Here is a 49,753-nt window from a genome sequence, read left to right on the forward strand (position 1 = left end):
GGCCGGTCTCATCGGTCCAGGCGGCCAACTCCTCCAGGGCGACGACCAGCCCCCGCTCACGCTGCGCCCAGTCACCCGGGCCGAGCGCGTCGGCCAGCCCCGCCGCCACCGACGCCGTGCCCGGCAGGCGGGCGAAGACCGTACCGAGCCACTTGTCGTACGGAGGCCACCGGCGGTGCAGCAGCAGAGCGAGCCGCATCAGGTCCCGGGCCAGCCCGGCGGTCACCACCCGGCTGCCCAACTCGTCGCCGACCTCCGCGCAGCGGCCCGGCAGATGCTCCGCCTGCGCGATCCGCGTCCACCCGGCGGCGAGCACATGCCGCCACACGTCGTCCGGATACCAGGTGAGTGCGGCACGGCGGGCGGAGAGCCCGGGATCGATTTCGTCGTGGAAGACCGCCCCGCCGGTCACCTCGGCGAGCCGCTGGGTCGGGGTGGCGAGCCAGTCCGCTGTGCCGACCCCGTCCGCCGGGTCGAACCCGAGCCGCTCGTGCCACCAGCCACTCACCTCGACCACGCTCACGCCGTGCCGGGTGCCGGCCGCGTCCACGGTGCCCAGCCGAACCGCGTCACCGGCGAACCGGGTCGGCCAGCCGAGGAACTCCGCCGGCAGATCCGCCTCCAACGCGGCCAGCAGCTCCGGCAGCCGCGCCACGTCCGCCGCCGCGACGAAGAGCTGAACCCGTGGTCCCCAGTCGTGGTCGGTGGAGCGGGACGTATCCAGGCCGAGCAGCTCCGAGCCGCCGTCGAGCCGCCCGGCCGCGTACCGCAGATCCGGGTAGCGCCGGCGCAGGATCGGTGCGATCACCTCGTCGTGAAAGCGACGGGCGAGGGTCAGACCGGGGAGGAACGCCACGTCAGGAGTCTCGCCGGGCCGAGCCGTCACCGCATCCCGGTTCTGGGGTTCCGCCGACGTCGACGTCGATAGCCTGAGGCGGGGTGCCCGCCCGGGCACCGGGACCGGAAGGACCGACGGTGACAGGCAACACGCCAAGCCGGCACGTCGTACGTCGACGGCGGGGCCTGTGGAGCGGCGTGCTCGCGCTGGCCGGCCTGGTGCTACTGGTGATCGGGCTGACCGTGGCGGACGGCGTGGCCGCCTGGATCGAGATCGTCGTCGCCGCCGTGCTACTCGTCGTGGCCTACGTGGTCCAGGCCATCGCCCGTCGGGAGACGCTGTACCGCCGCGACGACGACGGGCACTGACACCCGCGACGGTTCCGGCGGGGTGCTGTCGTTCGTCGGAGGCCTGTGCCAGGCTGTCCGGCGTGGCACACCGACCCCCGATCCTGCTGATCGACTCCCCGAGCCTCTACTTCCGGGCCTACTTCGGCATCCCCGAGTCCGCAGCCCGCGCCGAGGACGGCACCCCGGTCAACGCGGTGCGCGGTTTCCTCGACATGCTCGCGACCCTGATCCGCACCCGCCGGGCCGACCGGATGGTCTGCGCCATGGACCACGACTGGCGGCCCGACTGGCGGGTGGCACTGCTGCCGTCGTACAAGGCACACCGGCTCGCCCCCGAGGGCGGCGAGGTGGTGCCCGACACGCTCACCCCGCAGGTGCCGGTGATCCTCGACGTGCTCGCCGCGATCGGCATCACGACCGTCGGCGCGGCAGGCTACGAGGCCGACGACGTGCTCGGCACCCTGTCGGTCACCCAACCGGCCCCGGTCGAGGTCGTCTCCGGCGACCGGGATCTGTTCCAGCTCGTCGACGACTCCCGGCCGGTGCGGCTGCTCTACGTCGGGCGGGGCGTGGCCAAGCTGGAGGACTGCGACGACGAGGCGGTCCGGGCCCGCTACGGGGTGCCCGCCGCCCGTTACGCCGACTTCGCCGCGCTGCGTGGCGACCCCAGCGACGGGCTGCCGGGCGTACCCGGGGTCGGCGAGAAGACCGCCGCCCGGCTGATCGAACGCCACGGTGACCTCGACGGCATCCTCACCGCGCTCGACGATCCCCGCTCCGGTTTCGCACCCGGGCTGCGTACGAAGCTCGAGGCGGCCCGGGACTACCTGGCGGTCGCCCCGAAGGTGGTCCGGGTGGCCCTCGACGTGCCGCTACCGGAACTGCCCACCGCGCTGCCGAGCGCGCCCGCCGACCCGGACACCCTGCTGGAGCTGGCCCGCCAGTGGAACCTCGCCGGCTCCACCCGACGCCTCGTGGACGCGCTCGCCGACCGCGCGTGAGCCGGCGGTCACCCGGGGCCGTCCGGGTGACCGTCGGCTCAGGCCGACCGGCCGGCGGTCAGGCGGCGGCGTGGTAGGCGAGCACGCCCCGGTTGATCTCGGCGATCGCCTGCCGGGCCGTGGAACGCAGCTCGGCCGACGCGCCGCCGGAGTCCTTGAGCTGGCCGAGCAGGTCGACCACCTGCCGCGCCCAGCGGACGAAGTCACCGGCCGGCATCTCCCCGTCGAACTCGTGACCACTGGCGAGCACCTTGGCGAGAGCCTCGCCCCGGGTCCACCGGTAGATCGGCCAAGCGAAGCCGAGATCCGGCTCCCGGGTCACCGAGAGGCCACGCGCGGACTCGTCGGCCTCGATGTCGCTCCACAGCTTCAGCGTCTCGTCCACCGCGTCCGCGACCGCGCCCCGCGGCAGCGACGCCCGCTCGTCCACGTCGCGGCGCGCCTCGTAGACCACCACCGAGACCGCTGCCGCCAGCTCGGCCGGGGAGAGCCCGTCCCAGACGCCCCGGCGCAGGCACTCGGCGACCAGCAGGTCCGCCTCGCTCCAGATCCGGCCGAGCATCCGACCCGCGTCGGTGACCTCGCCCTCGGTGCTCAGGTACCCCCGGGCGCTGAGCAGTGCGACGATCCGGTCGAAGGTCCGGGCGAGGGAGCCGGTACGTCCGGCCACCCGCTGCCGCAGCTCCTCGGTGTCGCGTTCGAGGCGGCGCCGCCGCTCCGCCCAACGGGCGTGCTCCTCGCGCTCCGGGCAGGCGTGGCAGGGGTGCCGGCGCAGCTCCGTACGGAGCTGGCTGAGCCGGTGGTCCTCGCCGACCGGCTGGCGGGACCGGCCGCCCCGGCGGCCACCGTGCCGGTCGAGCCCGGTGGCGGCCACGGCCGCGGCCAGGTCCCGGCGAGCAGCCGGCGAGCGGTGGTTGAAGTGCTTCGGCACCCGGATCCGGGCGAGCACCTCGGCCGGGCTGGTGAAGTCCCCCGGGCCTACGCGCCCCGCCCAGCGGTCCTGGGTGAGCACCAACGGACGGGGCTCGCCGAACCCGCCGGTGGCCGGGTCCAGCACCACGGCCAGACCGGCGCGGCGGCCGGACGGCACCCGCACCACGTCACCGACGCGCAGCCGCTCCAGCGAGGCCACCGCAGCCGCCTTGCGCTGGGTCTGCCCCTGGCGGGCCAACGACCGCTCCCGGTCGGCGATCGCGACCCGCAGGGCGAAGTACTCGTCGAAGTCACCGTGGTGGCAGGCCGCCTCCGCGCCGTACGCCTCGATGGTCTCGGTGTTGCGCTGCACCTGCCGCGCCAGCCCGACCACCGACCGGTCGGCCTGGAACTGGGCGAACGACGACTCCAGCAGCGCCCGGGCGGGCTCCGCGCCGACCGAGCCGACCAGGTTGACCGCCATGTTGTACGACGGCCGGAAGCTGGAACGCAGCGGGTAGGTGCGGGTGGAGGCGAGGCCCGCCACGTGCCGGGGGTCGGTCTCCGGGGACCAGACCACCACGGCATGCCCCTCGACGTCGATGCCGCGGCGACCGGCCCGGCCGGTGAGCTGGGTGTACTCCCCGGGGGTCAGGTCGACGTGTGCCTCGCCGTTGTACTTGACCAGCCGCTCCAGCACCACACAGCGGGCCGGCATGTTGATGCCCAGCGCGAGGGTCTCGGTGGCGAAGACCGCCTTCACCAGGCCCCGGACGAACAGCTCCTCGACGACCTCCTTGAACGCCGGCAGCATCCCGGCGTGGTGCGCGGCGAGGCCACGTTCGAGGCCGTCGAGCCACTCCCAGTAGCCGAGCACGGAAAGGTCCTCGCCGGGAATGGCGGTCACCCGCGACTCGACGACCTGGCGGATCTCCGCCCGCTCCTCCGGCGAGGTGAGCCGCAGTCCGGCGGCGAGGCACTGCTGCACGGCCGCGTCGCAGCCGGCCCGGCTGAAGATGAACAGGATCGCCGGCAGCAGCCCCTCCCGGTCCAACCGGTCGACGATGTCGGGCCGCAGCGGCCCCCGCCAGCGCGGCCCGCGCCGGCCGCCGCCCGGTCCGGCGCTGCGTCCCTCACCCAACTCCAGACGGCGCACCGTGTCGCGCGTGTAGCGCAGCAACTCGGGGTGCACGTCGTGCTTGCGCGCCGCGTTGGCGTCGTGGAACAGGTCGAACATGCGCTTGCCGACCAGCATGTGCTGCCACAGCGGCACCGGGCGGTGCTCGCTGACCACCACGGCGGTCTCGCCGCGCACGGTGACCAGCCAGTCGGCGAACTCCTCGGCGTTGGAGACGGTCGCCGACAGGGAGACGAGGGTGACCGAGGCGGGCAGGTGGATGATCACCTCTTCCCACACGCCGCCACGGAAGCGGTCGGCGAGGTAGTGCACCTCGTCCATGACCACGTAGGCGAGCCCCTCCAGCGCGCTGGAGCCGGCGTAGAGCATGTTGCGCAGCACCTCGGTGGTCATGACCACCACGGGCGCGTCGCCGTTGATCGCGTTGTCGCCGGTGAGCAGACCCACCTGGTCGACGCCGTAACGGTCCACCAGGTCGTGGTACTTCTGGTTCGACAGCGCCTTGATCGGCGTGGTGTAGAAGCACTTGCGCCGGGTGCCCGCGTCGCCCTCCGCCGCCGCCCTGCCGCGCAGCGCCAGGTGTACGGCGAACTCGCCGACCACGGTCTTGCCGGCGCCGGTCGGCGCGCAGACCAGCACGCCGCTGCCCCGCTCCAACGACTGACACGCCTCGCGCTGGAAATCGTCGAGATCGAACCCCAGGTCAAGGGCGAACTCGTCCAGCGCCGGGAACATGGAGGCCTGCGCGGCCCGGCGGCGCGCCGCGGCGTACCGCTCGGCGGGGCTCGACATGCCACCAAGATTAATGCGTGCCGGGAGACGACACCGGACAAGGCCGACCGGATGGGCCGTCGGAGGCGGTCGGTAGGGTGCACACGTGCCGGAGCAACCCGAACCGTCCCAGACCCCCACCGTGGGCGGCGCCGACGCGGTCGCCCCCCGACCCCGGCCGTCGCGCCGGCCGGTGAAAGCGGTGCTCTTCGACTTCCACGGCACGCTCGCCCAGGTGGAGGAGCCTCTGGAATGGGTGCTCAAGGCCGCGGCGACGTGCGGGGTCACCCTCGACCGGGTGAAGGCCACCATCCTGGCCGACCGGCTGCTCACCGCCGGTAGGGCCGGCGGGCCGATGCCCGCCCGGGTGCCGCCCCGGCTGGCCGAGCACTGGTCCGCGCGGGACCTCTACCCCCACGCCCACCGGGCCGCGTACACCGGCCTGGCCGAGACGGTCGACGCCGGCATCGACGGGCTCGCCGACGCGCTCTACGAGCGGCTGCTCCTCTCCGAGGGCTGGGTGCCCTACCCGGACACCGCCCCGACCATCGCCGCGCTGCGCGAGGCCGGGATCCGGGTGGCCGTGGTGAGCAACATCGGGTTCGACCTGCGGCCGCACTTCGACGCGTGGCAGCTCACCGAGCTGGTCGACGCGTTCGTGCTCTCGTACGAGGTGGGGCGCTGCAAGCCCGACCCCGGCATCTTCCTGCGTGCCTGCGGAATGCTCGGCGTCGACCCGGAGGAGACGCTGATGGTCGGCGACTCACCCGCCGATGCGGGGGCCGCCGCCGCCGGCTGCGCCGTGCTGGTGCTGCCGGCCGCCGACCCGGGCCGGGAGAACGGTCTGGGCGCGGTCCTCGACATCGCCCTGCCGACCTGACCTCGCCCCGCACGGGCTGCACGGCGAGCGTGGGCGGTACGACCGCCACGGGCGGCCGCGGGCGCGGCCCACACCGGCGAGATCGAAAGCCCCGGTGAACATCCGGCACGGCGGCAAGCCTCGCGACGAGGGCTGGCTCACCCCCGACGGAGGCGACATCCGCCCAGCTCGCGGCGGCCCCTAGCGTCACCGGCATGACCGACACGCTGATCGCCGACCGGCCGGCGCCGGGTGCCGCACCGGCCCGCGGCACGAACGCGGGAGCGGTCGGCCTGGTGCTCGGCGGGGCGCTGTCGGTGCAGTTCGGCTCCGCGGTGGCCACCATGCTCTTTCCCCGTACGGGTGTGGCCGGCGCGGTCACCCTCCGGCTGGCAATCTCCGCCGTACTGCTGCTGGTCGTCTGCCGGCCACGGCTGCGCGGACACGACCGGGCGGATTTTCTGGCCGCCGGCACGTTCGGGCTGATCCTCGCCGCGATGAACTCGATCTTCTACCAGGCCATCGAGCGGATCCCGCTCGGTCCGGCCGTCACCCTGGAGGTGCTCGGCCCGCTGGCGCTGTCGGTGTTCACCGCGCGACGGGCGGCGAGCTGGGTGTGCGCCGGAGTCGGCCTGGCCGGTGTCGCGCTGCTCGGCCGGGGCGGCTTCGACCGGCTCGACCCGCTCGGCGCGGCCCTCGCCCTGGTCGCGGGCGCGACCTGGGCGGCGTACATCGTGTTCAGCGCCCGGGTCGGAGCCCGCTTCCGGGGCGCCGACGGGCTGGCCGTCGCGCTAGTCGTCGCCGCGGTGCTGACCCTGCCGGCGGGGCTGGCGACCGCCGGCACGGTGCTGCTGGACCCGCCGGTCCTGGCCCTCGGGGTCGCGCTGGCGGCGCTCGCCTCCGGGGTGCCGTACACCCTCGAACTACTCGCGCTGCGGCGGCTGCCCACCGCCACGTTCGCGGTGCTCATGAGCCTCGGCCCGGCGGTCGCCGCGCTCGCCGGCTACCTGGTGCTCGGCCAGCAGCTGACCGTGCTGGAGGTGGTGGCGATCGCCCTGGTCATCGCGGCCAGTATCGGTGCGGTGCGGGTCAACGCAGCAACCGCAGGGCGCCCGGCACGGCGGTGACGGTCACCGGCAGGTCCAGCGACCGCTCGCCGTCGGCGTACGTCGTGATGCCCTCCGCGGCCAGCTCCACCGTGCGTACCCGGTAGCTGCTCACCAGCGGGTGCCGCAGGTGGGTGCCCTGGTAGATGCTCGGCTTGACGCGGATCAGGGTGCGCCGGTCGAGCCGCCCACCGACGACCACGTCGAGCAGACCGTCGGCCGGGTCGGCGTCGGGGCAGATCCGCATCCCGCCGCCGTAGCTGGGGCAGTTGCCCACGGCCACCAGCACCGCGTCCAGCTCGTATGGTTCGCCGTCGAGGCGCAGCTTGTACCGGCGCGGACGCAGCCGGGCCAGCTCGACCAGGATGGCCAGGTCGTACCGGCGGGGTCCGCGCGGCCACCGCATTCGGTTGGCCCGCTCGTTGACGATCGCGTCGAAGCCGGCGGCGAGCACCGCGCCGTACCAGCGCGGTGGCCCGGTGGGGCCGGTCAGGCGGGCCAGGTCGACCGGGCGGGAACGACCGTCGTGCAGCGCCCCGGCGATCACCTCGGCGGCGGCGAGCGGGTCGGTCGGGTAGCCGGTGTCGGTGGCGAAGTCGTTGCCGGTGCCGGCCGGGATCGGCCCGAACGGGATCGAGGTCCCGGCGACGGCCTGCAGAGCCCGGTGCACCGTGCCGTCGCCACCCACGGCCACCAGCGCGGCCACTCCCCCGGCGACCGCGGCATGGCAGACGGTCTCGGCCTGCTCGGCGCTGTGCGCCTCCAGCAGCCGTACCTCCCGGCCCGCGACCGCCAGCCGGGAGATCAGCGGTGCGAGCAGGCTGCGGTGCCGGCCCCGGCCGGCGGTCGGGTTCGCCAGCACCGCGACGGGACCGTCGGGATCGACGGAGGGGTGATCGACCACGGTCATGGCGAGCAACCTACCGGTACGACGAACGCCGCCCGGTCCGGGCGGCGTTCGTCGTACCGGTGTTCGTGGTGCGGGTGGTCCCGGTCAGGTCATGTCGTCGTAGCGGCGCTCGATCGGCGTGGGAGCGGTGATCGGTTCCGGCGCGTCGATCGGGCCGGCCGCCTCGACCCGCTGCCCGGCCTCGACCGGTTCCGGCGTCGTGTCGAGCGGCGACACCTCGTCGTCGCCGATGCCGGCGTAGATCTCCTTGCCCCGCCCGCGCCGCTTGTCGTTGAGGAACGCGACGCCCACCGCCACGAAGTAAAGCAGGGAGAGCGACGCCGCCAGCAACGTCATGCCGAACGGGCCCGGGTCGGGCGTGGCGATGGCCGCGAACGCGAACGAGATGAAGATGACCACTCGCCACCAGCTCAGCAGTCGTCGTGCGCTCGTCACCCCGGTGAAGTTGAGCATCAGCAGGATGAGCGGGAACTCGAACGCCACGCCGAACAGCAGGATCATGTTCGTGATGAACGCGATGTAGGCGCTGACCTCGAACTGGTTCGACAGCCCGCCGACCCCGGAATCCATCAGGAAACCGAGCCCCTTATCCACCACCAGGTAGGCCAACACCGCCCCAGCCGCGAACAGCGGAGCGGCGATCGCCACGAAGACGTAGGCCCACTTGCGCTCGTGGCGGTGCAGACCCGGCGCGATGAACGCCCAGAGCTGGTAGAGCCAGACCGGCCCGCCGATGATCAGCCCGAGCCAGAGCGCGAGCTTGAGCTTCAGCACGAAGCCGGTCGTCGGCGCCAACGCCAGCAGGTCCTGGCAGTTCCCGAGCGCGTCGGTCGTACCGGGAAGCCGGCAGTAGGGCTGCTTGAGCAGCAGGAAGACCGGGTCGGCAAGCCAGAAGCCGACGATCAGACCGCCGACGACCGCCAGCGAGGCACGGAACAGGCGGGTTCGTAGTTCCCGGACGTGCTCGATGAGGCTCATCGAGCCGTCGGCGGCCCGCTCAAACTTGCTCGGGCCGCGCTTGCGCAGCGCGAAGGCCGCCACAGTCTTCGGGCCCCTCGATCAGTTGTCGCGGACGCGCTGCACCGGGTCGACGACCGGCTGCTGCGGCGGGGCCTGGTACGTCGTCTGCTGCGGCTGCGCGCCCTGCGGCGGCAGCGGCTGGTAGCCGGCCTGCGCGTCGGCCTTCTCGGCCAGGTCGCGGTCGTCGTCCTGCAGGCTCTTGGTCTCGGCCTTGATGATCCGCAGCGAGCGGCCGAGCGAGCGGGCCGCGTCGGGGAGCCGCTTCGCGCCGAAGAGCAGGATCAGCACGACCACGAGGATGGCGATGTGCCACGGCTTGAGGGCACCCATGGGAAGCTCCAGTCGCTTGTGGGACAGCAGGGGTGTGTCGGAGCCCATCGTACGTGCGTATCGGCCCGATGCCACCCGCCGGGGCGGAGGTGGTTCGTCCCGGCGGGTGAAGTGTTGACCAACCCAGGATGTCCAGTCAACAGCCGGTGACCGATCCGTGCCGGAAGATCCATTCGGATCGCGCCGCGCGAGACACCGGCCGTGGCGTCGAGCGGGATCGGCGCGGCAACGGCTGGATCGCCCGCCCGGCGGAGGCCGCTCAGCCGTGCCGCTTCGCCTTGATCAGCTCGAGCCGCCGCTGGATGGTCGTGAGCTGCCCCTGCAGCGCCTCGGACCGGTGCTGCAGCGCCTGGGCGGCCCCGGCGAGCTCGAGGGCCTCGGCCTGCCGGCGCTGCAACTTCAGCGCCGCCCGGTGCAGCCCGGGCAGGCGGGACAGCACTCCCCGCACGGCCGTCGCGAACAGGACGAGGGTGGCCAGCACCACCGCGAGCACGATCCACCACAGCACGGCGGTCAGCCTACCGGGAGCCCGCGGTCATCGCCGGGTCGGCGGGGGCCGGTTCCGGGTCGCGTGGGGCCGTCGGCGTCGGCCGGGCGTACGCCTCCAGGGCCGCGCCCGCCGCCGCCCGCACCTGCTCGGCCAGTTCGGCGGGCGCGACCACTGTCACGTCCGGGCCGAGGCCGAGGACGAACCGGCGCGCCCAGCCCAGGTCGGTGACCCGCAGTGACACCAGCCACTGGTCGGCGTCACCGGGCCGGACGTCCTCGCACGGGTAGTACTCGGTGATCCACCGCTCGCCGCGACCGACCCGCAGCGTGATCAGTGGCAGGTCGGGAGAGGGGCGGAACGCCCCGTCGCTGAGATCGTGCGGGCGGGCCTGCGGCGGCACGACCGCCGGCTCGTCCAGCTCGGTGACCGCGTCGATCCGATCGGCCCGGAACAACCGGACCGCCTCCGCCCGGCGGCACCACGCCTCCACGTACGCCCGGCCACCGACCATCAGCATGCGCAGCGGGTCGATGGTGCGCTCGGTGGTCTCGTCGCGGGCCGCCGTGTAATAGGTGATCCGCAACGCCCGACCGCCCTCGACGGCCCCGCGCAGTGCCTCCACGTGCCTGATGTCGGCGGGCAGCCGTACCTCCACCGGCGCGCCGACCAGGTCGCCGGCCGCGCTCTCGATCTTGGCGAGGGCGCGCTCCACCGCCTCCCGGTTGGTCACCCCGGGCGTCTCGGCGAGCATCCGCAGGGCCACCACCAGCGCGAGCGCCTCGTCCGGGGTGAGACGCAGTGGGCGGTCGATGCCGGCGTCGTAGGTGATGGTCACCCGGTCGCCGTCGAAGGCCATGTCGATCAGGTCGCCCGGCCCGTACCCGGGCAGCCCGCACACCCAGAGCAGTTCCAGGTCCTCGCGCAACTGCCGCTCGGTGACGCCCAGGTCCCCGGCGGCCTCGGCGAGCTCGATGCCCGGGCGGGCCAGCAGGTAGGGCACCAGGTTGAGCAGCCGAGCCAGCCGGTCGGCGGAGGCTCTCGAGCCGCCCTTGGCGGCGGGTCGGGTCATCTGGTGCCTCCGGCGGTCGCCAGGTCGTCGTGCCGGGTCGCGATCTCCTTCAGCCGTTGGATCACGGCTTCACGCACCTCGGGCGGGTCGAGCACACGTACGTCCGGGCCGTAGCCGACGAGATGGCCGGCGAGCGACTCCGGGTCGGCGTACGGCAGGACCAGCCGGTCCCCGTCCGGCCCGGTGACGATCTCCACCGCCCAGCGGCGCAGCCCGGCGGCCCGGCCCGACGCGGCGAGGACGGTGGCCCGCCCGGTCCGCTCCACCGGCCCGGACCAACGCGCGACGTGGCTGATCAGGTCGACCCCCGCCGGTGGCTCGTACGCCCCGGGCTCGCCGGTGACCCGCACCGAGCCAACCACCCGGGAGAGCCGGAAGCAGCGGGTGGCGTCGCGATCCAGGTCGTGGCCGACCACGTACCAGCGGCCGCGCCAGCAGACCACGCCCCACGGTTCGAGCCGGCGACGGGTCGGCGCGTCCTGGTCGGGCACCCGGTAGTCGAAGCCGACCACCCGGCGGTCCCGGGCGGCGGCGGTCAGCGGAGCGAACGCCGGATCCACGGTCACCATCGGCTCCAGGCCGAGAGTGGCCTGCGGATCGACGTCCACCCCGGCGGCACGCAACTTCGCCAGCCCGGAGGACGCCGCCGCGGCGAGCCCCGCATGCTGCCAGAGCCGTGCGGCGATGCCCACCGCGGCCGCCTCGTCCGGTTCGAGAGGGATGTCGGGCAGGGCGTACTCGCGGCGGGCGATGCGGTAGCCCGGTTCGGAGTCGAAGACGCTCGCGGTGCCGGTCTCCAACGGGACACCGAGTTCACGCAGCTCGGCCTTGTCCCGCTCGAACTTGCGCTGGAACGCCTCGTGGTCACGGGCGTCGTCCGGATCGTGTTCGTAGCCGGGCACGGTCGCGGCGATCTGCGCGGCGGTGAGGAACCGGCGCGTGGAGAGTAGACAGATCACCAGGTTGACCAGGCGTTCGGTACGGGTACGGGACACGCATAGACGCTAGCAGCCGACGCGACGCGGGCGCGCACCCACGCGGGCGCAACGTGTGATGAACGTCGGACCCTCGGGTACGGCTCCCGCGCGGCGGGCCCGAGGCGGGGGCCATAGGGTCGTCTCATGGCACAACCGGAGGTCAAGACCGAGAGCGCCGGCACGGTCGTCGTGGCCGGTGCGGCGAACCTCGCCATCGCGGCCGCGAAGCTGGTCGCGGGCCTGATCTCCGGCTCCGCGGCGATGCTCTCCGAGGCCGCCCACTCGGTGGCCGACACCACCACCGAGGTACTGCTCTTCACGGCCCTGCGCCGCGGCGCGCGGCCGGCGGACGCCCGCCACCCCTTCGGCTACGGCAAGGAGAGCTACGTCTGGGCCTTCTTCGCCGCCCTGTTCACCTTCGTCGGCGGCGCCGGCTTCGCGATCACGCACGGGATCACCACGATCCTCGTGCACGAACACAGCGGCAACTTCGTGATCTCGTACGTGGTGCTCGCGGTCTCCTTCGTCATCGAGGCGATCTCGCTGGCCCGGGCACTGCGTCAGGTGCGCCGCGAGTCCAGACGGTGGGGCACCACGCCACGCCGCTTCCTGCGGCTGACCGCCGACACCACCGTCAAGGCGGTCTTCCTCGAGGACAGCGCTGCGCTCATCGGGCTGCTCCTGGCCGGGTGCGGTGTCGCGCTCTCCGAGCTCACCGGCGACGAACTGTGGGACGGGATCGCCTCGGTGCTGATCGGCCTGCTGCTGCTGGTGGTGGCCGCCATCCTGGCGTACAGCAACCTGTCGCTGCTGGTGGGACGCGCGGTTCCGGAACGTCTGCAGCACGAGATCGAGCGGTCCCTGGCCGGGCTTCCCGAGGTGGACCGCGTCGGCATGCTCTTCACCATGCAGCTCGGTCCGGAGGACATCCTGGTCGCCGCCAAGGTCGACTTCCGCGACGACGCCACCGGCGCGGAAGTCGAGGCGAGCGCCGACGAGGCGGAGCGGCGACTGCGGGAACGCTATCCGGAGGTCCGGTACCTCTTCCTCGACCCGACCGACTCCATGCCCGGTGGCATCGCGCGGACGCCCGGGGAGCCGGAGCCCCCGATCGGGGACGGTCCGGTGGACCCCGGCCGGCGCTGACCCGGCCCGGGCACACCAGCCGATCCCGTCGCCAGGTGGACCCGGGCCGCGGCCGGCACGTGGACCCGGTGCCGGGGAGTCCGGAACGCGGACGCTAGCGTGCCCGTCATGGTGCGATGGCGATCCGGGACGGTGGCGGCGCTGCGGCGGCAGTGGGCCGGGGCGGTGGAGCTGGACGTCACGCTCCCCGACGGCTCGCCCATGCGGGCCCTGGCCTACCCCCACCTGGTCGGCCACCCCGAGCCGGGCGACCGGGTGCTGCTCAACGCCGGCGCGCTGCTGATGGGACTCGGCACCGGCGGGTACGCCCTGGTGGTGGCGCTGCCGGACCGGTTGCCGCCGGACCCGCCGCAGGCCGTCGACACCCGCGACGCCGGCCACCTGGTGAAGGCCCGCTACACGCCGCTGCAGCCGATCCTGCTCGGCGTGGACGAGGAGGCCTCGCCGCACCGGGCGGTCCTGGAGACCGCCGAGGACCTGGGTGGCATGCCCGTGGTCACCGCAGACCTGCACTCGGCCCTGCCGGCGATCCTCGCCGGTGTCCGCGCCGACGCGCCCGACGCCCGGGTCGCGTACGTGCTCACCGACGGCGGAGCCCTTCCGGCCTGGTTCTCTCGCACCCTCGCCGGGCTGCGGGACGAGCTGGCCGGCACGATCAGTGTCGGTCAGGCCTTCGGCGGCGACCTGGAGGCGAGCACGTTGCACAGCGGGCTGCTCGCCGCCCGGTACGTGCTCCACGCCGACGTGGCGGTCGTCTCGCAGGGTCCTGGCAACCTCGGCACCGGCACCCGGTGGGGGTTCTCCGGCGTCGCCGTCGGCGAGGCGGTCAACGCGATCGCGACGCTGGGCGGGCGCCCGGTCGGCTCGCTGCGCATCTCCGACGCCGACGCCCGCCCCCGGCACCGCGGCGTCTCCCACCACAGCCTCACCGCGTACGGCCGGGTGGCGCTGGCCCCGGCCGAGCTGGTGGTGCCCGACGGCCTGGACCCGGCGCTCGCCGCCGACGTCGACGCGGCGCTGGAACCGCTCGCCACCCGGCATCGGATCGTCCGGGTACGCACCGACGGTCTCGACGCCGCGCTGCGGGCCGGCCCGGTACCACTGTCGACGATGGGACGGGGTCTGGACGCCGACCACGCGTACTTCCTCGCCGCTGCGGCCGCCGGCCGCCACGCCGCCAGCCTGCTCGACTGACCTTCCTTCGTCAGCGGACGACGGGCCGCTCGTCCCGGGGGTGTCGGACGTCAGGCGAGGTAGATCAGGGCGAGCCAGCCGCCCACGATCAGCACCAGCGCGAGCGCCAGCACCCAGGTGGGCACCGTGTACTCACCGCGCCGGTTCCGTTCGATCTCGGCGCGGATCTTCGCCCGGCGGCGCTCGACCCAGTTCTGGCGCTGTCGACCGCTCTCGGTGGGCTCTCGGCCCGACTGCGGGCCCGGGGATGTCGTCATGGCCCGGCCAGCCTACCGGGACGGCCGATCCGTGCGGCACACCACCACCCACCCGGCCGGCCCGGTGCGGGACGTCCCGCCGGGCCGGCCGCACGGCTGTCACATGCTGGCGATCAACCGCTCGACCCGCTCGTCGTACGCCCGGAACGGATCCTTGCAGAGCACAGTGCGTTGCGCCTGGTCGTTGAGCTTCAGATGCACCCAGTCGACGGTGAAGTCACGCCGCTTCTCCTGCGCATGCCGGATGAACTCGCCGCGCAGCCGGGCACGGGTCGTCTGTGGCGGCGTCTCCTTCGCCTCGAAGATCTCCGGGTCGGTCGCCACCCGATCCACCTCGCCGCGGCGCTCCAGCAACGCGTACAGGCCGCGGCCGCGGCGCACGTCGTGGTAGGCAAGGTCCATCTGGGCCACCCGCGGATGCGACAGCGGCAGGTCGTGCTTGCGCTGGTAGCGCTCGATCAGCCGCAGCTTCGTCACCCAGTCGATCTCCCGGGCCACCGGATCCAGGTCGCCGGTCTCCACCGCGCGCAGCACCCGGCCCCACAACTCCACCACCCGCTTGGCGGTCTGGTCGCCGCCGCGCCGCTCGACGAACTCGGTAGCCTTCGCCAGGTACTCCTGCTGGATCTCCAGCGCGCTGATCTCCTTGCCGGAGGCGAGCCGCACCTTGCGCCGGCCGGTGATGTCGTGGGACACCTCGCGGATCGCCCGGATCGGGTTCTCCAGCGACAGGTCCCGCATCACCACCCCGGCCTCGATCATGCGCAGCACGATGTCGGCCGAGCCGACCTTGAGCAGCGTCGTGACCTCGTTCATGTTGGAGTCGCCGACGATCACGTGCAGCCGCCGGTAGCGCTCGGCGTCGGCGTGCGGCTCGTCCCGGGTGTTGATGATGGGACGGCTGCGGGTCGTCGCCGAGGAGACCCCCTCCCAGATGTGCTCGGCCCGCTGGGAGAGGCAGTAAACCGCGCCACGCGGCGTCTGCAGCACCTTGCCCGCACCACAGATCAGCTGCCGGGTGACCAGGAACGGGATCAGGACGTCGGCCAGCCGTCCGAACTCGCCGTGCCGGGACACCAGGTAGTTCTCGTGGCAGCCGTACGAGTTCCCGGCCGAGTCGGTGTTGTTCTTGAACAGGTAGATCTCACCCGCGATGCCCTCGTCGTGCAGCCGCTTCTCCGCGTCGACGAGCAGCCCCTCCAGGATCCGCTCACCGGCCCGGTCGTGGGCCACCAGATCGACCACCGAATCGCACTCCGGCGTGGCGTACTCCGGGTGGGACCCGACGTCGAGGTAGAGCCGGGCCCCGTTGCGCAGGAACACGTTGCTGGACCGGCCCCAGGACACCACCCGGCGGAAGAGGTACCTCGCCACCTCGTCCGGGGAGAGCCGCCGCTGCCCACGGTAGGTACAGGTGACGCCGTACTCGGTCTCAAGGCCGAAGATTCGCCGCTCCATGGTGTGACATTAGCCGCCCGAAGCCCGGATTGGGCAGGGCTCAACCGCGCGGCCTCCCACGGCGGACCGGCGTCCGCGAGGTGAGCAGGCACGGACGGCGGCCCCACCTCGCCGGCGGGCCGGTACCTTGGCAGCCGTGAAGATCCTCGTCACCGGCGGCGCCGGGTTCATCGGCTCGGCGTACGTCCGGCGGCTGCTCACCGGTTCCGAGCCGCTGCTGCACCCCGACGCCGTCACGGTGCTCGACAAGTTCACCTACGCCGGCACCCGGGGCAGCCTCGATCCGGTCCGCGCCGATCACCGGCTGCGCGTCGTGGCGGGCGACATCTGCGACGGCCCGCTGGTCGACGCGGTCGTCGCCGAGCACGACGTGATCGTCCACTTCGCCGCGGAGTCGCACGTCGACCGCTCCATCGCCGGCGCGGCGCCTTTCGTCACCACGAACGTGCTCGGCACACAGACCCTGCTCGACGCCGCGCTGCGGCACGGCACGAGCCGGTTCGTGCACATCTCCACCGACGAGGTGTACGGCTCGATCGAGCACGGCTCGTGGACCGAGACCGCGCCGCTGGACCCGAGCTCCCCGTACTCGGCCAGCAAGGCCGGCGCCGACCTGCTCGCCCTCGCCTACCACCGCACCCACGACCTCGACGTCGTGGTGACCCGGGGCTCCAACACCTACGGGCGCTACCAGCATCCCGAGAAGGTGGTGCCGCTGTTCGTCACCAACCTGCTCGACGGGCGTGACCTGCCGCTGTACGGCGACGGCGGCAATGTGCGGGACTGGCTGCACGTCGACGACCACTGCCACGGCGTCACCCTCGCCCTGCTCAAGGGCCGGTCCGGCGGCGTCTACCACCTCGCAGGCGAGGTCGAACTGACGAACCGGGAACTCACCCAGCGGCTCCTGGACGCCTTCGACGCCGGGTGGGAGCGGGTCCGGCCGGTCACCGACCGCAAGGGCCACGACCGGCGCTACAGCCTCGACACCGGCACGGCCCGACGCGAGCTCGGCTTCGCTCCGCACGTCGGTTTCGAGCAGGGGCTGCACGACACCATCGCCTGGTACCGGGACAACCGCACGTGGTGGGAGCCGCTGCGGCGACCTGCCTGAGCGCCACCGCCGGCCGATCCGACCGCGTGCGGTCGAGCCGGCCGGCGGCTGAGGGCTTCAAGCCATTCGGCGCACGTCGACGCTCAGGACTCGTCCTCCGACTCCCGCCGCTCCAGGTCCGCCGAGGCCGCGGAGGTGGTCGGCTTGTGCGCCTCCCCCGTCGGCACCGCCGGGGTCTGCGGGCCACCCGCCGGCTCCTCGGCCGCGCCGCCGTTCAGCAACGCCGTCAACGGCGCCCCGGTGATCCGCCGGAACGTACGCCCGATCCGGCGGCGGTCGAGGACCGCCACCTCCAACTGGTTGGCCGCGATGGTGCGGGCCGCACCGCCCTCGCCGCCGACGCTGCCCAGCGCCTTGACGGCCACCTTCACCGCCTCGCCGAGCGACATGTCCGAACGGTGCTCCGACTTGAGCACCCCGGTGATCGCCTCCGCCTGGCCGCCCATCGCCATCCGGCCCGGCTCGTCGTTGACCGACCCGTCGTAGGTGAGTCGGTAGAGCTCGTCCCCGTCGGGCGTCGACCCGACCTCCGCCACGCAGATCTCCACCTCGAACGGCTTCGACTGCTCGGTGAAGATGGCGCCCAGGGTCTGCGCGAACGCGTTCGCCAGGGCCCGGCCGGTGACGTCCCGCCGGTCGTAGGAGAGACCGTTCAGGTCGGCCATCCGCACGCCGGCGCGGCGCAGGTTCTCGAACTCGTTGTACCGGCCGACGGCCGCGAAGCCGATCCGGTCGTAGATCTCACTGACCTTGTGCAGGGCGCTGGAGAGGTTCTCGGCGACGAAGAGCACCCCGCCCTCGTAGCTCAGGACCACCGCGCTGCGCCCGCGGGCGATGCCCTTGCGGGCCAGCTCGGAGCGGTCGCGCATGATCTGCTCGGGCGAGGCGTAGAACTGCATGGCCACGGCGGCTGGTTCTCCTTAGCGCTGTGCGAGACGACTGCTGACGAATACGGACGGCGGTCAGCCGCCGGGGTTCTCCATCCGGCCGGAGACCACTGCCTCCGCGATCGCCGCCGTCTCGGCGTCGGTGAGCCGGTGCGTGCCCTCCGCGGTCGCGGTCATCACGACCGGGTAGATGCGGCGGGTCAGGTCGGGGCCACCGGTCGCGGTGTCGTCGTCGGCGGCGTCGTAGAGCGCCTCGACCGCGAGCTTGACCGCGTCGTCGATCGACAGTCCAGCCCGGAACCGCTTCTTCAGGGCAGACTTGGCGAACAGCGAGCCGGAGCCGATGGCGTCGTAGCCGGTCTCCTCGTAAGGGCCACCGGTGACGTCGAAGCTGAAGATCCGGCCGGCCTTGGCCGGGTCGGCGGCTGCCAGGTCGAAGCCGGCGAAGAGCGGGATCACCGCGAGGCCCTGCATGGCGGCGCCGAGGTTGCCCCGGATCATCGAGGCGAGCCGGTTGGCCTTGCCGTCGAGCGAGAGCATGGCGCCCTCGATCTTCTCGTAGTGCTCCAGCTCCACCTGGAACAGCCGCATCAGCTCGATGCCGATCCCGGCGGTGCCGGCGATGCCGACCAGCGAGTACGCGTCGGCCGGGTGCACCTTCTCGATGTCGCGCTGGGCGATCAGGTTGCCCATCGTGGCCCGCCGATCGCCCGCCATCACGACGCCCCCGGCGGCCGAGATGGCCACGATGGTGGTCGCGTGCGGCGCCATGTCGGCCGCCATGCCCGGCGGCAGCGGCCGCCGGCCGGGCAGCATCTCGGGTGCCACCTTGCTCAGGAACGCCGTGAAGGAGGACGTCCCCGCGTTGGTGAACACATCTGGTAGACGCCCGGATGGATCAAAACCCGCTGCCACGTGGTTCCTCTCAGGTACGTGATCGCCCTGGCCAGTCGCTCGGGACTGTCTCGGAACTGGCCAAGACCACCGTTGCAGTTGAAGCAGAGTATCCCGCGCACCCATCCGGTGCGATGATCGTGGTCCAGATGTTCCGGATCGGGGGTACCACAGACCGCGCAGACGCCACCTTGCTCGGCGAGGAGCTCATCGAACTCCTTCTGCCCGACGCCGTACCGCCGCCGCAGGTGGTATTCACGATTGCCGCCGTAGAGCCGCTGGGCGGTCTCTTTGCCGCGTGCGTTGTGGCAGGGCTTGCAGTAGCTGTGCCTCCCACTCGCCTTCTTGGTCTGCGGGAAGTCCTCAAGAGGCTTGACCTGATTGCAGTCCGGACACCACTTCATGCCGTCGGGGACCGACACCGAAGCCTTTTTCTGCGGTCCGATCCCGCGCTTGCGACGGCTCGCCTCGGAGCGAGCCGCCGCGCAGGTCTTGCAGTAGTAGGCGAGACCGTCGACCCGTCGCCGGTCTCGATGAAACTCTGTTGCGGGCAACGTTCGCTCGCACTGGGGGCACTTGTTGCCCGACTCGCTGGACGAATCGGACATTTTGTTCATTCGCCCCCTTTTTGTACGTATCCTCTCACGAACTCCTCAGCGTTCTCCTCGAGGACGGAGTCGATCTCGTCGAGCAGGTCGTCGACATCCTCGGTGATCTCGGCGTGCCGCTCGGCGACCTCCGGGTTCGCCTCGGCCGTGACGTCCTCGACTTCCTCGTTCTGGCGGGACTTGCCCGACTGCGACTGACCGCCGCTGTCACGAGTGGCCATTGCTGCCTCCTCCAACGATCTCTTGCGAGAAACTTACCCCGCGCAGGCGACGAAAAGCCCGCCGCGCGCCGTAGCCGCAACGCGACGGGCTTTCACACAACGGCGAGTCAGCCGCCGGTGAGCGTCTCCAACAGGTCCTTGGCGCTGGCGCACCGGTCGAAGAGCGCCCCGACGTGCTTGCGGGTACCCCGCTCCGGCTCCATCATCGGCACCCGCACCAGCGACTCGCGGCCCACGTCGAAGATGACCGAGTCCCAGCTCGCCGCGACCACCTCAGAGGCGTACTGGGCGAGACAGCGGCCACGGAAGTACGCCCGGGTGTCCTCCGGCGGCTCGGTCATGGCGGTGCGGGTCTGCTCGTCACTAAGCAGCGTCTTCATCGCCCCGCGCGAAACCAGTCGGTGGTAGAGGCCCTTCTCGGGACGCACGTCGGAGTACTGCAGGTCGACCAGTTGGAGCTTGTGCGCACCCCAGCCGAGCTTCTCCCGCTCCTGGTAACCGTGCAGCAGCCGCAGCTTCGCCACCCAGTCCAGCTCGTCGGCGCAGAGCATCGCATCCCGGCCGAGCCGGTCCAGCACGCTCTCCCAGCGGGCCAGCACGTCCCCGGTCTGGGCGTCCACATCGTCGCCGTAACGGTCGTCGACAAAGGACCGCACGCGCTCGTAGTACGCCCACTGCACGTCCAGCGCCGTGAGCCGCCGGCCGTCGCGCATCCGCATCAGGTGGGTCAGCGACGGGTCGTGGCTGACCGCGCGCAGCTCGTTGACCGGATCGGCGATTCCCAGGTCGGGGCCGAGCGCCTTCTCCTCGATCATCGTGAGGATCAGGGCGGTGGTGCCGACCTTCAGGTAGGTGGAGATCTCGGAGAGGTTGGCGTCGCCGATGATGACGTGCAGCCGCCGGTACTTGTCCGCGTCCGCGTGCGGCTCGTCGCGCGTGTTGATGATCGGCCGCTTGAGGGTGGTCTCCAGGCCGACCTCGACCTCGAAGAAGTCGGCCCGCTGGGAGATCTGGAAGCCACTCTGGCTGCCGTCCTGGCCGATGCCGACCCGCCCGGCGCCGCAGACGACCTGCCGGGTGACGAAGAACGGGGTCAGGTACGCCACGATGTCCGCGAACGGGGTCTGCCGCCGCATCAGGTAGTTCTCGTGCGCGCCGTAGCTGGCGCCCTTGTTGTCGGTGTTGTTCTTGTAGAGGTGGATCGGCTGGGTGCCGGGGATGGTGGCCGCCCGCCGGGCCGCCTCGGCCATCACCCGCTCACCGGCCTTGTCCCAACGGACCACGTCCAGCGGGTTGGTCACCTCCGGAGTGGAGTACTCGGGGTGCGCGTGGTCGACGTAGAGGCGCGCGCCATTGGTCAGTATCACGTTGGCGAGCCCCAGGTCCTCGTCGGCGAGGGCCTCCGCGGGGTCGTAGGCGGCACCGGAGTAGGTGAAACCCCGGGCGTCGCGCAGCGGCGACTCCTCCTCGTAGTCCCAGCGGGCGCGGCCACCGCGATTGAGTTCCGGGCGCGCCCCGTAGGCGTTCACCACCTGGGAGGAGGTGACCATCGGGTTGGCACCGGCCTGGCCGGGCACGGAGATGCCGTACTCGACCTCGGTGCCCATGATCCGTCGTACGCTCATCGACCTGCTCGCTCCGCTCGCCCGACCGGTCCCCCGTCCCGTCGAGCGTAGTCGGCCACACGGCGAACGGGGGCTTCGCCGGGGTTGCGCCGTCCCCGGATGGTGTGGCGGGTCCACCGGCGCCGGGTGCGCCGGGCCGCGGCCCGGCGCGCGGAGATCCGGCTCGGGCCGGATGCGGCGATGGACGGGGCCCGGGGCGTACGCCACCCCGGGCCCCGTCGTCGCGCGCTACCGGTCAGAGGTACTGGCCGGTGTTGCTCGCGGTCTCGATGGACCTGCCGGCGTCGGTGCCCTTGCCACCGGAGACGAGCGTGCGGATGTAGACGATCCGCTCGCCCTTCTTGCCGGAGATGCGGGCCCAGTCGTCCGGGTTCGTGGTGTTGGGCAGGTCCTCGTTCTCCCGGAACTCGTCGACGCAGGCGTCGAGCAGGTGCTGCAGGCGCAGTCCCTTGCGGCCGGAGGTGAGGAACTCCTTGATGGCCATCTTCTTGCCCCGGTCGACGATGTTCTGGATCATCGCGCCCGAGTTGAAGTCCTTGAAGTAGAGGACTTCCTTGTCGCCGTTGGCGTAGGTGACCTCGAGGAACCGGTTCTCCTCGGTCTCGGAGTACATCCGCAGCACGACCGCGTCGATCATCGCTGCCACGGTGGCCTGTGGGTCACCGCCGTGCTCGGTCAGGTCGTCGGCGTGCAGCGGCAGACCCGAGAGGATGTACTTGGAGAAGATGTCCTTTGCCGCCTCGGCGTCCGGCCGCTCGATCTTGATTTTCACGTCGAGCCGGCCGGGACGCAGGATGGCCGGGTCGATCATGTCCTCGCGGTTGGACGCGCCGATGACGATGACGTTCTCCAGGCCCTCCACACCGTCGATCTCGCTGAGCAGCTGCGGGACGATGGTGTTCTCCACGTCGGAGGAGACGCCGGAACCACGGGTGCGGAAGACCGAGTCCATCTCGTCGAAGAACACGATCACCGGGGTGCCCTCGCCGGCCTTCTCCCGGGCTCGCTGGAAGATCAGCCGGATGTGCCGCTCGGTCTCGCCGACGTACTTGTTGAGCAGCTCGGGGCCCTTGATGTTGAGGAAGAAGCTGGTGTGCTTCTCCTCGCCCCGCCGCTCGGCGATCTTCTTGGCCAGCGAGTTGGCCACCGCCTTGGCGATCAGCGTCTTACCGCAGCCGGGCGGTCCGTAGAGCAGGATCCCCTTGGGCGGGCGGAGCTGATGCTCGCGGAACAGGTCGGCATGCAGGAAGGGCAGTTCCACCGCGTCGCGGATCTGCTCGATCTGCGCCTGGAGGCCACCGATGTCGGAGTAGTCGACGTCGGGCACCTCCTCGAGGACCAGTTCCTCGACCTCGCTCTTCGGGATCCGCTCGTACGCGTACGCCGAACGGGGCTCGATCATCAGCGAGTCGCCGGCCCGGATCGGGGATCCGATCAGGCTCTCGGCGAGGTGCACGATGCGCTCCTCGTCGGAGTGGGAGACCACCAGCGCCCGGTCACCGGGCCCTCCGCCGGGGCTCTCCAACACCTCCTTGAGCATCACCACCTCGCCGACCCGCTCGTAGCCGAACGCGTCGACGATGTTGAGCGCGTCGTTGAGCAGCACCTCCTGCCCGCGCCGCAGTTCGGCGACGTCCAACGACGGCGACACCGCGACGCGCAGCTTGCGGCCGCCGGTGAAGACGTCGACGGTGCCGTCGTCGTGCCGAGCGAGGAACACTCCGTAGCCACTCGGTGGCTGAGCGAGGCGGTCGATCTCCTCTTTGAGCGTCACAATCTGCGCGCGAGCCTCCTTGAGGGTGCTCACGAGCCGTTCGTTGTTCTCGGTCAGCCGCGCCAACTGCGCCTGGGTGGCGGCCAGCCGCTCCTCGAGCTGCCGGACGTGTCGGGGGCCTTCGGTCAACTTGCGCCGCACCAGGGCGAGTTCCTCTTGGAGGAAGGCGACCTGCGTGGAGAGATCGTGGGCCTCCTTCTCCCACCGTGCGGCGCGCGAGTCCGCGTCGTCGCTGCGTGCCACGTCCCACCTCCCCGGGGGGCTTGAACGTTCTGCCCTAACACTAGCCGCTATGAGCCCGATTCGGTCCCGCGCAACGCCCCTGTCACCGAACCTTGATCGCCAAGGGTGGGCATCGGGACCGGTGCGGGCGTTCGGGTAACGTCGGGGCGTAGGACGGGAGAACATGGGGGGTGCACCGGTGGCGCAGGTCGCGACGGACCAGCTTCAGGTCTGGGTGGACCAGGATCTCTGCACGGGCGACGGGCTCTGCGTGCAGTACGCGCCGGAGGTCTTCGAGTTCGACATCGACGGCCTGGCCTACGTCAAGAGCCCCGACGGTGAGCTGCTGCAGACCCCGGGCAGCCGGGTCGACGTGCCCGAGCACCTGCGCCTCGAGGTGATCGACTCGGCGAAGGAGTGCCCGGGCGAGTGCATCCACGTGGTACGCGCCGGCGACGGCGTCGAGGTGGCCGGCCCCGACGCCGAGGACTGAGCGGACCGCCTCACTGGTCCGCGCCGCCGGGGCGGTGCGCCTGACGGACGCGCCGGCGGCGCGACGGAGCAGCCCGGCCGTGCGGTCAGAGCATCGGCCGGCCGACGACCGAGGCGACCAGCCGCGCGAACTCCTCCAGCCGGGCGATCTGTCCGGCGCCGCCGTCGTCGAGGGTCTTGCCGAAGCGCAGCGCGTCGTGGCGGGGCGCGCCGGCCACCTCCTCGGGTGGCGGCGCCTCGTCGAGCGAGGTCAGCAGCAGGTAGACGTCGATGCTGTCGACGCGGACGTCGCCGTTGTCGGAGCGGGTGAGCCGCCGCCGACAGCCGACCTCGGTGACCGTGGAGACCGGCACCACCCGTAACGACGAGGTCATCGACCCGGGCGGCCCCTCCCCCGGCGGCACGTCCTCGCCGTGCCAGAGGATCAGCCGGCTGCCGTCGCAGACGACGACCTCCTGCCACACCCCGTTGACCTCGTTGACGAAGCGTTCGAGCGTGAAGCCGAGCACCGACGCACCGCGCAGCACCCCGCCGAGCGCCTCCAGAGCGATGTCCGGGTCGCGCAGGTAGGCCCGCGCCGCCGACTCGAGGTCCTGGTACGGCGACCAGTCCGGGAAGACCGCTGGCAGGTCACCGCCGCCGTAGCCCGGGCCGCTCATGCCGTTTCCTCCCTCTGGTCGACGCCCCCCAGGACCGTTCGCTGCCGGAACGACCGTGCACTCATGCCAGCCGGCCCGTCACGGCGTGTCCATCTCCTCCGCTGCCTCGGGCGCTGTGACCTCCGCCTGGGCGGCCGCCTGCCGGGCCGCCTCCGCCTCCCGCAGCACCTGGCGGCGCTGGACGTACGCCTCGGTGCCCTTGCTCGGCTTGCGTCGCCGGGGCGGCGCGGTCACGCCGGGGGCGAGCTTGCGGGCGGAGACGAGGAACGCGGTGTGGGCGACCATCCGGTGGTCCGGGCGGACGGCGAGGCCCTCGGCGTGCCAGTCACGCACCAGGGACTCCCAGGCCCGGGGCTCGGTCCAGCCGCCCCGCTCGCGCAACGCCTCGACCAGCTCGGACAGCTGCGGGGTGGTGGCCACGTAGCCGATGAACACCCCGCCGGGCAGCAGCGCCCGCTCGACCATGTCCAGGGTCTCCCAGGGGGTGAGCATGTCGAGGATGATCCGGTCGAAGCCGGTCTCCCGGCACTGGGCCACGTCACCGACGTGCAGGTTCCACGCCGGGTGCGGACCGTTGAAGAACGACTCCACGTTGCGGCGGGCGATCTGGGCGAAGTCCTCGCGGACCTCGTACGAGTGCAGCTCTCCCTCGGTGCCGACCGCCCGCAGCAGCGAGCAGCTGAGCGCGCCGGATCCCGCGCCGGCCTCGAGTACCTTGGCGCCGGGGAAGATGTCGCCCATCGCGACGATCTGCGCGGAGTCCTTCGGGTAGATGACCTGCGCGCCGCGCGGCATGGACAACACGTAGTCGGCGAGCAGCGGGCGCAGGGCGAGGAACGCGGTGCCACCGCCGCTGGTGGTGACCACGCTGCCGTCGGGCTGACCGATGAGCGCGTCGTGCTCGAGGATGCCGCGGTGGGTGTGGAAGGCCTTGCCGGGCTCCAGGGTGATGGTGTGCATCCGCCCCTTCGGGTCGGTCAGCTGCACCCGGTCGCCGACCTGGAAGGCGCCCCGGCGCGCCGGTGGCAGCCCGGGGCGGTCGGCGGATGCCGGGGCATCCGGGTGGGCCGGGACGGCGGAGGGAGTTGCGCTCACGTGTTCATCTTCCGGTCGGGTTCGAGGAGCTGGGCGAGATCCGCGATGTGCAGAACGCCGACGACATCTTCGCCTGAGGTCACCACGTACTGCGCGCCCGGGTGGGTCTGCACGGCCTCCATCACGCGTTCCCCGTCCAGTCCAACGGCGAGGACGGGCAGCGTGGACAGCGATCGGGACACCGCGTCGACGGCGAGCCAGGGTCGGCGCTCGACGGGTACCGCCGCCACGGCGACCGGGTCGACCAGGCCGACGGGCCGGCCGGTGCTGTCGGTGACGAGCAGCGTCGCGCCGGTCCGCGCGTCCTCGGCTCGGCGCTGCGCCTCGGCGAGCGGGGTGCCGGTCGGCACCGGCCAGATCGGCCGGGCCAGGCGGGCCAGGTCGATCAGCGGGAAGCGCCGGCTGACCTTCGCGTATCGGATCGACTGGCCGGCGCCGCGCCACAGGGTGAACGCCACCAGCAGCATCAGCGGCAGCGCCAGCGGGGCGAGGTGGTGGGTGAGGGTGAGCACGGCGACCAGCCCGGCGGTGCCGGCGGCGACGATCCGCCCCACCCAGCCGGCCACCTCGGTCCCCCGATGCCGGTCGTGGGTCAGCGCCCAGACGGCGGCGCGCAACGCCCGCCCGCCGTCGAGCGGCAGGCCGGGCAGCGCGTTGAAGACCGCCACGATCACGTTGCTCACCGCGAGCTGGAACGCGAGCTGGTTGGCGACCGTACGGTCGGGCAGGGCGAGGGTGACCGCGACGGCGACCCCGCCGAGGACCGCGGAGACCGCCGGCCCGGCCAGCGACACCAGCAGGTCCACCCGGGGGGACGGGGCGTCGCGGTCCATCTCGGTGTAGCCGCCCAGCAGTTCGAGGGTGATCCCCCGCACGCCGATGCCGAACCGGCGGGCGGTGAGGGCGTGACCGAGCTCGTGCAGCAGCACCGAACCGAGCAGGGACACCACGAACCCGACGCCGATGACGTAGCCGCTGAGCTGCGACAGGGCCAGCTGGTCGCGGGCGAACTCGGCGTACAGCACGGTGACCAGCAGGGCGAGCAGGAGCATCGAGCCGTTGAGGTGTAGCGGTACGCCGAACACCCGTCCCACGGTCAGGCCGGGACTGCCGCGGGGCCGGCGCCGCGGCCGGGACGTCTGCTCCATCGGGTCGATGCTACGTACTGTTTCTGAGACGGCGCGCGGGGCGGCGGGGGCGGAGGGTGTCACACCGGTGGCCTAATCTTCCCCACATGACGGCGGACCCGGTGACCACGCGACAGTCCACTGCCACGGCGGAGGTGCCGGCGACGGTGCGGGCCTCGTTGTCGCCGTCGCGGGCGGCGGATTTCAAGACCTGCCCTCTGCTCTACCGGTTCCGCAGCATCGACCGGCTGCCCGAGCGGCCCACCGTCGAGCAGGCCCGCGGCACGCTGGTGCACGCGGTGCTGGAGCGGCTGTTCGACCTGCCCGCCACCGGCCGCAGCCCGGAGGCCGCCGGCGACCTGGTCGCCCCGCAGTGGGACCGGCTGGTCACCGAGCAGCCGGAGCTGGCCGGGCTGTTTCCCGCCGACGGTGACCCGGCCGCCCGCACCGAGTTCCTCCGGTCGGCCGCGGCGTTGCTCGAGGGCTACTTCGCGGTGGAGGATCCGCGCCGGCTGGAGCCCGCCGAGCGGGAGAGTCTGATCTCGGCGGTGGTCGACGACGAGCTGCTGATCCGCGGCTACCTCGACCGCCTCGACGTCGCGCCGGACGGCGCGCTTCGGGTGGTCGACTACAAGACCGGCGGCGCGCCGCGTGAGGCGTTCGAGGCGCGCGCCCTGTTCCAGCTGAAGTTCTACGCCCTGGTGCTGTGGCGCACCCGGGGTGTGGTTCCGCGCGTGCTGCGCCTGCTCTATCTGCGCGACGCCGAGATCTGCGACTACTCCCCCGACGCCGACGAGCTGGTCCGGTTCGAGCGGACGGTGGTGGCGCTGTGGCGGGCGATCGAGCAGGCCACCGAGCAGCAGGATTTCCGGCCCCGGCCGAGCCGTCTCTGCGACTGGTGCAACCACCAGGCGCTCTGCCCGAGCTTCGGCGGCACACCGCCGCCGTTCCCGGCGCCCACGGTGACGCCCGACCCGCTGCTCGACGCCCGGTCCCGGCCTGCGCAGCCCGGGGCGGACGAGTAGACCTCGTCCCCACGGATTGACCGGCCTCGTCGTCGGCGCTGATCGGCGCGGCTACCGTCGCGGTGTGACCGAGCATCCGGGGGCGGTGCTGACGGTGGAGATCATCGACGCCGGGCGCGGCCCGGTTCCCGGCTCCCCCGGCGTGGGGCATGCTCTGGTGGGCATGCGGTAGCGGGTCGGGCTCTACGGTGGTGTCCTACGGGCCGGCGTGACGGACGGGACAGGAGGGGCGATGACCGATCGGACGCCACGGCCGGTACGTGTCCTGCTCGCCGACGATCAGCCGCTGCTGCGCACCGGGTTCCGGATGGTGCTGGGCGCGGAGCAGGACCTGGACGTCGTCGCCGAGGCCGGTGACGGCGTGGAGGCGGTGGACCTGTCCCGCCGGCTGCTGCCCGACGTGGTGCTGATGGACATCCGCATGCCGCGGATGGACGGGGTGACGGCCACCCGGGCGATCGTCGACGCCCGCCTGCCGGTACGGGTGCTGATCCTCACCACCTTCGACCTCGACGAGTACGTGGTGGGGGCACTGCGCGCCGGGGCCAGCGGCTTCCTGGCCAAGGACGTGCCCGCCGAGGACCTGGTCACGGCGATCCGCACCGTGGCCGCCGGCGAGGCGGTGGTGGCGCCGCGCATCCTCAAGCGGCTGCTGGACCGGTTCGCCGAGGTGCTGCCGGACCCGTCGGCCGCGCCGCCGCGCTCGCTGGCCGCGCTCACCGAGCGGGAGCGGGAGGTGCTGGTGCACGTCGCCCGCGGCTTGTCCAACTCCGAGATCGCCGCGGCGCTGTCGGTGAGCGAGACCACCATCAAGACGCACGTCGGGCACGTGTTGATGAAGCTGGGGCTCCGCGACCGGGTGCAGGCCGTCGTGCTGGCATATGAGACGGGCCTCGTACGCCCCAGGTGGTAGTGCGGCCGGCGGACTACCCCCATCGGCGTGTTCGAAGATCCCTCCTCGGCGCGAGGTAGCTGTTGCCGTCGTCACCTACCGTGACCGCAGACGGCCGGACACGGTTGACCCTCAGGCGGCGCGAACCCAACGACGTCGGGCCCGGGTGCTCGACGACGACGCCCCGTGGTCGATCGGCCGCGGCGATCAGGGGCAACCCTGAGTCGGGATGGGGGGCACCCGCAGCGCGGAAATCCGCCACGGCTCCGACCGAGGTCGGAGAAGACTGGGGCGGTGAACGCGGAGGATGGGACTGCCGCGCCGAACACAGCGGGGGGCGGCGCGGACCGACCGCACGACAGAGGGAGAAGACGTGACCGCGACGGTAGGCCAGCAGGCGCAGGCCGCGGCCCGGGCGAGCGACGTATGGAAGGTGTACGGCAGCGGCGAGGCGCAGGTCGTCGCGCTACGGGGGGTCAGCGCCGAGTTCGAGCGGGGTCGCTTCACCGCGATCATGGGCCCGTCGGGGTCCGGCAAGTCGACGTTGATGCACTGCCTGGCGGGGTTGGACTCGGTGACCCGGGGGACGGTGTCGATCGGCGACACCACTGTCACCGGCCTGGGCGACGCCGGGCTGACCAGGCTGCGCCGGGACAAGGTGGGCTTCATCTTCCAGCAGTTCAACCTGCTGCCCACGCTCAGCGCCAAGGAGAACATCCTGCTGCCGTTGTCGATCGCCGGGCGTAAGCCGGACCCGGCCTGGTACGACATCGTGATCGACACGGTTGGGCTGCGGGACCGGCTGGACCACCGGCCGGCGCAGCTCTCCGGCGGGCAGCAGCAGCGGGTGGCGTGCGCCCGCGCCCTGGTCTCCCGCCCCGAGGTGATCTTCGCTGACGAGCCGACGGGGAACCTGGACTCCCGCGCCGGTGCGGAGGTGCTGAACTTCCTGCGCAACTCGGTACGTGAGCACGGTCAGACCATCGTCATGGTCACCCACGACCCGACCGCCGCCGCGTACGCCGACCGGGTGGTCTTCCTGGCCGACGGGCAGATCGTCTCGGAGTTGATCGAGCCGACCGCCGAGACCGTGCTGGACACGATGAAGAAGCTGGACGTCTCGGCCGAGGTGAACGGCTGATGCTCCGGGCGACGCTCAAGAGCCTGCTGGCACGCAAGCTGCGACTCACCCTCTCCGGCCTGGCAGTCGTACTCGGCGTGATGTTCGTCTCCGGCGCGTTCGTGCTGACCGACACCCTCGGCCGCACCTTCGACGCGATCTTCGCGGACGCGTACGAGGGAGTGGACGTCAACGTCGCGGCCAAGCCGAAGATCGCGATGTCGGAGATGGAGGGCGAACAGCAGGCGCCGCCGTTCCCGGCGGGCACGGTCGAGAAGGTCCGCGCGGTGCCCGGGGTGGCCGAGGCGACCGGGGTGGTCGCCGTCGACGGGGCCCGGCTGATCGGCAGCAACGGCAAGGCCGTCGCCTCGTTCGGTCCGCCGCAGCTCGGCGAGAACTGGACCGGCGAGACGGACCTGATCCAGCTGCGCGAGGGACGCGGAGCCGACGCCGCCGACGAGATCGTCATCAACAAGGGGCTCGCCGACGCGGGCAAGGTGAAGCTCGGGGACCGGGTCGGGGTGCTCACCCCGATGGAACCGAAACAGGAGTTCACCATCGTCGGGATCTTCGGCTACAGCGGTGGCCGGGACTCGATCGGCGGCTCCAACGAGATCATGTTCACCACTCCGGTGGCTCAGCGCCTGATGCTGGGCGAGCCGAACACGTTCAACAGCGTGAGCGTGAAGGCGGCCGACGCCGTCACCCCCGAGTCGCTGCGCGACTCCGTGACCACCGCGGTGGGCGACGCCTACGTGGTGAAGACCGGCAAGCAACTCTCGGAGGAAGCCGCGGAGGGCTTCAAGGAGGCGCTGTCGTTCTTCAACCGGATCCTGCTCGGCTTCGCGGCGGTGGCGCTGCTGGTCGGCACGTTCCTGATCCTCAACACCTTCTCGATCATCGTGGCGCAGCGCACCCGTGAGCTGGCGTTGATGCGCGCCATCGGGGCCAGCCGCCGGCAGATGATCGGCTCGGTGGTGCTGGAGGCGATCGCCGTGGGCCTGATCGCCTCGGTGCTCGGCCTGGCCGCCGGCATCGGCATCGGCGCACTGCTCGCGTGGGCGTTCGGCAACCTTGCCGGCGGGCTCACCCTGGCCGGGATCGGCGTACCGCTCTCGGCCGTGATCAGCGCGTTCGCGGTCGGCCTGATCATCACCGTGGTGGCGGCCCTGCTGCCGGCGCTGCGGGCCTCGCGGATCCCGCCGATCGCGGCGATGCAGGACGTGGCCACCCCGGACCGCCCGCTGACCCGGATCACGGTGGCCGGTGGTCTGGTCAGCGCGGTCGGCGCGGCGCTGCTCTTCCTCGGCCTCTCCGGCAACGCGGGCGGCAACACGCTGGTGACGATCCTCGGTGGGGTGTTGTTCGCCTTCATCGGTGTCGCGTTGCTGACCCCGCTGATCAGCCGGCCGGTGGTGAGCCTGCTCGGGGCGATCTTCGCCTGGTCGGTGCCGGGCAAGCTGGGGCGGCTCAACTCGGGGCGCAACCCGCGCCGCACCGCCATCACCGCGGCCGCGCTGATGGTCGGCATCGCCCTGGTCACCGGCGTGACGGTGATCCTGGACTCGGCCAAGAGCAGCATCAGCGGCCTCGCCCAGGACACCATCAAGGCCGAACTGGTCATCGCCGGTGTGCAGAGCGGCCCGCGGCCGCCGACGTTCGACCCGGCGGTGCTCGAGAAGGTCGCCGCGATCCCCGGCGTCCAACTGGTCGACGGCGAGTACGGCGACCTGGCCGTGGTCGGCGGGGAACGCACCTGGGTGGCGGCGAGCAGCAACGACACCGCGCTCCGGCAGATCTTCGGAGTGCAGCCCACGGCCGGTGACATCGACCGGCTCGGGCCGAACCAGATGCTGATCAGCACGGACACCGCGCAGGACCGGGGGCTTTCGGTCGGTTCGACGGTGCCGGTGCAGCTGGCCCGGGGCGAACCCAGCACGTACACGGTCACCGGCATCTACGCCAGCAGCCAGTTGACCAACGGGATCGTGCTCCCGGCGGAGGCGGCCCGCGACTTCGCCATCCCGCAGCCGGTCCAGGGCTTCATCCAGCTGGCAGCTGGCACGCAGGTCGCCAACGTGCAGCCGCAGGTCGAGGCGCTGCTCGCCGACTCCCCCGAGGTGTCGGTGGCCGACCGGGACGCGTTCATCGATCAGCAGGCCGGCCAGGTGGACGGGTTGCTCACGATGATCCAGATCCTGCTGGCCCTGGCCATCGTGATCGCGGTCCTCGGCATCGTCAACACGCTGGCGCTGTCGGTGCTGGAACGCACCCGCGAGCTGGGGCTGTTGCGGGCCATCGGGCTACGCCGGGCGCAGACCATGCGGATGATCACCGTCGAGGCGGTGGTGATCTCGGTGTTCGGCGCGCTGCTCGGGGTCGTCGTCGGCGCCGGTCTGGGTGCCGCGGTGGTCGAGGCGCTGAAGGACGAGGGCATCACCGACCTGGTCCTGCCGTGGACGCAGATCTTGGTCGCCCTCGGGCTCGCCGCGGTCGTCGGAGTGGTCGCCGCGGTCCTGCCCGCGGTCCGGGCCGCCCGGATCAACGTCCTGGGCGCGATCGCCCACGACTGACCCGTGCGCAGCAAGCGACCCCCGGCCAACCCGGCCGGGGGTCGCCGCGCATCCGGGCCACCGATGGCCCCGGACGATCTCTGCGTGGGCCCCGCCGACCGGTGGGGCCCACGCCGCGTCACCGCCCGGCGTTCGGCTCGCCGAGCAGCGCGGCGAGCAACTCCAGGTCCACCGCGGTCAAGCTCTCGAGCTGGTGTACGCCGTCCGTCGGCGCCAGTGGCACCTCGCCCGGTACGGCCAGCACGGCGGCGCCGGCCGCCAGGGCGCTGGCCACTCCCGTCCGCGAGTCCTCGATCGCCACGCACCGCTCGATCGGCACACCGAGCAGCCGAGCGGCGGTCAGGTACGGCTCCGGGTGCGGCTTGGTCGCGACCACCTCGTCGCCGCAGACCACCACGTCGAAGCTGTCCCGCCCGAGGGTCTCCAGGGCCACCTCGACGAGAGGCCGGCCACTGGAGGTGACCAGAGCGGTCGGGATGCCGGCCGCGCGTACCGCCTTGAGCAGGGCCATCGCCCCCGGCCGCCACCGCAACCCGGAGCGGAACAGCTCCAGGATCCGCGCGTCGATCCACGCCGCGCTGACCGCCGGGTCCCGCTCCGGCTGGCCGAGGTCGTCGTGGAGGATCCGCATCGAATCGGCCATGGCCGTGCCGATGATCGCCTTACGGGCGGCGTCGGACAGCGTGCCGCCGTACGTCTCAGCGAGCTCCTGCAACGCGACGTCCCACAGCTTCTCGCTGTCGACCAGGGTGCCGTCCATGTCGAAGAGAATGGCGGCGGGATGACGGCTGGTGTACGGATCCTCCAGGGACATGCCGGGATCCTCTCAGGGGCACGCTGGTTCGGTCGTCGCGGTGCCCGCCCGGGTGACCCACGCAATCGCCCGGCCCACCGCGCCCGACCGGCCACGGTCAGCGGAGATCGCAGGCGGCGAGCGACCCCTCGTAGCCGCGGAAGAACGACTCGGTGCGCTGCTCCGCGGTGCCGTGCGAGCCCTCGGCGAACCAGGGCTGGTCGGGGTCGTCACCGACCGCCGCCAGCCCCTCCCGGAACTCCTCCAGGTCGCCCTCGCCGAGGGTGAGCAGACGGGACCGCACCGAGTCGCCGAGGTACGCCCCGGCCATGCAGTCGGCCTGCAGCTCCTGCTGGATGGTGAAGTTGTAGCGGATGCCGAGGCGCACCTGGATGCCGTGGGCGTACTCGTGACCCAGCAGGTAGAACACGAACGCGTCGCCGACCTGCCGGAACGCGGCCACCGACCAGGCCACGTCGTACGCGATGAAGTCACCCTGCGAGCAGTAGACGGCGTTGTTGCGGGGCAGCGCCTGCCCGCCGCAGGAGACCTCACCGGCCCGCTGGTAGGGGATGATCCGCCGGACCGGCCGGAACCGCTCCCCCGACGACCGGAACTGGGCCGCCCAGTAGCGCTCGGCGACGGCCTGCGCGTCGGCGACGTCCTGGGCGAACTCCTCGACGCTGGTGGTGCCGTCGGCGCGGGTGGTGGCCGTGCCCGGCGCCGCCGTCGGCTCCGCCGGCGCCGGCCCGCGGCCCTGCGGGTCACCCACGCCGCCGACGAAGCAACCGCCGGCCGCGACGAGCGCCACCAGCAGCCCCGCCAGCGGCCCTCGGAACCGACCTGTCGACCGTCCGTCCACATCGTCCTCCCCCGGCACCGTGCTCGCGCACGCGATGCCCCGACGGTACGTGCGCCATGCCCGCCTGGGCACAGCGCGGGGCCCGGCATGGGAAGAGCGCGACCAGGGCCTGCTTCATGAGGCTCGCCCGAGCGAGCCGGGTCCCAGGCGGCGGTTCGTCCGGATACCGGTGTTGTATCCGAACGAACCGTCAAGGCCGCCGGTCGTCCCCTCGGGCCGGCGCAGCCGGGCACGGTCTGATGAAACAGGCACTAGGGTCACGTCGATGACGAGATTCGACGATCATGAACGTCGGCGGTGGGCCGGACGGGCGGAGGCGTACGCGCGCAGCTTCGGCCGGCTCTGCGCCTACCCGGCACCCGCCCTGTTGGACGCCGCGGAGGTGGACGCCGGCACCCGGGTGCTGGACGTCGGCACCGGGCCGGGCGGCGTGGCGGCGCTCGCCGCCGCCCGTGGAGCGACCGTGACCGCGGTGGACGCCGAGGCCAGCATGATCGCCACAGCCCGGGCGGCCCGTCCGGCGGGCCACTTCGCGCAGGCCGTGCTGCCACTGCTGCCCTTCCCCACCGGCGTCTTCGATGCCGCGGTGGCGAACTTCGTGATCAACCACGTCGGCGATCCACTGGCCGCCGTCGTGGCGCTGCGCCGGGTGGTACGCCCCGGCGGAAAGGTGGCGGTCACCGTCTGGCCTCACCCGCAGCCGCCGCTGCAACGGCTCTGGGGGCAGGCGTACGAGGCAGCCGGCGGGCCGCCCCGGCCGGACCTGCCGCGAGTGGCCGCCGACCGGAACTTCGACCGTACGCCCGCGGGCCTGACCGGGTTGCTGCGTGCCGCGGGACTGGACGCGGTGCGGTGCGAGACGCTGTCGTGGGTGCACCGCACCGACCCGGAGGACTGGTGGGCCGGGCCGGCCGCCGGCATCGGTCAGCTCGGGCTGCTGCTCGACGGCACCACGGCCGAGTTCCGCCGACGGGCCCGGCACGAGTACGACCGGCTGACCGCCGCGCACCTCGACGCGGACGGGCGGCTCAACCTACCCACCGCGGCGCTGCTCGCCACCGGCTGCCTGCGGTAACCCGGTCCTGCGGCTCTGCCGCATGCGGCAGGGCGGCGTACGGCGGCGGCCTCGGACTCAGCGCGCTTCGAGGCGAAGTAGTCGGCGTCCGGGTTCACCACCTCATAGACGTTCGGGTGGTGCTCGGCGAATCTGTCGTAGTGATCGGCCTGCACCAGGCTGTCCCGCAACGCGTCCTCAAAGGTCGGAGCGCGGTCTTGTCATGGGGGCGAAGGAACTGCACCCCTGCCGCCCGGTGGCGGAGGCGGACGAGTGCTCATGGCGCGCCTACGGCTGAGCCGGTCGCGAAGGGGTGCCGAGGAGCGCCTCGTACCGGTGGAACTCACCGTTGGTGCCGACTCGACGGAACCCGGCACGTTCGAGAGTCCCCTGGGAAGCGATGTTGTCCCCGGTGGTGTCGGCGACGACGCGGGACAGTCCGTGATCGGTCGCGACGCTCAACAGGGCCTCGAGTGCCTCCGCGGCATAGCCGTGACCACGGGCTGACGGGGCGAGGCCGTAACCCACCTCGACACATCCGTCGACCGGCTGCCCCTTGAACCCGATTCCACCGATGGCCTTCCCATCGGCGGTCCGGGTGATCCGGTAGTGCCCGAAGGGGCGCTGCTCTCCGTGGGCGGCGGTGGCTCTGAGAAAGGCCGTGACGCCGAAGACGTCGCCATCGAAGGGAAAATCCTCGGCCCAGACGTCGCCGGCTGCGGCGCGCCGCCCGACGATGCGTTCACCCTCTGCGCTGTCGATGGTGTGTAGGCACAGTCGCGGGGTTTGGAGTTCGGTCACGGGCAACAGCGAAGCAGCCCTCAACACACCGTACAAGCCGATTACGCCACCCACGGCAGAGCCCGACATCGCCGGCAGCCGGCAGGTCTCACGTCGGCGGCTCGGGGCCGTGTCACGGTTCAGGCGCGCGTTGAGGCAACGTCGTGGTCGGGCTTGGCGACCGCCGCCTTGGCAGCCCGCTCGATCCTCGCGCGTCGGGTTTCCCAGAACGCCGCATCGCGTTGCTGCATCGCCATGCTGTAGCCCCCTCGGCCGACGGCGTCTTCGGCCGTTGACACCGCGGAGCGCCACGTCAGCCTCGCTGCTCGTCCGATTCCATCGAGTGGGAGACTCAGGTTCATGGCCGGCGATGATGTGGCGTGGTACCAGCGTCTGCTCGAGGTGAGGCCGGAATTGATCGACGAGGTGCCATGCTGGACGGTCATACAGCCGTTGACCAAGCCTGTCACGGTGGCCGAGGTGGTGCGCCGGCTCGGTGGTGATCAAGCCGAGATCGAGTACCGGAGCGGATGGGACGCTGATGCCGCGACATCGGTGGTGCACCTCAACCAGCTAGGCCCGGCCGTGGTGATGGCGGAGGTGATGGACGCCGAGGGCATCCGCGAGGAGGTTCTGCGGTGGCTGTCCGACGGCGCTGTCGTGCACAGCTCGTGGTGGGGCTCCGCCAACGGGCGTAGTTTCCTGTGCTACGCCGTCTTCGGCCGGTTGCTGACCCAGTTGCAGCATCTCGATGACGACCGGCCTGGCGGTGAGCAGCCTGAGGCCCTCGACGAGGATCGCGCCGCGCTGCGCAGGCTCACCGACGATCCAGACCTGGACTATCCGGCGCAGCTGGCCTTGATGGAGCGACGCACCGGAATCCGGCTGGACGCCGCCTGGTTGGACCAGCCGCACCCGACGGTCGTGCTGCGCAAGCCGATTCCGGACGACCCACGCCCACCGGGCAGTTTCGCCGCTACGGACCCCGACCTTGCGGCCATGCTCCTCATGGCCGGCGATCCGACGTACCGCGCCGCACTGCGCTGGGTGCTCGACCTGCTCGCTGACGACTGGGAACTGCGTAGTGAGCCGTTGGTCAACGCGGTGCTCGGCACGTTGACGCGCGACTGGCCCGCCAGCAAGGATCTGGGGCAAGAGGCTCACGCGATGGATTCCCGGCTGAGCGCGGAAGTCAATGCCAGCCCAGGCATGTCGCCTGAACGCTGGCGACGGTTTCACCGCATGCGCGCTGGTCAAGCGTTCACCGCGACGGTCGTCAACCCCAACGACAGGCCAAAGCCCTTGGACACGCTGTGGTACGCCCAGCAGGCGCTTCAAGAGCGGTGGCCCGCCATCCGCGCGGAACTGTGGCGACGGGCACGGCACCAACGGGGCACCCTCGACTTCCAGACCTCCGCGGTGGACGGTCCTGCCGGAAGTTAGCGATGAGGGCGCGTTGGGGATGCGCGCGTCACCCGTCCAGGCCGACGCCCCGATCGAGGTCGACCGTGCCCGCCATCCGCGCGACCGGCGTCCTCGACAACCGACACAACGGCATGCACGTGCTCCGGCACACCTACGCCTCGGTCCTGCTCGACGCCGGCGAAAGCCTGAAGGCCCTCTCGGCGTACCTGGGGCACTCCGATCCCGGCTTCACTCTCCGGATCTACACGCACCTGTTGCTGGCCGGCGAGGACCGCATCCGCCGCGCGATCGACCACGCCTTCACCGACGACCCGCAGACCCCCGACGGGCCTGGAGACGGCATGATCATGGCTCTGAGGCCGCCGCAAGGGGTGGAAATGCAGGTCAGAGCACTTGCTGGGACTATTTGGCGTTGAAGTAGCTTGCCTCCGGGTGGTGCACCACGATCGCGTCGGTGGCTTGCTCCGGCATCAGCTGGAACTCCTCCGACAGCTGCACGCCGATCCGGTCCGCGCCGAGCAGCTCCACGATCTTGGCGCGGTCCTCCAGGTCCGGGCAGGCCGGGTAGCCGAACGCGTACCGGCAGCCCCGGTAGTCGTTGCGCAGCAGGCCGGCCAGGTCCGCCGGGTCGTCGGCGGCGAGCGTACGCCCGCCGGGCAGCGTCAGCTCGGAGCGGACCCGCTTGTGCCAGTACTCGGCGAGCGCCTCGGTGAGCTGCACGGACAGTCCGTGCACCTCCAGGTAGTCGCGGTACTCGTTGCGGGCGAAGAGTTTCGCGGCGTACTCGCTGATCGGCTGGCCCACCGTGACCAGTTGCAACGCCACCACGTCCGGCCCGTCGCCGCGCGGACGGAAGAAGTCGGCCAGGCACAGCCGCCGCTCCTGCCGTTGCCGCGGGAACGAGAACCGGGCCCGCTCGGCATGCCCGTTCTCGTCCAGCACCACCAGGTCGTTGCCCTCCGAGTACGCGGGGAAGTACCCGTACACGACGGCCGCCTCGAGCACCTGGTTTGCGATGAGCCGGTCCAGCCAGTAGCGCAGCCGCGGCCGCCCCTCGGTCTCCACCAACTCCTCGTAGGACGGCCCCTTCCCGCCACGGGCGCCGCGCAGCCCCCACTGACCGAGGAACGTGGCCCGCTCGTCCAGCAGCGCCGCGTAGTCGGCCAGGGGTACGCCCTTGACGACCCGGGTGCCGAAGAACGGCGGGGCGGGGACCTCCACGTCCATGGCCACGTCGGAGCGGACCGAGGCGTCGTCCAGCGGCGGCAGCGACTCGGTGACGATCGCCCGCTGCCGCTCGCGGCGGGCGCGGCGGGTGGCGAGCGCCGCCTCCCGGTCCGCGTCGACGATCGGTACGCCGCCGCGCTTGGCCGCCATCACCCGGTTCATCAGGGACAGCCCCTCGAACGCGTCCCGCGCGTAGTGCACCTGCCCGGGGAACATCGACCGCAGGTCGTCCTCGACGTACGAACGGGTCAGCGCCGCCCCACCGAGCAGGACGGGCCAGCGCTCCGCGACCCCGCGGCTGGCCATCTCGGCGAGGTTCTCCTTCATGATGACCGTGCTCTTGACCAGCAGGCCGGACATCCCGATCGCGTCGGCGCGGTGCTCCTCGGCGGCGTCGAGGATGGCGCTGATCGGCTGCTTGATGCCGATGTTCACCACCTCGTAGCCGTTGTTGGACAGGATGATGTCCACCAGGTTCTTACCGATGTCGTGCACGTCGCCGCGCACGGTGGCCAGCACGATGCGTCCCTTGCCACCGTCCTCGACGGTCTCCATGTGCGGCTCCAGGTAAGCCACCGCGGTCTTCATCACCTCGGCGGACTGGAGCACGAACGGCAGCTGCATCTGCCCGGAGCCGAACAGCTCGCCGACCACCTTCATCCCGTCGAGCAGGATGTCGTTGATGATCGACAACGGCGAGCGCCCCTGCGCCATCGCCGTGTCCAGGTCGGCCTCCAGGCCGTTGCGCTCACCGTCGATGATCCGGCGCTTGAGCCGCTCGTCCAGCGGCAACGCGGCCAGTTCCTCGGCCCGCCCGGCCCGTGCCGAGGCGGCGTCGACCCCTTCGAAGAGCTCGATGAAGCGCTGCACCGGGTCGTACCCCTCGCGGCGCCGGTCGTAGACCAGGTCGAGGGCCGCCTCGCGCTGCTCCTCGGGAATCTTCGACATCGGCAGGATCTTGCTGGCGTGCACGATCGCCGAGGTCAGCCCGGCCTGCACGCACTCGTGCAGGAAGACCGAGTTGAGCACCTGGCGGGCTGCCGGGTTCAGCCCGAAGGAGATGTTCGAGATGCCGAGGGTGAAGTTGACCCCCGGGTAACGCCGGGCGATCTCCCGGATCGCCTCGATCGTCTCGATGCCGTCGCGGCGGGTCTCCTCCTGGCCGGTGGCGATCGGGAAGGTCAACGCGTCGATGAGGATGTCCGAGCGGTCCAACCCCCAGCGCCCGGTGAGGTCCTCGATCAGCCGCGCCGCGACCCGGACCTTCCAGTCGCGGGTACGGGCCTGCCCCTCCTCGTCGATGAGCAGCGCCACCACGGCCGCGCCGTGCTCCTGGACCACCGGCATCACCCGCGCGTACCGGGAGTTCGGGCCGTCGCCGTCCTCGAAGTTCACCGAGTTGACCACGCAGCGCCCGCCGAGCATCTCCAACCCGGCTTCGATCACCGCCGGTTCGGTCGAGTCCAGCATGATCGGCAGGGTGGAGGCGGTGGCGAACCGGCCGGCCAGCTCCCGCATGTCGCGGGTGCCGTCCCGGCCGACGTAGTCGACGCAGAGGTCCAGCAGGTGCGAGCCGTCCCGGGCCTGGCTGCGGGCGATCTCCACGCAGGCCCGCCAGTCCTCGGCGAGCATTGCCTCACGGAACGCCTTGGAGCCGTTCGCGTTGGTCCGCTCCCCCACCATCAGCACCGAGGCGTCCTGGGCGAACGGCACCGGGTGGTACACCGACGAGACGCCGGGCTCGTGCTGCGGCGAACGCGGGGCGGCGGTGGCCCCGTGCAGCCGCTCGGCGAGCATCCGAATGTGCTCCGGGGTGGTGCCGCAACAGCCGCCGACCAGCGAGACGCCGTACTCGCCGACGAAGCGCTCCAGCGCGTCGGCCAACTCCACCGGGGTGAGCGGGAAGTACGCCCCGTCGGCGGTGAGCACGGGCAGGCCGGCGTTCGGCATCACAGAGAGCCGGGTCCGCGAGTGCTGGGAGAGGTAGCGCAGGTGCTCGCCCATCTCGGCCGGCCCAGTCGAGCAGTTCAGCCCGATCAGGTCCACCCCCAGCGGCTCGATCGCCGCCAGCGCGGCACCGATCTCACTGCCCACCAGCATCGTGCCGGTGGTCTCGACGGCGACGTGACAGATGATCGGCACCGCCCGGTCGAGCTCGGCCATCGCCCGCTTCGAGCCGACGATGGCCGCCTTCACCTGGAGCAGGTCCTGGCAGGTCTCCACGATCAGCGCGTCCGCGCCGCCCTCGATCAGCCCGGCGGCGTTCTGCTGGTACGCGTCCCGCAGATCCGCGTAGCCGGCGTGGCCGAGGGTGGGCAGCTTCGTGCCCGGGCCGATGGAGCCGAGTACGAACCGGGGCCGCTCGGGCGTGCTGTGCGCGTCGGCGGCCTCCCGGGCGATCCGGGCACCGGCCTCGGACAGTTCGCGGATCCGATGCGGGATGTCGTACTCGCCGAGGTTCGGCAGGTTGGCGCCGAACGTGTTGGTCTCGACGCAGTCCGCGCCGGCGGCCAGGTACGCCTCGTGCACGCCCCGCACCACGTCCGGCCGGGTCACGTTGAGGATCTCGTTGCAGCCCTCGAGCCCGTCGAAATCGTCCAGCGTGAGGTCGGCGGCCTGCAACATCGTGCCCATCGCCCCGTCGGCGATGAGAATCCGGTCGGCCAGCGCGTCGAGCAACGAAATCCGCACGGCCTAAGGCTAGTGCGGAAGAGGGCGTTCGGATCCTCGCCGGCACGCTGTCCCACATTCTGTCAGCGGGATCACTCTGTCCGGTTCGACCGCCGATGACCGGTCGGCAACCGCCCTGACCGGCGCGGCCGCCGGGCCGCACGCCGGACCGGGACGTAGGCTGACGGACGTGAAGGAGAACAGGGACGCCACGATGCACCACCGGCGGACGACCGGGCTCGGCCCGGCCCGCCGCCACGAGCACAGTGAGGTGACGGCGTGACCGAGTTCGACGGGCTGCCGGTGCTGCGTTCCCCGGTCGCCATCGCCGCGTTCGAGGGTTGGAACGACGCCGCGGACGCGTCCACGGCGGCGGTGGAGCACCTGGAGCAGGTCTGGCAGGCCCGGCAGGTGGCCGAGCTGGACCCGGAGGACTTCTACGACTTCCAGGTGAGCCGGCCGACGATCACGATGGCCGAGGGCGAGACACGGCGGGTCGAATGGCCCACCACCCGCTTCATGGTCGCCAGTCCGGAGGGCACCGAGCGGGACGTGGTGCTGATCCGGGGCATCGAGCCGAGCATGCGCTGGCGGACGTTCTGCGAGCAGGTGCTGGAGATCTGCCACAGCCTCGAGGTCGAGCGCGTGGTGCTGCTCGGCGCGCTGCTGGCCGACGTGCCGTACACCCGCCCGCTGCCGATCAGCGGCAGCGCCTCGGACGCGCAGGCGGCCGAGCGCTACCAGCTCACGCCCACCCGTTACGACGGACCGACCGGCATCGTCGGGGTCCTGCACGACGCGTGCACCCGCGCCGAGGTCGACGCGGTCTCGTTCTGGGTGCACGTGCCGCACTACGCGAACAACCCGCCCTGCCCGAAGGCCACCCTGGCGCTGCTGCACCGGGTCGAGGAGGTGCTCGACCTGCCGGTGCCGATGGCCGACCTGGCCGAGGAGGCCGCCGAGTGGGAGCAGCGGGTCCGCAACGCTGCCGAGCAGGACGCCGAACTCGGCGAGTACGTCCGTGAACTGGAGGAACGCGTCGGAGACGCGGGCATCACCCCGCTGACCGGCGACGAGATCGCCCAGGAGTTCGAGAAGTACCTGCGCCGCCGCGGCGGGTCCGCCGGTCCGACTGCCGGCTCCTGGTAGCCGCCACTCCCCCGCTCCGCACCCGGGCGGTACGACATCTGGTCGTACCGCCCGGGTTTTTTCATGTGGACGACGCCGGCGCGGCCCCTGTGCCGGGGCTCGTCGGCATGGTGTGTCGGGGTGGCGCAGCACACCCCCGCTAGGGCATCCTAGGAACCTAGATGTGATCAAGGAGGCGGGCATGCAGATCAATCCGGGGGCGGCCGAGTTCCCGCACCGGCAGATCGCGGCGCAACTCACGACGCGGATCCGACGCGGGGACTGGGCGCCGGGCGAGCGGCTGCCGTCCATCCCGGCGATGGCCGAGATGTTCGGCGTCGCGAAGCAGACCGTGCAGCGCGCCGTCGACCAGCTGCGGGTCGAGGGCGTGCTCATCACCAAACCGGGCTCCGGCACGTACGTCCGAGGCACACGGCGGCGGCTCAACCGCCTCTCTCGGGGACGGTACGGCGGGTTCCGCGGTTACCACACCGACCTCGCCGCGCGGTACCGCCAGCAACTCGTCTCGGTCGGTCGCTCCCCCGCCCCCGCCGAGGTGGCCGACGCCTTCGGCGTACCCGACGGCACGGAACTGATCTGCCGCCGGCACCTGGTCCGCACCGAGGACTCCCCGGTCGAGGTCGGCGCCTCCTGGTTCCTGCCCGCCGACGCGGCCGGCACCTCGCTGGAGCGGGCGGAGGCCTTCGGCCGGCCGCTCTACCAGGAGGCCGAGGAGGCCACCGGTCGGCGGTACGTCACCGCCACCGACACGATCAGCGCCCGCCAGCCCAGCCGGGAGGAGTCGGAGACGCTGCAGATCCGGCCCGACACACCCGTGCTGCACCTGCTGCACGTCGCGTACGACAACGCACGCAAGCCGATCGAGGTCGCCCAGGCCACCTGGCCCGGACCGATGACCACCCTCACCGAGGAGTACCGGATCCCCGCCCCCGCACCGGAACCGGACCCGGACCCGGGGCTCGTCCTCGGCTGAGCCGATGCCCCGCCCGGCCAGCGCGGACGACGGCACCGCCGCGTCCGTGCGGGCGGGACGGACAGGGCGCCGCTGCCACCCGTCCGTCCCCGCGATGTGCTCAGTACCCGCCGGTCACCTGGTTGCGCAACGGCTCACCGGCCAGGTAGCGGCGCAGCTGCGCGGCCACCAGCCGGTACACGCGCGGCAGTAGGCCGTGGACCTGGGCACCGACGTGCGGTGTGATCAGGACGTTCGGCAGATGCCACAGCGGGTCGCCGGGCGGCAGGGGCTCCGGGTCGGTGACGTCGAGCACCGCCGAGATTCGGCCGGTGGACAGTTCGGCGAACAGGGCCGCCGGGTCCGCGACCGGCCCGCGAGCCGCGTTGACCAGCATCGCGCCGTCCGGCATGGCGGCGAGGAAGCGGGCATCCACGAGTCGCCGGGTCTCGGCGGTGAGCGGCACGAGCAGGACCACGATGTCCGCGGCGGGGAGCAGGCGCGGCAGGTCGGTAACGGCGTGCACTCCCTCGGCCGGACGCGCGGTGCGGGCCACGAAGGTCAGCTCCACCTCGAACGGCGCCAGCCGGGCCGCCACCGCCGACCCGATCGAGCCGGCCCCGATGATCAGTACGCGTTTGCCGGCGAGCTCGTCGGTCGGCAGGTAGGGCTCGGTGGTCCACACTCCCCGATCCTGGGCGCGCAGGAACGAGGGGAAGGCCCGCAGCTGCGACAGGATCCCGGTGACCACCCACTCGGCGGTGGAGGAGTCGTGCACGCCCCGGGCGTTGCACAGGGTCACCCCGGCAGGTACCCGGCCGACCCAGGCTTCGGCTCCCGCGCTCGGCAGTTGCACCACCCGAAGGTCCGGCAGCTCGGTGATGAGCCGACTCGTGTCGTGGGGCATACCGATGAACGTGGGCAGCCAGAACTCGACTCCGTCCGGCGCCGACGGGAGGTTCCGCGGATCATCGGCGACCTCGACCACCACACTGTCGGGCAAGTCGCCAAGAACCGGAATGCCGAACTTATGAGGAATCCACACCTTCACGTCGGCCGACGCTAGCCAACCCAGGCTGTTCGATACCTGCTGGGCCACCCGAATGTGCTGGTAAACAGCATGTGAGGTCGGTCCTAGCGGAATGCCCGAAGCGCCGGATCGGTGCCGGGAGGAGATCCGGCGCCCGGTCCCGGCCGCCGGCGAAACCACGCCACGACGCCGACGCCCCCGGTCCACCACGGGACCGGGGGCGTGGGCTCACGACGGGCCGGGTCGACCTCGCACCGGCCGCTCGTGGCGGCGGCTGCGCGACCGAGGGCTCCGACGGGCACGACCAGTGCCGGCGGACGACGTCAGAGGCGGACGCCGAGCAGTGCGTCGACGGTGTCGGCGAAGAGCGCGGGAGCCGTCGCGTCGTCCCCGACACCGGCCAGGGCCTGCTCCGCCCACGCGTCGGCCAGCGCGAGCGCACCGGGACTGTCGAGATCGTCGGCGAGGCGCGCGCGTACGCCCGCCAGCAGCTCGGCCCCGGACGGACCGGAGGGCGCGGCGGCGGCCTGCCGCCAGCGGGCCAGTCGCTCCTGAGCGGCGGCCAGCAGCTCGTTGGTCCAGGTGCGGTCGCTGCGGTAGTGCCCGGCCAGCAGCGCCAGCCGGACCGCCATCGGATCGACGTGATCCGCGCGAAGCCGTGAGACGAAGACCAGGTTGCCGCGGGACTTGGACATCTTCTCGCCGTCCAGCCCGATCATGCCGGCATGCACGTAGTGCTGGGCGAACGGAGCCTCGCCGGTCAGCCGCTCGGCATGCGCCGCGGACGCCTCGTGGTGCGGGAAGAGCAGGTCGTTGCCGCCGCCCTGCACATCGATGCGGTCACCGAGCAGGTCGAGGGCGATCACCGCACACTCGATGTGCCAGCCCGGACGCCCGGCGCCCAGTTCACCGCCCGGCCAGGAAGGCTCGTCCTCGCGGGCACCACGCCACAGCAGCGGGTCCAGCGCGTCGCGCTTGCCGGCCCGGTCCGGGTCGCCGCCACGCTCCGGGAAGATCTTCAGCATCTCCGCCCGGCTGAGGTTGGACTCGTAGCCGAAGCGCGGCGAGGCGGAGGTGTCGAAGTAGACGTCGCCGGTGCCGTCGTCGAGGCGGTACGCGGCGCCGTCCTTGAGCAGCAACTGCACCTTCTCGGCGATGTTCGGAATCGACTCGACCGCGCCGACGTAGTGCTCCGGCGGGATGATCCGCAGGGCCTCCATGTCCTCCCGGAACAGGGCGGTCTCCCGCATCGCGAGGACCTTCCAGTCCTCACCGTCGCGCGTGGCCCGCTCCAGCAGCGGGTCGTCGATGTCGGTGACGTTCTGCACGTACCGCACCGTCCGCCCGGCGTCGCGCCACACCCGCTGGACCAGGTCAAACGTGATCATGGTGGCGGCGTGACCGAGGTGGGTCGCGTCGTACGGCGTGATGCCGCAGACGTACATCCGCGCCACGTCGGCCGGGTCGCTCGGGTAGATGCCCTGTCGCGCCGAGTCGTACAACGCAAGCGGCTCGCCCCTACCCGGCAGCCGCGGCACCTCATGTCCCGCCCACGCTTCCATGCCGTCAGCCTATCCAGCCGCGCGGCGAGGTATGGGCGCGCCGCCGAGTGATCAACATGACAGCGGGCCACTCCCCACCGCGGGCGGTGGCGTCGCTCAGGCGTACGTCAGATCGGCGGCCACGGGATGGCCGGCCACTCCTCCGGCGGCAGCGGGAACCGGCCACCGTCACGCAGCCGATCGATCCGGGACGTCAACTCGGCGATCTCGCTGATCGTGAGATGCTCGGCCAACTCTTCACCGAGCGCGCCGGTGACCTGGGCGGCGAGCACGTCGAGCACCTCCATCGCGTCCGGCGGCAGCTGCCGGCCCGCCCAGCCCCACAGCACCGTCCGCAGCTTCTCCTCGACGTGGAAGCTCACCCCGTGGTCCACGCCGTAGATCCGGTCCTCCGGGCCCACCAGCACGTGCCCGCCCTTGCGGTCCGCGTTGTTGATGACCGCATCGAGCACCGCGAGGCGGGCGAGCCGCGGATCGTCGGCATGCGCCAGGGCGTACGGGGTGCCGTCGTCGTCGCGCGCCGCCGCGATCGGGAACCACCGGGGCGGCACCGCGTCGGCCGGTACGAACCCGACCAACGGCTCGGCGTCGGCGGGCTCGTCGATCCAGAGCTGGCAGGAGCCGGGACCGAACGGACCCTCCCGCAGTACGGTCGGCGGGATCAGATCCCAGCCGGTGGCGCGGGAGACCAGGTACGCCGCGACCTCGCGTCCGGCGAGGGTGCCGTCTGGAAAGTCCCAGAGGGGCCGCTCCCCCCGCACCGGCTTGTACACGCAGTGGGCGCTGACCCCGTCGAGCGTCAGCACCCCGCGCAGCGTGGCGTTCGACGCCTCGACCAGCCGCCCTTCGAGGGTCAGCTCACCGTCACGTAGCAACCGGAGAGCGGCGCTGCCGTCCTGCCGAGGCTGGATGCCGGACGACGTCACCGGTGGTAACCGTTGTGCCGCGGGCAGAGATGCCCGGCGGGATCCAACGGCTGGCCGCAGAGCGGGCACGGCGGGCGGCCGGCGTTGACCACCCGGCGGGCTCGCTCGATGAACTCGCGCGTCGCCTGCGGGGTCAACCGGACCCGCAGCCGGTCGAGATCCTCGTCCGGCTCGTCGTCGGAATCCTCGTCGTCGTCGTCGCCGAGCTCGACCTCGGCCTCCGCCTCGCCGACGGCGATCGCCTCGATCACCACGGTCGCGGTGTCCACGTCGAAGGCCAGGCCGAGCGTGCCGACGCGGAACTCCTCGTCGACCGGCGTGTCCAGCGGGTCGTTGTCGCCGAGCGTCCTGGGGGCCTCGGGCAGCTCCACCCCGAAACGGCGTTGCGCCTCGGTGAGCAACTCCTCGAGCTTCTCGGCGAGCAGGGACACCTGAACCTTCTCCAGCGCGACGCTGACCAGCCGGCCTCCTCCGCGGGCCTGGAGGAAGAACGTCCGCTCCCCCGGAGGCCCGACGGTCCCGGCGACGAACCGCTCCGGCGGCTCGAAGGCGTGCACCTGGTGGGTCATACTCACGACCCTATCCGGCCGGTCACGGCGTCGCGCACCCCACCGACCCGAATAGCCACCGCGCGCCGCATCCGGCCCACCGCTGTGTGACGCCCGCCTCCGGGCCGCGTCACAGCCCGTACCGTCGTGATCATCGAGCGCTGCCGGCGCCACCACCCACCGCCGCGTCCGAATCGACGCGTCGGGGTGCCCGCCGCCGCTTGCGCTGCGGCGGGACCAGGCCGCTCAAGTCGCCACCGATGTCGTTCAACCGGACCAGGAACGGCCGTAGCGGTGTGTACCGGATCACGGTCACCGACGCCGGGTCGGCCACGATCCGCTGAAAGAGATCCAGGTGTACGCCGAGCGCGTCCGCCACGATGGCCTTGATCACATCACCGTGGCTGCACGCCAGCCAGAGCGCCTCGGGACCATGCTCAGCGGTGACCCGGGCGTCCCAGGACCGCACCGCCGCGACCGCGCGCGACGCCATGGCCGCCATCGCCTCCCCCTCGGGAAAGACCACGGCGCTCGGGTGCTGCTGGACGACCGGCCAGAGCGGATCCTTGGCGAGCTTCTTGAGCGGCTGTCCCTCCCAACTGCCGTACCCGCACTCGATCAGGCCCTCCTCGACAATCGGGGAGGCGTCCGGCAGGGCCAACTCCAGGGTCTGCCGGCAACGGATCAGCGGGCTGGTCACCACGGTCGTCAACGGGAGGCCGCGAAGTCGCTCCCCCGCCGCGGCCGCCTGCGTCCGGCCCGTCTCGTCCAACTCGACCGGTTGCCGGCCGGCCAGGCCGCCATCGGCGTTCGCGGTCGTCCGGCCGTGTCGCAGAAGCAGAAGGGTCGCCACGGTCACCACCCTAGGGCCTCCCTCGCCGCGCCGGCCCACCGCGCGACCGGTGTCCCGAACCCGCAGCGCGCCTGCCCGCTCGAGTGGCCCCATGGTCGAGGTCGTTCGGGTCCTGAACGCCACGTCGGTGGCTTGGCCCCGGGTGGTTGATCGGCTCAGGCCGGGGCCGTGTCGGTGGCCCATCGGTGGTTGACCGACTCGGGAGTCGGGTCCGGGCCGGGTCCGTGACCCGCAGGCGGTTGATCGACTCGGGTCCGGGCCGGGTCGGTGGCCCTGGAGCGGTTGATCAACTCGGGTCCGGGCCGGGTCGGTGGCCCGTGGGTGGTTGATCAACTCGGGATCCTTGATGTCGGGGTGTCGCGGGCGCGTGGATGCCCCGACATCAAGGAACCGGAGTTGACCATCTGCCGGTGTGGGGTTGGCTGGGCGCTGTGTCCGGTTTGCACGCCCGGACGCCATGGGTGTGGTTGAGTGGTCTGGCCGTGCGCGTGGTCCGTGGGGTTTCGCCGCCGATCTCTCGGCTGGTCGGTCGGCTCGGATGGTTCAGGAACGTCGATTCGGGCCTCGGCGGGCTGATCGACTCAGGTCGGGCGGTGTTGGTGTGCCCCGGGCGCTTGATCCCCCGGCTCAGTACGGCGCAGTCACCGGGCAGCCGGCCCAGTTCGGGCAGCCGGCGTCGAACGAGCGCGCCGACTGGCCGCCGATTCGGGTCGAGGTCGCGTCGGTGGCGCCGGGCGGCGTGATCGACCTGGGTCCGGGCTGTGCTGGTGGGCACCCGGCGTGGTTGATCGACTCGGGTTCCTTGATGTCGGGGTGTCCCAATCATGCTGATGCCCCGACTTCCATGGAAGTCGAGTTGACCATGCGCCGGGTGTGGGTGGCTGGGCGTGGTGTCCGGTTTGCGTGCGGGGGTGTCGGGGTGGGGGTGGGGCTGGTTGGGTGGTTTGGTGGGGTTCTGGGGTGTGACCGGTGGCATCCTCGGGCCGGAATCGTGGCCGGGTCGCCGGCGTTGAACACCCCCTGACGGCCGAGGTAGCAGCCCCGCCGCGGCAGGTCATCAAGCCGGCCCGGCCGGGCCCGGAATGATGCCGGTCCGCGGGCCGTTGAACCCGGCCCGGGTCACGGTGGCCAGCGCCCAAGGGCCCCCGGAACTCGGGAACGATGACGGCCTGCCGGTCGTTGAAGATAGTCCCGGCCACGGCTGCCAGCCCGAAGGGCCCCGGGAAAGGCCGGGAATGATGACGGCCCGCCGGTCGTTGAACACGGTTCGCGCCGCACGGCCCCCGGCCCCGTGTCACAGCGGAGCACGGTCGGCAAGCCCGCCCGGGCAAGCCCCCCGGGAATGACGGCAGCCGGCGGGTCGTTGAACACGGTCCCGGCGCGGTGAAGCCCCCTCGCCTCACCCCGGGACACCCGCCCCCCGTGAACACCCCCCCGTGTTTCACCGAGTGCCCACAGACTTCCCCCCTTTGCTTTCGAAGCGCCGGTTCGTGGCGCTGACCCACACCCCCCTTGGTGGGTCATCACCCCCTGAAGGAGCTTTGATCATGAACACGATCATGCGGAAGAGCATTCTCGGTATCGCTGGTCTCGCGTTCGCCGGTGGCATCGCCGGCGGTCCGATCGCCGCCCACGCCGCCACCCCGGCGGTGGACGCCAAGCCCGTCGCGGTCGTGCAGTCGGACAAGAAGCCGGCCGTGGACACCGCGAAGCTGATCCCCCACGGCACCCAGGGCGCCCAGTCGCACATCGCCGTGGACGACGAGCA

General features: G+C 71.9%; 45 protein-coding genes and 1 pseudogene (1 of these 46 only partly in view). 18 read left to right on the top strand and 28 right to left on the bottom strand.

The features are described 5' to 3' along the window. Positions 1–856: the 5' portion of a DUF4037 domain-containing protein gene (locus tag BXA10_RS19515; RefSeq protein ID WP_076471836.1), read on the bottom strand. 236 nt of this gene lie to the left of the window's left edge; 856 of the gene's 1,092 nt are visible here — the first part of the coding sequence; its start codon is at positions 854–856; its stop codon lies beyond the left edge, outside the window. Between the two features lie 119 nt (positions 857–975). Here BXA10_RS19515 and BXA10_RS19520 point away from each other — a divergent pair, with 119 nt between their 5' ends. Then, positions 976–1,206: a hypothetical protein gene (locus BXA10_RS19520; protein ID WP_076471837.1), complete on the top strand. Its 231-nt coding sequence runs from the start codon at positions 976–978 to the stop codon at positions 1,204–1,206. 62 nt (positions 1,207–1,268) lie between these two features. Further along, positions 1,269–2,189, top strand: a complete 921-nt coding sequence (locus tag BXA10_RS19525; RefSeq protein WP_076471838.1) for a 5'-3' exonuclease — start codon at positions 1,269–1,271, stop codon at positions 2,187–2,189. Positions 2,190–2,247: 58 nt separating this feature from the next. Here BXA10_RS19525 and BXA10_RS19530 read toward each other — a convergent pair whose 3' ends face one another. Next, complete coding sequence (locus BXA10_RS19530) at positions 2,248–5,031, bottom strand: DEAD/DEAH box helicase (RefSeq protein WP_076471839.1); 2,784 nt, start codon at positions 5,029–5,031, stop codon at positions 2,248–2,250. 85 nt (positions 5,032–5,116) lie between these two features. Here BXA10_RS19530 and BXA10_RS19535 point away from each other — a divergent pair, with 85 nt between their 5' ends. Both BXA10_RS19535 and BXA10_RS19540 read left to right on the top strand, forming a co-directional pair. Beyond that, positions 5,117–5,890: an HAD family hydrolase gene (locus BXA10_RS19535; RefSeq protein WP_076471840.1), complete on the top strand. Its 774-nt coding sequence runs from the start codon at positions 5,117–5,119 to the stop codon at positions 5,888–5,890. Between the two features lie 194 nt (positions 5,891–6,084). Next, entirely contained in the window at positions 6,085–6,996 is a 912-nt protein-coding gene (locus BXA10_RS19540) for an EamA family transporter (protein WP_076471841.1), read from the top strand. On the opposite strand, the gene BXA10_RS19545 is transcribed toward BXA10_RS19540, so the two are convergent. The 6 genes from BXA10_RS19545 to BXA10_RS19570 all read right to left on the bottom strand — a co-directional run bounded on the left by BXA10_RS19545 (position 6,959) and on the right by BXA10_RS19570 (position 11,789). Further along, a complete protein-coding gene (locus tag BXA10_RS19545) occupies positions 6,959–7,885 on the bottom strand; it encodes a diacylglycerol kinase (RefSeq protein WP_076471842.1) in 927 nt (308 codons plus the stop codon). The two genes, BXA10_RS19540 and BXA10_RS19545, sit on opposite strands and share 38 nt — an antisense overlap. A gap of 84 nt (positions 7,886–7,969) precedes the next feature. Continuing rightward, positions 7,970–8,863, bottom strand: a complete 894-nt coding sequence (gene tatC / locus BXA10_RS19550; protein WP_076471892.1) for a twin-arginine translocase subunit TatC — start codon at positions 8,861–8,863, stop codon at positions 7,970–7,972. Positions 8,864–8,944: 81 nt separating this feature from the next. Beyond that, positions 8,945–9,235, bottom strand: coding sequence for a Sec-independent protein translocase subunit TatA (gene tatA / locus BXA10_RS19555; protein WP_076471893.1), 291 nt, complete (start codon positions 9,233–9,235; stop codon positions 8,945–8,947). Between the two features lie 259 nt (positions 9,236–9,494). Next, positions 9,495–9,743 carry a hypothetical protein gene (locus BXA10_RS19560; protein WP_076471843.1) on the bottom strand — a complete coding sequence of 83 codons (249 nt, stop codon included), beginning with the start codon at positions 9,741–9,743 and terminating at the stop codon, positions 9,495–9,497. Positions 9,744–9,753: 10 nt separating this feature from the next. Next, positions 9,754–10,794 (bottom strand): helix-turn-helix transcriptional regulator, encoded by a 1,041-nt coding sequence (locus BXA10_RS19565; protein ID WP_076471844.1) that lies wholly within the window; start codon positions 10,792–10,794, stop codon positions 9,754–9,756. Then, positions 10,791–11,789: a helix-turn-helix transcriptional regulator gene (locus BXA10_RS19570; RefSeq protein ID WP_076471845.1), complete on the bottom strand. Its 999-nt coding sequence runs from the start codon at positions 11,787–11,789 to the stop codon at positions 10,791–10,793. The genes BXA10_RS19565 and BXA10_RS19570 overlap by 4 nt, the downstream gene beginning before the upstream one ends. A 126-nt stretch (positions 11,790–11,915) precedes the next feature. Here BXA10_RS19570 and BXA10_RS19575 point away from each other — a divergent pair, with 126 nt between their 5' ends. After that, on the top strand, positions 11,916–12,917 hold the full coding sequence (locus tag BXA10_RS19575) for a cation diffusion facilitator family transporter (RefSeq protein WP_076471846.1): 1,002 nt from the start codon (positions 11,916–11,918) through the stop codon (positions 12,915–12,917). Positions 12,918–13,025: 108 nt separating this feature from the next. After that, the gene (locus BXA10_RS19580; RefSeq protein WP_076471847.1) at positions 13,026–14,111 is read left to right on the top strand and encodes a DUF3866 family protein; all 1,086 of its coding nucleotides are present in this window, start codon (positions 13,026–13,028) and stop codon (positions 14,109–14,111) included. Between the two features lie 50 nt (positions 14,112–14,161). On the opposite strand, the gene BXA10_RS19585 is transcribed toward BXA10_RS19580, so the two are convergent. Both BXA10_RS19585 and pafA read right to left on the bottom strand, forming a co-directional pair. Beyond that, positions 14,162–14,368 carry a hypothetical protein gene (locus BXA10_RS19585; RefSeq protein ID WP_076471848.1) on the bottom strand — a complete coding sequence of 69 codons (207 nt, stop codon included), beginning with the start codon at positions 14,366–14,368 and terminating at the stop codon, positions 14,162–14,164. 99 nt (positions 14,369–14,467) lie between these two features. Beyond that, positions 14,468–15,826: a Pup--protein ligase gene (gene pafA, locus BXA10_RS19590; protein ID WP_076471849.1), complete on the bottom strand. Its 1,359-nt coding sequence runs from the start codon at positions 15,824–15,826 to the stop codon at positions 14,468–14,470. A gap of 136 nt (positions 15,827–15,962) precedes the next feature. Between pafA and rfbB the strand changes: the two genes are divergently transcribed. Then, positions 15,963–16,940 carry a dTDP-glucose 4,6-dehydratase gene (rfbB, locus tag BXA10_RS19595; RefSeq protein WP_076471850.1) on the top strand — a complete coding sequence of 326 codons (978 nt, stop codon included), beginning with the start codon at positions 15,963–15,965 and terminating at the stop codon, positions 16,938–16,940. An 83-nt stretch (positions 16,941–17,023) separates the two neighbouring features. On the opposite strand, the gene prcA is transcribed toward rfbB, so the two are convergent. The 6 genes from prcA to arc form a co-directional block, all read right to left on the bottom strand. After that, positions 17,024–17,845, bottom strand: coding sequence for a proteasome subunit alpha (gene prcA / locus BXA10_RS19600; protein WP_076471851.1), 822 nt, complete (start codon positions 17,843–17,845; stop codon positions 17,024–17,026). 57 nt (positions 17,846–17,902) lie between these two features. After that, on the bottom strand, positions 17,903–18,742 hold the full coding sequence (gene prcB, locus BXA10_RS19605; protein WP_175649244.1) for a proteasome subunit beta: 840 nt from the start codon (positions 18,740–18,742) through the stop codon (positions 17,903–17,905). After that, positions 18,661–19,338, bottom strand: coding sequence for an endonuclease VII domain-containing protein (locus BXA10_RS19610; protein ID WP_245828316.1), 678 nt, complete (start codon positions 19,336–19,338; stop codon positions 18,661–18,663). The genes prcB and BXA10_RS19610 overlap by 82 nt, the downstream gene beginning before the upstream one ends. Next, on the bottom strand, positions 19,335–19,550 hold the full coding sequence (locus BXA10_RS19615) for a ubiquitin-like protein Pup (protein ID WP_076471853.1): 216 nt from the start codon (positions 19,548–19,550) through the stop codon (positions 19,335–19,337). The genes BXA10_RS19610 and BXA10_RS19615 overlap by 4 nt, the downstream gene beginning before the upstream one ends. A 107-nt stretch (positions 19,551–19,657) precedes the next feature. After that, on the bottom strand, positions 19,658–21,175 hold the full coding sequence (gene dop / locus BXA10_RS19620) for a depupylase/deamidase Dop (protein ID WP_076471854.1): 1,518 nt from the start codon (positions 21,173–21,175) through the stop codon (positions 19,658–19,660). Positions 21,176–21,410: 235 nt separating this feature from the next. Then, positions 21,411–23,192, bottom strand: a complete 1,782-nt coding sequence (arc, locus tag BXA10_RS19625) for a proteasome ATPase (protein WP_076471855.1) — start codon at positions 23,190–23,192, stop codon at positions 21,411–21,413. A 178-nt stretch (positions 23,193–23,370) separates the two neighbouring features. On the opposite strand from arc, the gene BXA10_RS19630 reads away from it, so the two are divergent. Continuing rightward, the gene (locus tag BXA10_RS19630) at positions 23,371–23,664 is read left to right on the top strand and encodes a ferredoxin (protein WP_076471895.1); all 294 of its coding nucleotides are present in this window, start codon (positions 23,371–23,373) and stop codon (positions 23,662–23,664) included. Positions 23,665–23,749: 85 nt separating this feature from the next. Here BXA10_RS19630 and BXA10_RS19635 read toward each other — a convergent pair whose 3' ends face one another. From BXA10_RS19635 to BXA10_RS19645, 3 genes are all read right to left on the bottom strand, one after another. Beyond that, entirely contained in the window at positions 23,750–24,322 is a 573-nt protein-coding gene (locus BXA10_RS19635; protein ID WP_076471856.1) for a hypothetical protein, read from the bottom strand. 78 nt (positions 24,323–24,400) lie between these two features. Continuing rightward, positions 24,401–25,417, bottom strand: a complete 1,017-nt coding sequence (locus tag BXA10_RS19640) for a tRNA (adenine-N1)-methyltransferase (protein ID WP_425436094.1) — start codon at positions 25,415–25,417, stop codon at positions 24,401–24,403. Continuing rightward, positions 25,414–26,469 carry a site-2 protease family protein gene (locus BXA10_RS19645; protein WP_245828323.1) on the bottom strand — a complete coding sequence of 352 codons (1,056 nt, stop codon included), beginning with the start codon at positions 26,467–26,469 and terminating at the stop codon, positions 25,414–25,416. Before BXA10_RS19645 ends, BXA10_RS19640 begins: the two co-directional genes overlap by 4 nt. Positions 26,470–26,651: 182 nt before the next feature. On the opposite strand from BXA10_RS19645, the gene BXA10_RS19650 reads away from it, so the two are divergent. The 4 genes from BXA10_RS19650 (at position 26,652) to BXA10_RS19665 (ending at position 32,154) form a co-directional block, all read left to right on the top strand. Beyond that, the gene (locus BXA10_RS19650) at positions 26,652–27,569 is read left to right on the top strand and encodes a RecB family exonuclease (protein WP_076471858.1); all 918 of its coding nucleotides are present in this window, start codon (positions 26,652–26,654) and stop codon (positions 27,567–27,569) included. Between the two features lie 232 nt (positions 27,570–27,801). Then, entirely contained in the window at positions 27,802–28,482 is a 681-nt protein-coding gene (locus BXA10_RS19655) for a response regulator (protein ID WP_076471859.1), read from the top strand. A 352-nt stretch (positions 28,483–28,834) separates the two neighbouring features. Beyond that, a complete protein-coding gene (locus BXA10_RS19660; protein WP_076471860.1) occupies positions 28,835–29,602 on the top strand; it encodes an ABC transporter ATP-binding protein in 768 nt (255 codons plus the stop codon). Further along, entirely contained in the window at positions 29,602–32,154 is a 2,553-nt protein-coding gene (locus BXA10_RS19665) for an ABC transporter permease (RefSeq protein WP_076471861.1), read from the top strand. Before BXA10_RS19660 ends, BXA10_RS19665 begins: the two co-directional genes overlap by 1 nt. 118 nt (positions 32,155–32,272) lie before the next feature. On the opposite strand, the gene BXA10_RS19670 is transcribed toward BXA10_RS19665, so the two are convergent. Both BXA10_RS19670 and BXA10_RS19675 read right to left on the bottom strand, forming a co-directional pair. Further along, positions 32,273–32,926, bottom strand: a complete 654-nt coding sequence (locus BXA10_RS19670) for an HAD family hydrolase (protein WP_076471897.1) — start codon at positions 32,924–32,926, stop codon at positions 32,273–32,275. A gap of 139 nt (positions 32,927–33,065) precedes the next feature. Beyond that, positions 33,066–33,809, bottom strand: a complete 744-nt coding sequence (locus BXA10_RS19675; RefSeq protein WP_076471862.1) for a neutral zinc metallopeptidase — start codon at positions 33,807–33,809, stop codon at positions 33,066–33,068. 265 nt (positions 33,810–34,074) lie between these two features. On the opposite strand from BXA10_RS19675, the gene BXA10_RS19680 reads away from it, so the two are divergent. Further along, entirely contained in the window at positions 34,075–34,884 is an 810-nt protein-coding gene (locus BXA10_RS19680; protein ID WP_076471863.1) for a class I SAM-dependent methyltransferase, read from the top strand. Positions 34,885–35,151: 267 nt separating this feature from the next. Here the strand turns inward: BXA10_RS19680 and BXA10_RS19685 are convergent, their stop codons facing one another. Further along, entirely contained in the window at positions 35,152–35,664 is a 513-nt protein-coding gene (locus BXA10_RS19685) for a GNAT family N-acetyltransferase (protein ID WP_076471864.1), read from the bottom strand. 339 nt (positions 35,665–36,003) lie between these two features. Here BXA10_RS19685 and BXA10_RS19690 point away from each other — a divergent pair, with 339 nt between their 5' ends. Both BXA10_RS19690 and BXA10_RS19695 read left to right on the top strand, forming a co-directional pair. Next, positions 36,004–37,086, top strand: a complete 1,083-nt coding sequence (locus BXA10_RS19690) for a DUF6461 domain-containing protein (protein ID WP_076471865.1) — start codon at positions 36,004–36,006, stop codon at positions 37,084–37,086. Positions 37,087–37,151: 65 nt separating this feature from the next. Then, the gene (locus tag BXA10_RS19695) at positions 37,152–37,484 is read left to right on the top strand and encodes a tyrosine-type recombinase/integrase (protein ID WP_245828317.1); all 333 of its coding nucleotides are present in this window, start codon (positions 37,152–37,154) and stop codon (positions 37,482–37,484) included. Here the strand turns inward: BXA10_RS19695 and metH are convergent. After that, positions 37,471–40,986, bottom strand: coding sequence for a methionine synthase (gene metH, locus BXA10_RS19700; protein WP_175649245.1), 3,516 nt, complete (start codon positions 40,984–40,986; stop codon positions 37,471–37,473). The two genes, BXA10_RS19695 and metH, sit on opposite strands and share 14 nt — an antisense overlap. A gap of 258 nt (positions 40,987–41,244) precedes the next feature. On the opposite strand from metH, the gene BXA10_RS19705 reads away from it, so the two are divergent. Further along, on the top strand, positions 41,245–42,114 hold the full coding sequence (locus BXA10_RS19705; RefSeq protein WP_076471866.1) for a PAC2 family protein: 870 nt from the start codon (positions 41,245–41,247) through the stop codon (positions 42,112–42,114). Between the two features lie 181 nt (positions 42,115–42,295). Then, positions 42,296–43,087 (top strand): GntR family transcriptional regulator, encoded by a 792-nt coding sequence (locus BXA10_RS19710; protein ID WP_076471899.1) that lies wholly within the window; start codon positions 42,296–42,298, stop codon positions 43,085–43,087. A 100-nt stretch (positions 43,088–43,187) separates the two neighbouring features. Here the strand turns inward: BXA10_RS19710 and BXA10_RS19715 are convergent, their stop codons facing one another. The 5 genes from BXA10_RS19715 to BXA10_RS19735 form a co-directional block, all read right to left on the bottom strand. Continuing rightward, entirely contained in the window at positions 43,188–44,117 is a 930-nt protein-coding gene (locus tag BXA10_RS19715; protein ID WP_076471867.1) for a 2-hydroxyacid dehydrogenase, read from the bottom strand. 302 nt (positions 44,118–44,419) lie between these two features. Beyond that, positions 44,420–45,658, bottom strand: coding sequence for a cysteine--1-D-myo-inosityl 2-amino-2-deoxy-alpha-D-glucopyranoside ligase (gene mshC, locus BXA10_RS19720; RefSeq protein WP_076471868.1), 1,239 nt, complete (start codon positions 45,656–45,658; stop codon positions 44,420–44,422). A 107-nt stretch (positions 45,659–45,765) separates the two neighbouring features. Then, positions 45,766–46,584, bottom strand: a complete 819-nt coding sequence (locus BXA10_RS19725) for an SCO1664 family protein (protein ID WP_076471869.1) — start codon at positions 46,582–46,584, stop codon at positions 45,766–45,768. Then, entirely contained in the window at positions 46,581–47,153 is a 573-nt protein-coding gene (locus tag BXA10_RS19730) for a DUF3090 domain-containing protein (RefSeq protein ID WP_076471870.1), read from the bottom strand. Before BXA10_RS19730 ends, BXA10_RS19725 begins: the two co-directional genes overlap by 4 nt. Before the next feature lie 130 nt (positions 47,154–47,283). Next, complete coding sequence (locus BXA10_RS19735; protein WP_076471871.1) at positions 47,284–47,994, bottom strand: histidine phosphatase family protein; 711 nt, start codon at positions 47,992–47,994, stop codon at positions 47,284–47,286. Between the two features lie 1,538 nt (positions 47,995–49,532). Here BXA10_RS19735 and BXA10_RS19745 point away from each other — a divergent pair. After that, positions 49,533–49,753, top strand: a pseudogene (locus BXA10_RS19745) (hypothetical protein); the annotation flags it as partial.

The organism is Micromonospora avicenniae, from assembly GCF_900156065.1.
Lineage (GTDB): Bacteria > Actinomycetota > Actinomycetes > Mycobacteriales > Micromonosporaceae > Micromonospora > Micromonospora avicenniae.

What these genes read in the sequence shown, in the direction of transcription:
- BXA10_RS19545 (WP_076471842.1), bottom strand. Translation starts at nt 7,885, where the DNA reads ATGACCGTGGTCGATCACCCCTCCGTCGATCCCGACGGTCCCGTCGCG.
- BXA10_RS19565 (WP_076471844.1), bottom strand. Translation starts at nt 10,794, where the DNA reads ATGACCCGACCCGCCGCCAAGGGCGGCTCGAGAGCCTCCGCCGACCGG.
- tatA (WP_076471893.1), bottom strand. Translation starts at nt 9,235, where the DNA reads ATGGGTGCCCTCAAGCCGTGGCACATCGCCATCCTCGTGGTCGTGCTG.
- BXA10_RS19635 (WP_076471856.1), bottom strand. Translation starts at nt 24,322, where the DNA reads ATGAGCGGCCCGGGCTACGGCGGCGGTGACCTGCCAGCGGTCTTCCCG.
- dop (WP_076471854.1), bottom strand. Translation starts at nt 21,175, where the DNA reads ATGAGCGTACGACGGATCATGGGCACCGAGGTCGAGTACGGCATCTCC.
- BXA10_RS19585 (WP_076471848.1), bottom strand. Translation starts at nt 14,368, where the DNA reads ATGACGACATCCCCGGGCCCGCAGTCGGGCCGAGAGCCCACCGAGAGC.
- BXA10_RS19690 (WP_076471865.1), top strand. Translation starts at nt 36,004, where the DNA reads ATGGCCGGCGATGATGTGGCGTGGTACCAGCGTCTGCTCGAGGTGAGG.
- pafA (WP_076471849.1), bottom strand. Translation starts at nt 15,826, where the DNA reads ATGGAGCGGCGAATCTTCGGCCTTGAGACCGAGTACGGCGTCACCTGT.
- BXA10_RS19610 (WP_245828316.1), bottom strand. Translation starts at nt 19,338, where the DNA reads ATGAACAAAATGTCCGATTCGTCCAGCGAGTCGGGCAACAAGTGCCCC.
- mshC (WP_076471868.1), bottom strand. Translation starts at nt 45,658, where the DNA reads ATGGAAGCGTGGGCGGGACATGAGGTGCCGCGGCTGCCGGGTAGGGGC.
- BXA10_RS19730 (WP_076471870.1), bottom strand. Translation starts at nt 47,153, where the DNA reads ATGACCCACCAGGTGCACGCCTTCGAGCCGCCGGAGCGGTTCGTCGCC.
- BXA10_RS19580 (WP_076471847.1), top strand. Translation starts at nt 13,026, where the DNA reads ATGGTGCGATGGCGATCCGGGACGGTGGCGGCGCTGCGGCGGCAGTGG.
- tatC (WP_076471892.1), bottom strand. Translation starts at nt 8,863, where the DNA reads ATGAGCCTCATCGAGCACGTCCGGGAACTACGAACCCGCCTGTTCCGT.
- BXA10_RS19575 (WP_076471846.1), top strand. Translation starts at nt 11,916, where the DNA reads ATGGCACAACCGGAGGTCAAGACCGAGAGCGCCGGCACGGTCGTCGTG.
- BXA10_RS19655 (WP_076471859.1), top strand. Translation starts at nt 27,802, where the DNA reads ATGACCGATCGGACGCCACGGCCGGTACGTGTCCTGCTCGCCGACGAT.
- BXA10_RS19665 (WP_076471861.1), top strand. Translation starts at nt 29,602, where the DNA reads ATGCTCCGGGCGACGCTCAAGAGCCTGCTGGCACGCAAGCTGCGACTC.
- BXA10_RS19710 (WP_076471899.1), top strand. Translation starts at nt 42,296, where the DNA reads ATGCAGATCAATCCGGGGGCGGCCGAGTTCCCGCACCGGCAGATCGCG.
- BXA10_RS19540 (WP_076471841.1), top strand. Translation starts at nt 6,085, where the DNA reads ATGACCGACACGCTGATCGCCGACCGGCCGGCGCCGGGTGCCGCACCG.
- BXA10_RS19530 (WP_076471839.1), bottom strand. Translation starts at nt 5,031, where the DNA reads ATGTCGAGCCCCGCCGAGCGGTACGCCGCGGCGCGCCGCCGGGCCGCG.
- BXA10_RS19615 (WP_076471853.1), bottom strand. Translation starts at nt 19,550, where the DNA reads ATGGCCACTCGTGACAGCGGCGGTCAGTCGCAGTCGGGCAAGTCCCGC.
- BXA10_RS19645 (WP_245828323.1), bottom strand. Translation starts at nt 26,469, where the DNA reads ATGCTCCTGCTCGCCCTGCTGGTCACCGTGCTGTACGCCGAGTTCGCC.
- BXA10_RS19680 (WP_076471863.1), top strand. Translation starts at nt 34,075, where the DNA reads ATGACGAGATTCGACGATCATGAACGTCGGCGGTGGGCCGGACGGGCG.
- BXA10_RS19650 (WP_076471858.1), top strand. Translation starts at nt 26,652, where the DNA reads ATGACGGCGGACCCGGTGACCACGCGACAGTCCACTGCCACGGCGGAG.